Here is a 51,475-nt window from a genome sequence, read left to right on the forward strand (position 1 = left end):
GGGCTGACCTGCTGGATCGATGAGGTTGTGAACAATCCTGGCTGGCTCATCTTCTTCACCCACGACATTACCGAAACCCCGACGCCTTTTGGCTGCACGCCGGGGACTTTCGAACATCTGGTCCGTCATGCCCATCAGCGTGGATGTCGCATTTTGACGATAGAGGCGGCAGCGCGCGCCATGGGCTGGGAGGCTGATCCACGATGAACGCTCCAACGAATGTCCAGGTGACGATGGCGGACACACGTCGCCTTCTCAACATCAACAACTATTTCTACCGGCGCGGCGGCGCCGAGGCGGTGTTCTTCGACCATACGGCGCTTTTCGAAGAGATCGGCTGGAATGTCGTGCCCTTCGCCATGCAGCATGAAAAGAACCTGCCCTCGCCATGGTCGGACTATTTCGTATCCGAGATCGAATACGGCCGCGAGATCGGCTTGAAGGACAAGGTCGCGCAGGCCGCGAAGGTCATCTATTCTTTCGAAGCGCAGCGCAACCTGAAGCGCCTGATCGACAAGGCGCGCCCGGACATCGCACACGCGCATAACATCTATCATCATATCTCGCCGGCGATCTTCTCCACGCTGAAAGATGCCGGCATTCCGGTGGTGATGACGGCCCATGACCTGAAACTCGCCTGTCCCTCCTACAAGATGCTGCGCGACGGAGCGATCTGCGAAGACTGCAAGGGCGGCCGCATTCACAACGTCGTCGTCAACCGCTGCGTCAAGGGCTCGCTGCCGCTCAGCGCCGTGGTCTTCGCCGAGACGCTCCTCCACCGGAGCCTCGGCCTCTATCGCAACAAGGTCGACCGCATCGTCGTGCCGAGCCGCTTCTATTGCGAGAAACTGATCGAATGGGGCTGGCCCGCGCAAAAGCTGGTCCATATCCCGAACTTCGTCGATGTGGATCATTTCTCCACCGACTGGACGGAGGGCGATTATTTTGTCTTCGCCGGTCGACTGGCGCCCGAAAAGGGCATCGCGACACTGATCCGTGCCTGCGCCAGGGCGGGCCAGAAGCTGGTGATCGCGGGAACCGGACCGGAGGAAGCGGCTCTGAAGGAAATTGCGCATTCGACCGGGGCCGATGTCACCTTCGCTGGTTACCTGTCGGGCGAAAATCTCTTCCGGCTCATCGGTAAGTCGCGCGGCCTCGTCCTGCCTTCCGAATGGTACGAGAATGCGCCGATCAGCATTCTGGAAGCCTATGCGCTCGGCCGCCCGGTCGTCGGTGCCGCAATCGGAGGCATCCCGGAAATGATCCGGGAAGGCGAGACCGGGCTGACCGCCACCGCCGGTTCGGTGGACGGCCTGGCAGAGGCGCTTGCAGATCTCGCCTCCCGTCCGGCCGCCGAGCGGGCGGCGATGGGACAGGCGGGCCGCGCCTGGATTGCCGATGAATTCTCACGGGCGGCCTACCGCCGGAAAACGCTTGATCTTTACCAATCCCTTACCGGGGTTTGACGGTCGCAAAAGCCGATTCCCAAAATAGGTCGAGTGTCTTCAAATTTTTCCGCCGCTTTGCTCAATAACTGCACAACTCCTTTAAAATCTTAGGATTTTTCTTGCCGGTATAAGAAGGTTCCCTCCGTAGAACCGACGCCAGGAAATGATTTCTGGTATCGGTGGATGGACAAGAAAATCAACACGTCGAGCAAACGGCACCCGCAGTCTGCCCGGAAGCTTCCGGAGAACCTGTCGTCGCTCGAACAGATCCCTGCGCAGTTGCTGCAGGCCCAGGCTCTTCCGCGCCCCGATCCGGCCGGGCAGCGCCGCATCGAGCGTGTCGTCGTCGGCCAGGCACCACGCCTCTCGCCTGCCCTACCCGACGTCGTCAACGCTCCCGACATCCTTGTGGGGCGCGAGACCCCTCGCCAGCGCGTCATGATGCTCGGCCTCCGAGGCATCCCGAATGTGCAGGGCGGCGTCGAAAAACATGTCGAAATGCTTGCCCAGGAACTCGTCGCACGCGGCTGGGACGTCGAAGTGCTCGGCCGCCGCCAGTATCTCGCCGAACAGAAGGGGTCGATCTGGCGCGGCATCCGCATCGCGCCGCTCTGGGCGCCGAAATCGATGCTCTTCGAGGCCTTCGCCCATACGCTCATCGGTGTCCTCTATGCCGCCGTCCGCCGTCCTGACATCCTGCATATCCACGCGGTCGGCCCCGGCCTGCTGACCCCGCTGGCGCGTCTTTTCGGACTGAAGGTGGTGATGACCCATCACGGCTACGATTACGACCGCGAGAAATGGAGCCCGACGGCAAAAAGGGTGCTGAAGCTAGGCGAGCGGCTGGCCATGCGGTTTGCCAGCGCCAGGATCGCCGTCTCGCGCGATGTGGCGGAGACGATGAAGCGTCGGTACGGCGCGAAGGTTGCCCATGTCCCGAACGGCGTGACCGTGAGGCCGAGCCTCGTCGGCAAGGCGACGCTCGACCGGTTCGGCCTGCAGCGCCGCCGGTACATCGTCATGGTCGCCCGCTTCGTGCCCGAAAAGCGCCAGACCGACCTGATCGCCGCATTCGGGAAGCTGAAGCAGACGGACTGGAAACTGGTCCTGGTTGGCGGCGCCGATCACCGGGGCACGACCTATGCGAAGGAGATCGAGGAGATGGCGGCACGCGTTCCGAACGTCGTGCTGACCGGCTTCCAGAGCGGCGAAGAGCTGGCCGCACTGTTCTCGCAGGCAGGGCTCTTCGTCCTGCCGTCGATCCACGAGGGCATGCCCATTTCACTCCTCGAAGCCATGGGTTACGGCCTGCCGGTGCTGGCAAGCGATATCGTCGCCAATCACGAAGTGGAATTGCCACCGGAAGATTATTTCCCCGCCGGGAATGTCGATGCCCTTGCCGAGGCTCTGGCACGCAAGATCGCCGAGCCCTTCGGTCACCAGACCGCCCTGTCGCGCATTCGGGAAATGGAACGGACCTATGCCTGGCCTTCCATCACCCGCAGCACGCTGGAAGTCTACAAATCCCTGGTATCGTCGGGAAAATGAAGGAGCGGCCGTGAGCGTATCGGTCATCATCAAGACGCTGAACGAGGAAAAGCGGATCGCCCGCACGATCGAATTCGCGCTGGCAGGACTGCCCGGCGGTCGAGGCGAAGTGATCGTCGCCGACAGCGGCTCGTCGGACGCCACCGTCGAGATCGCGTCGCGTTATCCGGTCCGCATCGTCCAGATCGAAAACCCGGCGCGTCCGAGCTGCGGCATCGGCCCGCAACTCGGCTTCCAGTATGCGCGGCAGGATTTCATCTGCCTGATCGACGGCGACATGGATCTCGATCCCGGGTTCCTCCCCGAGGCGCTTGCCTATCTCGACCGTCATCCAAAGGCCGGGGGCGTGACAGGCCATGTCGAGGAAATGATGCTCGACAATCTGGAATATACGCGCCGCGTCCAGCGCAATGCCCCGGAAAACCGCACCGGCGCCATCGACCGGATGAACGGCGGCGGGCTTTATCGCCGTGCTGCGGTCGAGAACATCGGCTACCTGACGGACAGGAACCTGCACGGATACGAGGAGTTCGACCTTGGCATCCGGCTTCGCCATGCGGGCTGGAGCCTCTTTCGCCTCGACCGCCGCTTCGTCCGGCACTACGGCCACAACGTCAATTCCTATCGCCTGCTCGTCCGCCGCTGGAAAACCAAATATCTCTTCGGCATCGGCGAATTGCTGCGTGCCTCGTTCGGAAAGCCCTATTTTGCCCGGCTCCTGACGGAATTGCCGGAGCTCCGGCTCTGGGCGCTGGTAGCGGCCTGGATCCTCTTTTCGCTCGGGTTGCTGATCGCCATCCCGGACAAGCTCCTTGCGCTGGGATCGGTGCTCGGCATTTTCGCAGCCATCGTTGCGCTGATGTCGTGGCGGAAGGGTAATTTCAAGCTCGGACTTTATACGGTAGTCGCCTGGCTGTTCCACACGATGGCAGTGCCCTTCGGCTTTTTCGCCCCACGGCGCGATCCCGGCGGATGGGTGGAGAGCCGGGAGATCGGAGACGGAGATGAAAAGACTGGTCCGCATCCTGGCAGCGGCGCTCGCGCTCACGGTTTCGACCAGCCCAGCCTGGCCGGCTGACTGGCTTCCGGTCCGGGAGATTTCGCTTACCATCGCCCCCGGCAGCCCGCTCGATTTTTCCGGCTTCCTTCCGAACGGCCCCATCGACGGGGATAGCCGGCTTGTCGCCGGAACGGACGGCCGTCTGGCAAGAGCCGGCGCGCCGGATAGGCCGGCCCGCCTGTTCTGCGCCTCGCTCGCGTGGAGTCCAGCATCCGGCGGCTTTCCGAACCACGCGGACGCGGATGTCTACGCCAGACAGCTCGCGATGCATGGCTACAACATCGCCCGCTTCCATTTCATTGACGGAAGCCTGATGTTCGGCCGGCAGAAGGATTTCGATTTCGATCCGGAAATCCTCGATCGCATCCACTACCTGATGGCTGCGCTGAAGAAGCACGGCATCTACTGGATGGTCGACGGGCTCACCTCCTGGCGCGGCGGTTATGGTGGTCATGACGACCGGTGGGCGCCCTCCGAAGGCCTCAAGCTCGAAGTCAATTATCAGGACAGGGCCTTCGCCCACTGGAAAAGGCTGGTCACGGATTTCCTCACCCGGGTCAATCCCTACACCGGCATCGCCCCGATCCGCGACGACGCGCTCGCCATGGTGGTCCTCGTCAACGAAAACAGCATGGAGTTCGAGACGGTTGTCCATGACCGGGCAGGCCGCCCCTATCCGGACAGCCTGCGCCAACCATTCAACACCTGGCTGCGCGAACGCTACGGCTCGACCCAGGCGCTTAGGGCCGCATGGCCGGATCTTCGGGCGAACGAACGGCTGGAAAATGCCTCGGTGCGCCTGCCCGTCGAACGTTATACCGATAGTCCGCGTCTGCGCGATCTGCAGGCATTTTTCGTCGAGACCGAGAAGGACGCACTTGCCCGCATGACCAGGGTCTTGCGGGAGCTCGGTTATCGCGGCCTCGTCAGCGATTACAACAACTGGCCGACGGTGCAGACCGGGCTCACCCGCCAGAACCTCGAAGCCGTCACCATGAACACCTACCAGGACGGCGTAATGAGCTATGAGCCCGGAGCGAAGATCAAGAACGAAAGCTCGCTCGCCGATGCCGGCTCCTACATGCGCATGGCCGCCGCAAGCCGCTGGCTCGGTAAGCCTTTCGGCATCACGGAATACGATCATCTCTTCTGGAACCGGTATCGCTACGAGGCCGGCCTCGTGATGCCCGCCTATGCAGCCTTGCAGGGCTGGGACATGCTCTGCCGCCACGGGCACGGACCGATCGCCCTGCAATATGGCGAGCCCTTCCCCCACAAGCGCGCCATGCTGCCCTATGCGATCGCGCTCGATCCGGTCGCCCGCGCCGGTGAGACGCTCTCCGCCCTCCTCTTCCGGCGCGGCGATGTCTCCATGTCGCGTAACACCATTCCCTTCCTTGTCCGCGGCGAGGAGGATTTGACGGATGACATGCAGGCGACCGAGCCCGACACCCTGACCGTGCTGTCGCTCGTCTCCCGCATCGGCCTCAGGCAATCGGACGGATTGCGCGAGTCGCTTGCGGTCAATCAGCCGCGCGGCGAGGCAGACGCCGGCAAACTGCTGGCGGCCATGAAGGCCTCGGGCCTGCTGCCGGAAAACAATCGCACCGACCCGGCCCAGGGCATCTTCCAGAGCGATACCGGAGAACTGCTCCTCGACAGGGATAAGCGCAGTCTGACGCTATCGGCGCCGCGCACCGAAGCCGCCGCCTTCGTGGCACTGGATGGCCCGATCGATCTCGAAACGATCCGCATCGAACGCGGGGACGGCGACGCACTTTTTGCGGCCTCGGCGCTCGATGGGGCAGCATCGCTCGCGACGGCCAAGCGCATGCTGCTGATCTTCGCCACCGACGCCCGCAACACGAACATGCGGTTCCGGGATCGAGAGGAGAAGGTGATCGAGGATTTCGGCACCTTGCCGGTCTTGATCCGCAAGGGCACGCTTTCGATTGAATTTAAGCATCGAACCGGTCGCTGGCGGCTCTCGCCGGTCGGACTGGACGGCGTCGTACACGCACCGCTTCAAAGCGGCAATGGACCGTTGCGCTTCCAACTCAACAACGACACGCCGGCTGGTCCCGCCACATTCTTCCTGCTCGAAACAGACTGATCGTTCGGGCGTCCAGCCGAACCGACCAAGCATTCGCGGAAACGCTAACTCGGTAGCGAAGCCCGGGCAGACAGAGCAGTTTCACGATCACGAGGCAAACCATCTGGACGCGTAGAAAGCACTGTCATTCACGAGCAGGTGAAAACGGAACAAAACCACCCGCTCGAAACCGATCCGTCTTCGTTCTTGGCTTGCAAAGGGTAGGAGAAAGAGTCATCTTTCGGGCATCGCCAGCTATGGATAAGGGCAGCGGCGACTGGAAGACAGGAGCGCTTTCGCCCCCAGATAGTGGAGGCTGAAAAGATGAATCCGGCAGTTCTGACAAGCACTTTCGAACCGAATGAACTTGCATTTCTCAAGCGTCTTTTTGACGGTCTCTGCGCCGAGCGCGGGCTGACCGGTGGAAGCCTTGCCGCCAACGACCTTGCCGCAAGGATCATCCAGCTTTACCAGCAGGGCGTGCGGGATGAAAAAGACCTGCAAGTCCAGTTGGATTGCGGAGCTTTGAGAAACTGACATCGCGGCTGGGATCGAAAGCTGGAGCGCTGAGCCTTGTGGCGTCCGGATATCCTGCTCGGGCTTCCTCCTCGCATCAGCTTTGCTTCAGCCAATAAAACTCTCCTAAAAAGGTCTCACCATCCACTCTGGCCGGCCAAAAACTATCTCTTGGCCATAAGGTCCCGTTCGTCCCGCATCAGAAATATGCGAGTGATCGGATCGAGATTGGCTTCCAGCCAGTCGGCCATGGCAACTTCTTCCGCGAGGATGCGCTCGAAGACAGCTTTCGCCTCCATCTCCTCGAGTTCGTCGGCTGCAGCGATCAACACGCGATAGCTGGCTATTTCGAGATGCTCGAACGCATAGCTCGTCATCGCGCCCTTGACGACCTCGTCGCTGGTGAGCATGCCGCCGACACCCTGGGCCTTCGCGGCAAGCTTCGCCGCCATGTCCTTGAGCGTCACTGCGCCGGTCCAACCCGATAAATGATCAAGCAGGTCCTTCAAGGCCTGCGCATGCGCCTCCGTTTCATGAAGGTGCTGGACGATCCTGGCCTTGAGGTCGGGGTAGCTTTCTATCCGGCGCGATTGGTCGGTCAGCATGGTGACCGCCTGTTCCTCCATGGCATGGGCTGCGCGAAGCCAGGCCAGGAAATTGTCTCGAGCATGTGCCATTCTCATTTCCTCGCAAAACCGGTTTGCCGCCCGACAGGCGGATCGCAAGCAGTTTACTAGCCATAGGGGCAAGATCATGACGCTGACAACCAGAACGACCTCAATCCTCGGAGCCAATATTCCGGTGCTGCTGTTGCTGGCGGCCGGGCATTACCTCAGCCGCATATCGAACGACACGGCGCAGGGAAGCGACCCCACGAGCACCGGCTCCACGAACCGATAGGAACTGTTGGATCTTGACGGTTTCCGAAACGGCGATTTGCGAGGAACAATCACCATGCCGGACGGTTGTGGGCTGAATAACAGGGAGTATTCTCATGATACCTGATCCTCGCGAACCCAGCGAACAGCCGCCGATGCCGGCACCTGTCTGGACCCCGGAGCCTCCGATCGAGGAACCGGAACCGGATCGTCTGCCGGATGAGGTGCCGGTGCCCAATCCTGATGAGAATCCCAATCCGCCAGCCCACATGCCGCCTGGCAACCCGACCGCACATTAAAGCGATACCGGCGCAAGGCGCCGGGAGGGCAACTATGGATATCCATCGCCATACGCACCTGGACCACAGGCAGATACCACGGAAAGACAGCAGGACATTGGTGACGTCCGGGCTCTGGAAGCTGCTTGTCGCGGCAGCCTTCATCCTTCTCGCGCTGGTCGCCTCCATGGAGATTTTTGGAGACACGGGCGGTGATTTCGTCGCGCCGAACCCACCGCAGCAAACCGAAGGTGAATAGTTGCCGGCCCCGCCCTCCCGCTCTCTCCCGGAGCGGGATTGGCCTTCGGGAACAAAGGATAAAATTCACACGTTTCCTTATCAATTGCACGACGAGGTGGTTGAGGTGGATACGAAGACGCGATCGCTTTCTTTTCAGGAATCCATATTCCAGTTCGAGCCCATCATCCGGCCGGGCCGCAACGCCTGGCGTAGCGCTACGGCGGAAAAGCTCGCCTTCCTTATCGACGGCGAGGATTATTTTTACCGGCTGGACCAGGTGTTGCGCCAAGCCAAGAGTTCGCTCTTCATCATCGGCTGGGACTTCAATCCCAACATCGTGTTGAGGCCCCACGATCCGGACGGAGAGACACTTGGTGATCTTCTTCGCAAGCTGGTCGACGAAAAGCCCGCCCTCGAAATCCGCATCCTCGTCTGGGGCATGGGACCGGTCTATTCCGGCAAGAGCCTGAAGATTTTCGGCAAGATGGAATGGAGCGACCATCCCCGTATCTTTCTGCATTTCGATTTCGATCATCCGCTTCGCGCCAGCCATCACCAGAAGATCGTCGCCATCGACGACAACACAGCCTTCCTCGGCGGCATCGACCTGACGGCCCGCCGCTGGGACGACCGCAGCCATGCAGCTACAAATCCCCTGCGTTGCTCGCCGGATGGCACGCCCTATGGACCGCTCCACGACATGCAGACCATCGTAACCGGCGATATCGCGCGATTGATCGGCGATGTGGCGCGACGACGCTGGAAGAAGGCCACCGGCGAAGTCCTCACCCCTCAGCATATTCCCGGTGAAAAGCCTTGGCCGGCAGATCTCAAACCGGCGCTGACCCATTGCAGCACCGGCCTTGCCCTCACGGAACCGTGGAGGTGGAAAGGCCGCCTCGGCCACCGTGAAGCGATCCGCCTGACCCACGACGCGCTGCGCAGCGCCAGGCGGCATCTCTACATAGAGACCCAATACCTGGCCTCCTTTGGCGTGGCCCGCACCCTTGCCAGACGGCTCCGCCGGGCCGACGGCCCGGAGGTCGTCGTCATCGTCACCCGTGAATCCCACGGCTTCCTGGAGAAGCTGATGATGGGTCACAACCGAAACCGTCTGATCCGCCGCCTGAAGTGGGCCGACCGACACGGCCGGCTGCGTGTGTTCTATGCCGCGGTGCCGGACGGCAAAGGCGGCGAACGGGAGATCATCGTGCATTCCAAGGTGATCATCGTCGATGATCGCTTCGCGCGTGTCGGATCGTCCAATCTGAACAATCGCTCGGAGGGACTGGACACAGAATGCGATCTTGCCGTCGAGACCGCCGATCCTGCCGGCAGGCAGGCCATCGCTGCTCTGCGCAACGACCTTCTGGCGGAACATCTCGATGCCGAACCGGCCGAAGTGGCACGGATCATCAACGAGACAGGCTCCATGCTGGCAGCCATCGACAGGCTGAACGTCAAGCCGCGCGGCTTGCGATCCTTCGATATAGATCCCGAAAAAGGCGAGACCGAATCCATGGTCGGCACCGGAATCATCGATCCGAAACAGCCCTTCTGGCCGATCCCGCTGATCCGAAACGGACTTCGGAACTTCTTCTCCAGCCTGTCACATCACCGTCTGTTCTGAATACCTGCCGCCCCGATGGCGATAATAGGCTTCAGTGACGATGAAGATCGGTACGCCGATTGTCAGTGGCACGAAAAAATAGAGCACCCGGAAGGCGACCAGGGCGCCGATCGAGGCGGTCGACGGCAGGATGCCGAGCATCGTCGCCTCAAGGACTCCGAGCCCGCCCGGCACATGGCTGATGAGGGCTGCGATATTCGCCGTCACGTAAGCGCTCGCCACTTCAAGATAACCGGCGTCGGTGAACGTCGCGAGAAGCTGGCGGATCGAGGCGGCAACGCATGCAAAATTGAGCGCGCCAATGACGATCTGGCCGAGGGCAATTCTTGTTCCCGGCGGCTCGAAACGCCATGTCCGCAGGCAGAGAGGCCGGCGTACAAAGCCGCAAAGCAACAGATAAGCGGCCGGTATGGCAAGACAGAGGAGGCTCACCACGATCCTCGCCGGGCCATCAAGCCCGATAAGGTTCGGCTCATCGCCCCGCTGCAGCAGCAATGCCAGGCCGGCAAGCGTCGCAAGTCCGAGCCCGACCGTTATTCCGCAGAAGATGATGACCTTCGCAACCTCCTCGGCCGTCAGCCCCCAGCGCGAATAGAACCGATAGCGCACGGCGCCGCTGCTCAGGGCTGCAAGTCCGACATTGTGCCCGATCGAAAGCGCTGTGAACGAGGCAAGCGCCGTCTGCCGGTAGGCAAGCCGCTTGCCGGTATAAAGCACCGCGAGCGTATCGAAGCCGGTCAGGCAGAGATAGGACAGGACGACGAAGGAAAAGGCGGAAGCCAGCCGGAAACCGGCAATCGACTGGACCGATTCCTCGATTTCATCGAGGGTATAGCGGCCCAGACTGCGATAGACGAGGAAGATCGCCAGGCAGATCGCCGCGCCGACGAGGAGCTTCACCATGTAACGCCTGAAGGTCATACCCTTTCCCGCGAGTGGTTATATGTGGACGGGAACGAAAAACCGGCAAAGGTGTTCCCTGCCCTATGAACGATCCGACAGTTCCACCATCCTTCGAGGGGCCTCGTCTGAAAATCCTGAGCTACAACGTCCATAGCTGCATCGGCACTGATCGCAAGCTTGACCCTGCGCGAGTGGCCGAAGTCATCGCAACCGTAGAACCCGATATCATCGGATTGCAGGAACTGGATGTCGGCCGCAGCCGCACCGGCGGCGTCGATCAGGCTCATGCCATCGCCTCTCTGCTGCGCATGGAATTCCATTTCCATCCAGCCCTCAACGTCGCTGAAGAACGCTATGGAGACGCCATCCTCACTGCTTTGCCGGCAAGGATGATCAAGGGCGGAGGCCTGCCCTCCGTTGGCGAACCGCGTGGTGCGATATGGGTGGAGATCAAGGTCGGCGATCATTGCCTGCAGGTGTTCAATACGCATCTCGGACTGCGCGGCCGTGACCGGCTCAGCCAGATCGGCGCGCTTCTCGGCCCCTCCTGGCTCGGGAGCCCCGCCTGCCATCAGAAGCCTCGTATCCTGATCGGAGATTTCAATTCCACTCCGTCTACCGCCACCTACAAAACCGTCGCCCGCCGGATGGCTGACGTGCAATCTCGTTTGAAGGCAAAACCCAGGGCAACCTTCCCGTCACGCTACCCGCTGTTGAGGATCGACCACATCTTCGTTTCCAGCGAGGTCACGCCGGTAGACGTACAGGTCATCTCGACGCCGCTGACACGCCGCGCCTCCGATCACCTGCCGCTCCTGACCACCGTTCATCTATGATTTCAATGGATCATCCGGTTCAGCCTTCGGGCTTCCTTCAGAAGGCGCACGACATCCTGGTCCGTCGTTTCCGTGAAATCGGCATAATGCGCGCTCACCGCCTCGAGGTGCTGCGGCGCAGACAGGCAGACGATGTCATTGACCTCTTCCCGCAGAGATTCCACGAGATCGCGCGGCGCGACGGGCACGGCGATCCAGATCGAGCCGACGCCCATCTCCTTCAGCGCATGGATACCGGCGCGGATCGAGCTCCCGTTGGCAATGCCGTCGTCGACCAGGATGATATCACGGCCCGCATGATCGTGGTCCTGCGGCTCATCTTCGCCGAAATATATGCGGTGCCGGCGTTCAATCTCGGCCAACTGATGCTCCCGCTCGGTGGCGAGATATCCTGGCGGGATGCGGAAGTGACGGGCAGCCTCTTCGCTCACCACCACATGCGGTTCCTTGCAGTCGACCACCGCGCCGATACCATATTCCGGATGGCCGGGTGCCCCGATCTTACGCACGATCAGGAGATCAAGCGGCGCTCCCAGCCGCTGTGCGATCTCGAAGGCGACAGGCACGCCGCCGCGAGGAAGTGCCACAACGACAGGATCCTGAAGCTGCACCGACTGCATCGCTTCCGCAAGCTGCCTGCCAGCATCCTCGCGATCGGAAAAAGCGGGGGCCAAACCGGGCATGTCTTCCTCCCATAGCATGGCGGCGCGACCGCAGGCCGCGCCTCCTGTTTCCTCCGGCACAAAGAGCATAACCACCGCAGGGATGTGGGGCAACCTTAAGGCCGGTTTCATCTCCGATATGCAGCACCAGACGCCGCCATCCTTGCAGTGTTCGCTTTCATGCTCGCGGCTGCAGCATGGAACTGCGGTTCGCTCAGTGCTTCGTCCGGGATACGAACTTGTTGAAGCGGCTGGTCTTTCCGGCCTCCGTCTCGTCCTGATAAAGGAAGGCGAGTTTGTTCTTGTCGAAGATCGAGAAGAAGTCGTTCCATTCGATCTTCTCCAGCGCTTCCTCCGGCTTGCCGAAGTCGACACGCAGGATGCCGCCTTCCCCGGCGCCCTTGACGCGGGCCGGGTGACCGCCGCGTTCTTCGATCCACTGACGGATTTCAGTGTGGTCCATGGTCTCTACGGCTTTGCTCATCGCTTTCGTTCTCCCTGTTGGTCGATTGCAGAACCGACGCCGCCGGGGATTGTTCCGTTTGCGAACACGAGATCGAAATCCAAAATGGAACAAAATTCACGACTATGTGTTCACGGCGTGTCGGACGACGAACCTCCACGCGGCCGACAGCGTCATAAGTACCCTCCCCAACTGGCGCTTCCCCTGTGCGGGAAGCGCTTTTTCTTTGCAAAGCCCGTCTCAGCGTCTCGTCAGCGCCACCACATAGCGCGTCGGGGCCTTGCCCGGATTGAAGAAGACGCAATCGGACGGCGGACCGAGCAGCAGGCAATCGCCCTCGGAAAGATGATGCAGCGCCGTCCCTTCCTGAAAATCGAGCCTCCCCGAAAGCACCCAGATCTGCTGGTGCTGGAAAGCAAAGGCCGCGGCGGGATAAGGCACGCGCACGCCCGGCGGCAGCGAGACATCGATAAGCTCCAGCATGGAATTCGGCGGTGAGACGGCTCGGCGCGTATAACCGGTTTCCGGGTCGGTCCAGACCGGTTGTTCCGCTTGCGGGGCAATGCGCTCCTGTACCCGCTCCGCCAGGGCCAGCAACACCGAAAGCGGCAGGCCGAAGGCACCGGAAAGCCGGCCGAGCACGGTCGCAGTCGGGCTTGCCTCGCAGCGCTCGATCTTGCTGATCATCGCCTTGGAGACTCCGGAACGTTCCGCAAGCTCCGCAAGCGACCAACCGCGCGCTTCCCGCTCGATCTTCACCCGCATGGCAATCGCCTGAACCGGGTCCTTCTGCACGTGCTGCAAAGCTGCTTGCCTTTCGTCAATCGTCTTTTATAGTGGACGTTCAAATCATATAAGAGACAAGTCTTGTCCGCAACGAGAATAAAGGGAAGTGTGTCATGGGGAATAATGGGACGCGCGAAATCCGTTTCAACGCTTTTGACATGAACTGTGTCGGCCATATTCAGCAAGGGCTATGGGCGCATCCTCGTGACCAGTCGCATCGATACGCCGAACTGCGCTACTGGACAGACTACGCGAAGACCCTGGAAGCCGGCCTGTTCGACGGCATTTTCCTGGCCGATGTCGTCGGCGTCAACGATGTCTATGGCGGCAGCAATGCCGCAGCGCTGAAGCATGCGGTGCAGGTGCCGGTCAACGATCCGATGATGCTGGTGCCGGCCATGGCCGCCGTCACGGAACACCTTTCGTTCGGTGTTACCGCCAACCTGACTTATGAGCCGCCTTTCCTCTTTGCCCGGCGCATGTCGACGCTTGATCACCTGACCGGCGGACGTATCGGCTGGAATATCGTAACTGGCTATCTCGACAGCGCGGCAAAGGCGATCGGCCTTGATACGCAGGCCGCCCATGACGACCGCTATGATCTTGCGGACGAATATATGGAGGTGATGTACAAGCTCTGGGAGGGAAGCTGGGAGGATGACGCGGTCATCTTCGACCGTCAGAGCCATCTTTATGCTCGTCCCGAGAAGGTCCATAAGATCCATCATCACGGCAAACAGTACCGCATCGATGCGATCCATCTCTGCGAGCCGTCGCCGCAGCGGACCCCGGTCCTTTACCAGGCGGGCTCCTCGACGCGCGGCCGACAATTCGCGGCGACACATGCCGAATGCGTTTTTGTCAACGGCCAGAAGATCGAAGGCGTGAAGGATATCGTCGACGACATCCGCGCCCGCGCCGTCGAATATGGCCGCGGGGCGGACGACGTGAAGGTGTTCATGGGCGCAACCATCGTCACCGGCCGCACGGAGAAGGAGGCGCAGGAGAAATTCGAGGACTATCGTGCCTATGTGAGTTCCGAAGGCGCACTCGTGCATGCCGCGGGTTCGCTCGGCATCGATCTTGCCAAATACGATCTCGACGAGCCGATCGAAACAGGCAAGAGTTCGGCGATTGTCTCGAACATCGAAGCCATGACCCGCACCGTCGGACCGCAATGGACCAGGCGCAAGCTCCTGGAACAGATGGTGCTCGGCAGCCGTCAGGCACCGATGATCGGCTCCGCCGAACAGATCGCCGACACCCTCGTCACCTGGGCGGAACAGGCCGGCGTCGACGGTTTCAACCTGTCGCGCACCGTTGTGCCGGAGTGTTTCAACGATATCATCGCGCTCGTGATCCCGATCCTGCAGGAGCGCGGCCTCTACAAGACGAGCTATCGCGACGGCACGTTCCGTGAAAAACTGTTCGGAACACCGCGGCTACCGAACCGGCACATGGCCACGAAATATCGCATGACGGGGTGAGATGATGACGACAGCGAAGTCCCTGGAACTTCAGGCCGAAGGCCGCTGGCGCATGCTTTCCCTGCTGTGCCTTGCGGTCGTCCTGTCCTTCTCCACCTGGTTTTCGGCGAACGCCATCGCGCCGGACCTCAAACACGCCTGGTCGCTTTCCGAAAGCACGGCTGCGTGGCTCACCAACGGAGTGCAGATCGGTTTTGTCATTGGAGCGCTATCGGCGAGCTTCTTCAACCTGCCCGACCTGGTCCGCATGAACCGGCTGATGGCTGGCTCGGCTCTGCTCGCGGCGCTCTCCAATGCCGCAATCCTTCTAGAACCCGGCCCATTCGGTGCTGTCCTCTGTCGCATGGTCACCGGCTTTGCGCTGGCCGGCGTTTATCCGCCGGCGCTGAAGCTCGTCTCGACCTGGTTCATCTCCGGCCGGGGGCTGGCGCTTGCCGGGGTTATCGGCGCCATCACCGCAGGCTCATCGCTGCCGCATCTCTTCCGTGGCATGTCGTCCGCCATCGCCTGGCAATATGTCGTCCTGCTTTCGAGCAGCGCAACACTGATCGGCGCCATGGTCTTCCTCGCCTGCACACGGGAAGGGCCATACCCGTTCGGCAAGGCCTTGTTCGACCCGGCTCAGATCGGCCGGGTGCTGAAAGACCGCAATCTGCTTTTGGTGAACGGTGGCTATCTCGGGCATATGTGGGAGCTTTACGCCATGTGGGCCTGGCTGCTCGCTTATCTGACCGCCGCACTCGACGGCGGCAGCGGCATCAACAGCCAGGCCTCGCTTTTGACCTTCGTTGCCGTGGCCTCGGGCGTCATCGGCTGCTTCGCCGGGGGCCTCTTGTCGGACCGCTTCGGCCGCACCGCCACCACCGCCGGCCTGATGATCGTCTCCGGCACCTGCGCCCTGCTGATCGGCTTCGTCTTCGACGGGCCGTCCTGGCTGCTGACACTCGTCGTGATCGTCTGGGGGATCTCGATCATCGGGGATTCGGCACAGTTCTCCGCTGCCGTGACGGAACTCGCCGATCAGAAATATGTCGGCACCGCGCTTTCCCTGCAGATGGGCATGGGTTTTGCGCTCACCATCTTCATGATCTGGCTGATGCCGCATCTCGCGGAACTGCTGGGCGGCTGGCGCTGGACTTTCATGCTGCTCGCGGTCGGGCCCATCTTCGGTGCAATATCGATGCTGATCCTGCGAGGCAGGCCGGATGCTATCCGAATGGCCGGCGGAAGGCGCTGACGCATGTCAAAGGGGCCGACGCGCCCGGTAGATCGCAATAGTGGACGTCAGGCGACGCGGCGGCTTTCCTCTTCCCGCTGTTGACGATCGCGCCCAAGCCGCTCCATGCTGCGGGTCTTGAAGCCACGCAACGCCGTCACCAGCCGTTCCACCGCATCCCGAAGATCCGAAGTCCGTCCGAAGGTTTCCTGCACCATGGCGGAATTCTCCTGGGTGAGCTTGTCCATGTGACTTAAAGCGCCATTGACCTCGCGGAGGCCGAGGGATTGGTGCCCGGCTTCCGTAGCGATGGTCTTCACAATGGCATTGATGTCGTCGATGCGATCAGTGATCTGGCTCAAAGCCGTGCCGGCATTGTTGACGAGGTCGACGCCCGCCTGAACCTGACGGGAACTGTCGGAAATCAGGTCCTTGATCTCCTTGGCTGCATCGGCGCAACGTTGGGCGAGTGCCCGCACTTCCTGCGCCACGACGGCAAAACCCCGTCCCGCTTCTCCAGCGCGGGCTGCCTCGACGCCCGCATTGAGCGCCAGGAGATTGGTCTGGAAGGCGATCTCGTCGATGACACCGATGATCTTGGAGATCTCGTCGGATGAGCGTTCGATCTCTCCCATCGCCGCGACTGCCTGCTTGACCACCGGACCCGAAGCTCGTGCTTCCGACAGCGCGACATCGACGGCAGCGGCCGCCTTGCCGGCGCCCTCGGCGGTGCCGGAAACGCTTTGTGTGAGCTGGTGCAGCGTCGCCGAGCTTTCCTCCAGTCCCTGCGCCTGCTCTTCCGTTCGCCGGGCAAGATCCTTGGAAGCCTGGGTGATCGCATTAGTGCTGGTGAGGATTTCCTCACCGGATTGGCGGACCGTTGCCATCGTCAGGCGCAGCTTCTCGGCGCTGTTGTTGTAATCCTCAGCCATGCGGACGAAATTTGACGGCAGGTCGGTGGAAAGCCGGCTTTCCAGATCACCAACGGAAAGCCCCTTCAAAACGTCGTCCAGCGCCTGAAGCGCGATATTCTGCTCCCGCTCGGCCGCCTGCTTTGCCTCCTCTGCCTTACGGCGCTCTGCGGCAAGGATATCGAGATAGGCGGAGATCGAATAATCCATGTCGAGCATCGCTGCCTTGACGAGCGTGCTGATTTCCTTGGCAAGCTTTTCGGAATTGCTGCGGCCGAAGCGGGACGGCCAGCTGGCCGCCATTACCGCATGGATCAAGTGCTCTACGATCAACGCATAGCCGCCGATATACCAGCGCGGATCAAGACCGGTACGGGCATGCGCAGCACCGACCGCGCGGACGCCTTCCACATAATGTTCGTCATATTTCGCTTCGCCGACGACGCGCCAATGGTTCATCTGGCGCTTCTTGGCGGCATCCATATGCGCCTGGTTCGAAAAGAAGCCGGCAACTTCCGGTGTCGATTGGACCTTTTTGTAAAAGGCATCGAGCCCCGGTGCCAAACTGGCGCTGATGACCGGATCCAGCCGGCGAAGCGTGGCACGCGCCTCCTGGTCCAGCCCGACGAAATCCAGGCGCTTCTGCAATTCGCGTTTCTCTTCAGCCGACGACATTCTGCAAAGCCCCCGTTCCACAGTGCACTATCCGTACGAAATGTACGGGCGCCATATTGTGAACCTATGGTATACGATCCCTTAATAAGGCTCCCTGAAACCTGATGATATCTTGGCTTTTCGGGGAGATTGGTGGTCGGGCGCTGCGTGCTGGAAGAGATCGGCACTTGTGCGGCAATTATCCAATCGTATAATAACAATCAAATCCGAAAAAGAGCGGCCCGAATTCGGAGCAGCCGAAAAGGTCCGCCTCCGTTTTCCCGAGGGATATCTTTATGAACGCCTACGGCTCGCGGGCCATGTCGACGTCTTTGTTGCGTGTTCTGATACGTCATCCGGACGAGACCCGGCGATGACGGAGAACCGACGGACTTATTATCGCGCCAGCGAGGCCGAGCGGCGCGAGGATCTGATCACCGCAACCCTCGACTGCATCGCCGAGTCCGGCATCCAGGGCGCCACGGTCCGCCAGATCGCCACGCGTGCCGGCGTGACGGGAGGGCTGATCCGGCATTATTTCACCGGCAAGGACCAGATGCTGCAGGCCGCCTACCGCAAGGTGATGACCGGCATGACGGAAGCCGCGATCGCGGCGGCCATCGAGGGCGAAACGGCCAAGGCGCGGCTGCGCCGCTTCATCGTCGCCAATGTCACGCCGCCGGTGACCGATCCGCGCACGCTTTCGCTCTGGGCCGCCTTCATCAGCCATATCCAGATCGATCCGAGCTTTGCCGCCATTCATCGCGAGAACTATCTGGCCTTTCTCGAAGCGCTGGAAACCCTGCTCACCGCCTTCTTCAAGGAGGAGCAACGTCTTGTGAGTTCGGACCAATGCCGCAGATATGCGATTTCGCTGAGCGCACTGGTCGACGGCCTATGGCTCGAAGGAACATTGGCCGCAGACATGTTCGCAGACAGGGAATTGGCCGAGAATGCGTTGAGTTCGGTTGAGGCGCTTTTGCATCTCCGGCCGGGCGGGCTTTCAGACGAATAACGACAACAAAAGGAAATACCGATGCGTTATGCCTCGATCACCGACCGTCTCGCTCATCTCGGCTCCGGCCGCTGGGCCGTCCATCTGGCCGCCCGCCGCATGAAGGCAGCCGGCGAGGAGATCATCGAGCTCACGATCGGCGAGCCCGACGTGGCGCCCGACAAGGCGCTGCTCGATGAAGCGGCGCGTGCGATGTATGCCGGCCGCACCCGCTATTCCAACGGTCGCGGTGAACCATCGATCCTGGAAGCACTGGTCCGGAAATATTCGAAACGCCGACCGGACGTCACCGAGAAGAACTTCCTCTGCTTTCCCGGCACCCAGACCGCGCTTTACAGCGTCATGACCGGCCTTGCCGAAGCCGGCGACGGCGTGCTCGTCGGTGACCCGCTTTATGCTACCTACGAAGGCGTCATCGCCTCGACCGGCGCCCATATGATCCCGGTTCCGCTCCGCCCGGAGAAGAAATTCCACCTGCAGGCCGAAGACCTGAAACGGGCGATCACCCCGGAAGCCCGCGTGCTGCTCCTCAACACCCCGCATAACCCGACCGGCGCAGTGCTGACCGCCGCCGAGATCGCCGCAATCGGCGACGTCTGCCGTCGCCACGACCTCTGGATCGTCTGCGACGAGGTCTATGAGCAACTGATCTTTGAAGGCACGCCCTTCGCCTCACCCTTCGATATTCCGGAGCTTGCCGAGCGCACCATTGTCGTCTCGTCCATCTCGAAGTCGCATGCAGCTCCGGGCTTCCGCAGCGGCTGGGCCGCCGGTCCCGAAGAATTCTGCGAAAAGCTGCTGCCGGTCTCGGAAACCATGCTGTTCGGCGTCCAGCCGTTCATCTCCGACATGACGGCCATGGCGCTCTCGCAGCATTTCGAAACGGCAGACGTGATGCGCGAGAACTATCGTCGTCGCGCAGAGATCGTCGAAAAGGCCTTTGCAGGCAGCAACCTGATCAAGCCCATGCCGCCGGAAGGCGGAATGTTCGTTCTTCTCGATGTCACGGCAACCGGCCTCAACGGCGAGGAATTCGCTTGGGAACTCTTGCATCAGGAAAAGGTCGCGGTGATGCCCGGAACCTCCTTCGGTGATCAGGCGGCCGGCTTCCTGCGCGTCTCGCTGACGGTGCCGGAAGATGTGCTCGCAGTCGCCATGGGCCGTGTCGGCGAACTCGCCGGCCGCCTTGTCTCGGCAGAGGAAAAGCGCGCCTGACGGTTCTCAACCGCCACGCTTTTCAGCCTTGTTCTCCGGCGGCGGCTCGAAGCCGAAGACGCTGCGGCCGCCCCATTCATGCGAGTGGTGGAATTCTCCGGCGACGATCTCCTTGAGGTCCGGGCCGGTGACGTAGCGTTCGAGCTGGCGGGCCTGGTCATCCAGCCGCTTGAGCGCCTGCAACTCCTCGTCGCGGCCGAGCCTCGCCTTGCCGACGGCCGATTTCATTACGCGGATCGTCTCGTCATAGACCTTGATCGGCACGGGGAACGGTTCCCGGTCCTTGCCGCCATGCGCAAGCGAGAACCGCGCCGGATCGGAGAAGCGGCAGGGCGCCCCATGCACCACTTCGGCGACCATGGCGAGCGCCTTGACCGTGCGGGCGCCGACACCCGGCGTGAGCAGCAATTGTTCGAAATCCTGAGGCCCCCGATCGGCCGCGGCGGCAAGCGTGCCGTGCAGCCGCTTCATGTTGACGTCTTCCTCGCGGACATCATGATGCGCTGGCATGATGAGATGCGGCAGCAGCGGCTGAGCGATATCTTTCGCCTTTGACGGGGGATCGAGCGCGATCACCTCTCGCACGATCCGGTCCGGCCCGAGCGAGGCGAGCAGGTCGAGCTGGCCCTTGCGGGATGCATCCGCACGCCGGTCGGCGAGGTTGACGATCTCGCCCTGTTTGCGGCCTTCGATCGCTGCATGCGGAGAATCGACGAAGCTGGTGATCCCTTCAGAAATCCAGTGATAGCGCCGGGCCTGCCGCTTGTCGCCGTTCATGCCCTGCTGCACCACGACCCATTTGCCGTCGTCGGCGACGATGAAGCCGTGCAGGTAAAGATCGAACCCGTCCTGAACCGCAGCACTGTCCACCTTGGCGACGAGCCGGCTGACGGTCGCCAGACCCTCGCCGTCGAAACCCACCCGGTCGCCGATCGCCATGAGCTCGCCGGGCGTCTGCCTCGAATTCTGGCCGCGTCCGCCGCAGACATGGATGCCGAGTTCGCCGGAGAGCGGCGTCAGCCCGCGCTTCAGCGCGCCGATAACGCTGGTGGTGATGCCCGACGAATGCCAGTCCATGCCCATGACGCAGCCGAAGGACTGGAACCAGAAGGGATGCGCCAGCCGCCGCATGAACTCGTCGCGGCCGTATTCGATGACGATCGCCTGCGCGATGACCGCGCCGAGTTTCGTCATGCGCTCGCCGAGCCACCGGGGAACCCGGCCGCCGTGAAGCGGAAGATCGGCGCTGCCTGCTCTTTGAACCATGCTCCGCTTATAGAACGACCGCCCGCCTTATGACAGGGCAAAGTTCCGCAAACGTTCCTCCAGAAGGCCGATCGTCGGAACGTCGGCATTGGCGAAGGCAAACCGCAGGTAATCCTGCTGGTTTTCGCCGAAATAGGCGCCGGGAATGCAGATGATACCCGCCTCCCGGGCAAGCTTCTCCGCCACCTCCGCAGAGCCTACGCCGCGGAAGGGATGACGCACGAAAGCAAAATACGCGCCGATCGCATCGAGCTTCCAGTCGTTGAGTGAACGCATCACCGCTTTCAGCGCGTCCGCGCGGCGGCCGATCTCCTGCCGGTTCTGCTCGCGCCAGCCGGCGAGAAGAGGTAACGCCCTTGCGACAGCCGCCTGGGCGGCGCGCGGCGCACAGATCTGCAGGTTGTCCATGATCTTGGCAACCTGTTCGACGACTGTCGAGCCGGCGGTGATCGCACCCAGCCGGTGGCCCGGAATGCAGAAGGATTTCGAAAAGCTGTAGAGGCTGATCAGCGTATCTTCCCAGCCGTCGAGGCTGAAAAGGCCATGCGGCGCCTTGCCCGCCTCCGGCATGAAGTCGCGATAGGTTTCGTCGAGGATGAGCCAGATGCCTTTTTGCCGGCACAACCTGAAGACCGCGTCCAGAAGCGGCGGCGGGTAGATCGCCCCGGTCGGATTGTTGGGCGACACGAGCGCCAGCGCCCGAACGTCACCGGTGATTGCGGCTTCAAGACGCGCCGGATCCGGCAGGAAGCCGTTTGCCGCATCGCAAGCCACGAAGGCGGTCTTGATGCCCATCATGGCGAGCGTGGTCTCGTGGTTGAAATAGAAAGGCTCCGTCATCAGGACCGTGTTGCCCGGACCGGCAACCGTCATCGCGGCACAGACGAAGGCCTGATTGCAGCCCGACGTTATGTGGATGTTCTCCGACCCCACGTTCGCGCCATAGACTTGCGAGACATGCTCGGCATAGGCATGCCGAAGCTCCGCCTCACCCTCGATCGGTCCGTAGCCGGTGAACACCCTGGAGGACGCCGTCTCGCCGAGCAGTCTCAGCATGTCCGGATGGGCGGGATAACCGGGGACCGCCTGCGACAGATCGATCAGCGGCCCCCTCGCCCCTTGATAGGCACGCCCCCAGGCGAAAACGGATGGAACGGGCGGCGGCGAAAGCTTTTCGACAAGAGGATTGAAGGCAGGCATGATTGTCCAGGACAAGGTTTTCAAAGATGGGCGATTGATTTGTCCCCCTTGTTTATCAGAATATCGAGGGACGCAAGGAGAACCGTAGATGGCCGACGATATTCAGCCTGAGGATTCGAAACTCACCATCACCAAGCGCAAATGGGCCGGAGAGGGCAAGTTCCTGACCGGGCGCGTGTCCCGCCCCGAAACCGAGCGCCTGCCGCCCGGCCAGCATCTGGTCAAGAACTGGCCGGTGCTCGATCTCGGCCAACAGCCACGGATCTCGACCTCCCAGTGGAAGCTCGACGTGCGCGGCCTCGTCAACCACCCGAAGACCTTCGATTGGGCCGCCTTCCAGGCTCTTCCGCAAAGCGAAATGCGCTCCGACATCCATTGCGTGACGACCTGGTCGCGCTACGACAACAACTGGAAAGGCGTTTCCACCCGCGACTTCCTCGATGCCGTCGATCCGAAGGACGAAGCGGTGGCGGTGATGCTGACAAGTTATGACGGCTACACAACCAACCTGCTTCTCTCGGATTTCGCCTCGCCGGATGCGATCATCGTCCATAGCTGGGAAGGCCAGCCGCTGACGGAGGAGCACGGCGGGCCGGTGCGCCTGGTCGTGCCGCATCTCTATTTCTGGAAGAGCGCCAAATGGCTCCACCGGATCGAATTCCTCGACCGGGACAGCGCCGGCTTCTGGGAGAACAATGGCTACCATATGCGGGGCGATCCCTGGTCAGAGGAGCGATACTCGGACGATTAGCCGAACTTGACGAGGTTCAGCGCCGGCAGCCGGCCGCCGGGGAATTGCACCAGCCTGCCGCCGACGGAAAGCGGACCGAGGTCGATGCCGAAGAAACCGAGCTTGTCGATCAGCCGGCCGACTTCCGCCTTTGCCGCGGCATCGTCACCCGAATAAAAGAGCACGCGCATGCCGCCTTCCGCAGCCGGGTCACCGGAGAGCAGATGCGGCTGCAGGTGGTTGAAGGCCTTCACCACGCGGGCGCCGGGCACGAGACCGGCAAACACCTCGCTCGACAGACGGCCGTTGAGTTCGGCCGGCTTGAAGAGCGGCGCCTCGATCGGGTTGTTGGCGTCGATGACGATGCGGCCGTTCCAGTCCGGCAGGCCGGCAAGCGCCTTTGGCAGTTTCGACCAGGGAACCGCGACCAGCACGATGTCCGCGCTTGCGGCCTCCTCGATCGTTCCCGCCGAAATCCAGGGCGAGAGCTCGCCCGTCAGCTTTTCGAGCGAGGCCGGGCCGCGGCTGTTGGCGATGGTGGCACGCAAACCGTTCCGGGCAAGCGCGCGGGCGAAGGCTGCGCCGATATTGCCGGCGCCGATGATACCGATGGACATGGTCTTGATCCTTCTTGAAACGAGATGGGCGTTCAGGCGGTGAAGCCGCCGTCGGCGACGATATCGGCACCGGTGACGAAGGCGGCGTCGGGGCTGGCGAGGAAAGCGACGACACTGGCGATCTCATGCGCCTTGCCATAGCGGCCGATCGCCATGCCGGGACCGACGATTTTCGAAACGGGACCGCCGTCGGGGTTCATGTCGGTATCGGTCGGGCCGGGATGCACCGTATTGACGGTGATGCCGCGCGGCCCGAGATCGCGCACGAGGCTGCGGTTGAAACCGGAAATCGCCCCCTTGGTGAGGGTGTAGAGCGAAGCCGCGATCGCCGCGCCGATGGAGCGGGAACCGCCGGTGACGAGGGCCGTCTTTCCGACGAGGGAATGAGAGGTGGTGGACATGTGCGATACTCCTTATCGTTTCGATGACGGGAATATCGCCCTTGGATTGGCGCTTGATTAGACGGTAATAATGCGGATGATTTTCAAGTAATCGTTGAAAATATCGTCTGATGGAAAGCCTCGCCAACCTGGAATCCTTCATCCGCAGTGCCGAACTCGGCGGCTTTTCGGCAGCCGCCGGACGCCTGGCGCTGACGCCCGCGGCCGTCAGCCGCAATGTCGCGATGCTGGAGAGGAATCTCGGCGTTCGGCTATTCCAACGAAGTACCCGCAACCTGACGCTGACGGAGGCCGGTGAGCTATTCCTGTCGGCGGTGAGCGATCACGTTGAGGCGCTGCAGACCGCGATTGCCGAAGTATCTTCGGAAGGCGGGGAACCGTCCGGCGTGCTGAAGGTCAGCATGAGCCCGAATTTCGGCGCGCAGCACATCCTGCCGCTGCTGCCGGATTTTCTGGCTCGGTATCCGCGAATCCGCCCGGAATGGATGTTCGAGAACCGGCAGGTGGACCTGATCGCCGAGGGTTACGATGCAGCGATCGGCGGCGGCTTCGAACTGACGCCGGGCATTGTCGCCCGCACGCTTGGTCCGGCACATGTCATCGCGGTAGCGTCGCCCGATTATGTGAGGGATCGAACGCAGCCCTTCGACCCCGCGGGCCTCGCAGCCTTCGACGGCATTTCCATGCGTTCGCTCAACAGCGGCCGTCTCCGCCAATGGATCATGCGCAATGCCGAAGGCGAGGAAATGCCGGCCGCCCTGACCGGAACGGTCGTGCTCAACGATCCGGCGGCGATCGCACGTGCCGCATGCCTCGGCCTCGGCATAGCCATGCTCGCCGTACCGGATGCCCTGCCCTATCTGGAAAATGGCGAATTGATCCGCCTGCTGCCGGACTGGTATGCGGATGTCGGGCCGATCTCGCTCTACTATGCCAGCCGCACGCTGCTGCCGGCGAAGACCCGCGTCTTCATCGATTTCGTGACCGAACATTTTCGCAGGGAGCGATTGGCCGAACGTTTCGCCGGCAGTCTCGGCGCGTCGAACATGCCGAAAGGAAGGTGAGCGCACCCGGCGACGTGCCGGATGCGCGGGATCGATCAGATCAGCTTTTCGAGCGTGATCGGCAGGTCGCGGACGCGTTTTCCCGTCGCATGGAAGACGGCATTGGCGATCGCAGGTGCCACGCCGACGATACCGACCTCGCCCACACCCTTGCCGCCCAATGCCGACGCGCTGAAATCCGGCACGCCGACGGAGATCACCTGGATGTCCGGGATGTCCGAATTGGTCGGCACCAGATAATCACCCACATTGCTGTTCATCATCCGGCCGTTCCGCTGGTCGACAAGGCCTTCTTCCAAAAGCGCCTGGCCGATACCCATGATGATGCCGCCGCGCCACTGGCTTTCCACCAGCCGCGGATTGTAGAGCCGCCCGCAATCGAAGGCGGAGACCATGCGGGAGACACGCACCGTGCCGAAATCCTCATCAACGCGAACCTCGGCAAAATGGGCGCACCAGCTGTGCATGGAGTAGTCGCCCATGGTTGGCCCCTGCACCTTTGCCATGGTCGTCCAGGCCTGGTAGTGCTCCTGGGCGGTTGCACCGTCCGGCAGCGTGTTCCGGCGGATCTCCAGTTCGTCACGGCCGAGTGCGGCCATCAACTCCGGCAGGGTAAGCGAGGGACCTTCGCCGCGCGGGACGCTGATGCGTCCGTCACCGAAGGTGAGTGTGTTCGCCCCGGTGTCACGCAGCGGCGAGTTGCCATCGCTGAGCGCAAGCCCGATGAGTTCGTCTCGCGCGGCCGTGGCAGCCTTGTGAACGGCACCCAGTATGGAGCCCGCCAGCATCGAGCCGCCGGCGATCGCCGAGCCCGGCAGGCGGGAGTCGCCGAGCGTCACATCGACCTGGCTGACCGGCACGCCGAACACATCGGCCGCGGTCTGGGCAAGGATCGTATAGGTGCCCTGCCCCATGTCGATCGCGCCGCTCACGACTTCGACACGGCCACTGCCGAGGATACGGATCATCGCCTCGCTGGGTGCCTGGATGACCGGGAAGGTTCCGCAGCCGATACCCCAGCCGATCAACGTCCTGCCTTCCCGCATCGAGCGCGGCTGATGACTGCGTTTCGACCAGCCGAAGGCTTCCGCACCCTCCATGAGGGCTTCGCGCAGGCGGCGGGTCGACCAGGGCTTTCCCGACTGGTAGTCGCGGTCGGCATAATTCTTGAGCCGCAGTTCCAGCGGGTCCATGCCGAGCTTCCAGGCGAGCTCGTCCATGGCGCATTCGATGCCGTAGGCGCTCGGGTTCTTGCCCGGGCCGCGAAGGGCGCCGGGCGTCACGGTATTGACCGGCACGATCCTGTGCTGGGAGGAGAAATTTTCGACCTTGTAGAGGATCGAAGTAGCGGCGCCTGTCTGCTCCGGCCAGTCCGCATAGATGGAGGTTTCGCTCGCACCCCGATGGACGATGGCCTGCAGAACACCGTCTTCCGTCGCCCCGAGCCTGATCGTCTGCCTGGTCGCGGCACGGCCGCCATAGCTTGTGAAGTTCTGCGGCCGCGTGACCGCGAGCTTCACCGGCCGCCCGAGCTTGCGAGCCGCGAAGGCGGCGACTGCGCTATAGGCGAGCGCAGCCCCCTTCGACCCGAACCCCCCACCGATGAAGGGCGAGATCAACCGGACGTTCTCATAGGGGATGGCGAACCATTCGGCATAGCTGCGCGCCATACCATGCGACCACTGGCTCGGCTCCCAGACGGTGAGCTGATCGCCGTCCCATTTCACGGTCAGCCCGTGCGGCTCCATTGCCACGTGATATTCGCGCGGCGTGCTGTACTCGGCCTCGATCATCACGGGGGCGGTGGCAAGCGCCGCTTCCGCATCACCCCAGGCAACGTTCAGCATATCGACGGCTTTGCCTTCACCGGCACTAGGATCGTCAAGACTGACGACCGACGGAGCTTCCGCGTAAACGATGTCGAGCAGCCTGGCAGCTTCAACGGCCTGTTCGCGGGTTTCGGCGACCACTGCCGCGATCGACTCCCCGTTGAACCGGACCTCGCGCGGCAGGGGATGATAGGGTTGGTTCTCGGGGCGATTGCCATGCCAGTCGGAGGCAGTTATGAGCCCAAGGTCGTCTTCCGGCGTCAGCACCAGAAGGACGCCCGGTGCCGCAAGCGTCTTCGACGTATCGATCGAGACGACTTGCCCCGCCGGGATCGTGCTCTGCACCAGCACGGCATGCGCCAATCCTTCCACCGGATATTCCAGCGCATAGGTTGCCGCCCCGGTTACCTTCAGTTGCCCTTCGAATCGGGTCTGGCGGCCGCCGATCATACCGTCTGAGGCATCGCCGTGTTTGCGGGTTTCCATGATGGTCATGCGAGACCTCCAACATTCTGGGCCATTTTCAGGATGGCGCGAGCGACGACGCGCGGCGCAAGTTCGATCTTGTAGCGATTGCCGCCGTGGGAGACGGCCCCTTCCATGGCGAGACCACTGGCCTTCTCGACGGTTTCGACGTCAAACGCCTTGCCGATGAGAGCCTGCTCGACCGCTCTTGCGCGCCACGGCTTGGTGGCGACACCACCGAGCGCAACGCGAATGTTACGGACCGTCTTGCCGTCCGCCTCGAGTTCGACACCGACAGCGGCGCTCGCCGCAGCGAATTCGTAGGATTGCCGGTCGCGAACCTTGAGATAGGTCGAGTTCCTGGCTGCGGCAGACGCAGGAATGCCGATGCCGACGATCATCTCGCCACGTTTCAGCACCGTTTCGTTTTCGGGCGTATCGCCCGGCAGAAGGAAGAAATCGTCGACCGCCACCTTGCGGCTGCCGAGATCGACAAAGGCGTCGAAGGCCACGAGCGCGACTGCGAGATCCCCGGGATAGGTGGCGATGCAGGCATCGCTCGTGCCGAGGACGGCGTGGTTGCGCGTCACCCCGCCGATCGCCGAGCAGCCCGAGCCGGGATTACGCTTGTTGCAGGCCGGAAAGGTGACCGGATCACGGAAATAGGGACAGCGCGTCCTCTGCAGGAGATTGCCGCCGATCGTCGCCATGTTTCGAAGCTGGGCGGAAGCCGCAAGCGAGAGCGATTCGGCAACCGCCGGGAATGCCGCCCGGATTTGCGGATGGTCGGCGACGTCCCCCATCCTGGCAAGCGCACCAATAACGGCACTGCTCGCATCGACATTGATCTCGCCAAGACCGGAGAGATGGGTGATATCGACGACGGTTTCGGGTTCGTCCACGCCGCATTTGGCAAGATCGAGCAGCGTCGTGCCGCCGGCAAGAAGTGCGCCGCCGGCCTGAAGCACGGCATTGCGGGCCTCATCCACGGAAGAAGCGCGGAAATAGGAGAAGTCTCTCATCGGACGGCCTCCGCCGCTTCGCGCACCGCCGCGACGATGCTGTTATAGGCCCCGCACCGACAGAGATTGCCGGACATGTATTCGCGGATCTCCTCGTCGGAACCGGCATGGCCCTCGCGGATGCAGGCGACCGCCGACATGATCTGCCCCGGCGTGCAATAGCCGCACTGAAAGGCGTCGTTTTCAATGAAAGCCGCCTGGACGGGATGCAAGTCGCCGTTTTCTGCGGCAAGCCCCTCGATCGTGGTGATCTGCCGGCCCTCGACCTGCGCAGCCAGCGTCAGACAGGAGAGTACGCGCTTGCCGTCGACATGGCAGGTGCAGGCGCCGCACTGGCCCTGATCGCAGCCCTTCTTGGTGCCGGTCAGCGCCAGTTCCTCACGCAAAGCGTCGAGCAGGGTGACGCGCGGCTCGACATCGAGCTCGTGCCGCCTCCCGTTGATGTCGAGCGAAAGATGGATGGTTCGTGTCATGATAAGCTCCTGCTATCGTCACGAGAATGCAAAATTCCGAATCCAGAATGGGCTGGCCGCCCGGCTCCGGCGCGCTAAATGGATATCTTGAGAGAAACACCGGCACATTTGGCATGACATCCGGCCCCCTTCTGGATTAAGAAGCGGAAGGCACTCCGCTCAAACGGAGGAGCCTCCGGTTAAACTAGTGACTTGCTGATTTTCGTCAAGTCCCCAATCCGCCTGGAGCATGATTTTGGCCTCGGCCGCGCCGAAAACAACATCGACGACCCCGACGAAACTGCGCGCCGATGCCCGCCGCAATCGGGACAAACTGATCGAAATGGCGGCCGCAGCCTTTCAGGAAAAGGGCGTCGAGACCTCGCTGGAAGATATAGCACGGCGGGCAGGCGTTGGCATCGGTACGCTTTACCGGCATTTTCCGACGCGCGAGCATCTGGTCGAAGTCGTCTACCGCCGGGAACTGGAAAGCCTGGCCGCGGCGGCATCCGACCTCGCCGAAAGACATGCGCCGGATGTGGCGCTCGAAGAATGGATGCGCCGTTTCGTGGGGTACATCGCCACCAAGCGCGGCATGGCCAACAGCCTGCGCATCCTCATGACCTCCAATTCCTCGCTGTTTGCCGAAGGAACCGGCCTGATCCGGGGTGCACTCGAAAGCCTCATCAAAACCGCCGGTGAGAAGGGTTATATCCGCACGGACATCGAAACGACCGATCTGCTGCATGCATTGTCCAGCATCTATTCGATCCCCGAATCGCCCGATTGGCGCGACCGGTCGCACCGCCTGATCGGACTCCTGATGGACGGTCTGAAGGCGCGGAAATAACCCGTCGGACGATCATCTTCGGGAGTGCGGAGCCCGCTTCGAGAATCCTGTCATCGAGGCTAGATTTCGCATCCCGTCTGAACGGAAAATCAATCAGTCTCCGATTGACAGGTATCCTGCTACTCATGCCGTCTGATTCATAAGATTATTCTTAAAAATTAGATATATAGCAGCACTGATCTTGCATCGAAAAAACGTCAAAAAACGTTGTACAATGTCAAAATTCAATCTGTCATTAAAGAGTTTGGCCTAGGCTCCGACCATCGCGCCATCGCCGTCCGGTGTAGCGCCAGGGCCGGTATGAGACCGGCTCTTTTCCCCCACACTGCCAGATATCAGATCTGCGCGTGAAAACGCGATGCCTCAGTCGAGGCTTCATCATCCGGAGCCGAACTCATGTCCCGTCTCTCCATACGCAGCTCGCTTATTGCCGTCTTCGGCGCGATCGCGGCGCTTACCGCCGTTCTCGCCTGGGCGGCCATCTCCTCGCTTTCGAACGTTGCCGGAAACCTCAACACGATTTCCGGCGATTCACTGCCGAGTGTTCAGGCCTCCAAGAATATCGAGACGGCGATCCTCGGAATGACGATCGCTTATATGGGCCATCTCACCACGACTTCGGATTTCGGCATGGAAGCAGCAGAGAAGCTGATCGCCCAACAGTCCGATGCGTTGAAGGCGGCTCTGGACACTTACAGGCCGCTGACGTCCAGCGATCAGGAAAAGCAGCTTGTCGACCAGATCGAAGCGGGCGTTCAGAAATACGTACAGGCCGGCGAAAAGATGCTGGGCTTTTCCCGCAAGGCCTCCGACGCCCGCGCCCGCGTCGAGATGGAAAAGATGCGGATCACGATCCAGCCGGTCATGGAAGCGGTGACCCAGCTCGTCAAGACGAATACTGACGCCGCAGGCATCGAAACCGGCAAGGCGGAGGCGACCTATGCCACGGCGCTGACCACCATGTATGCCATCCTCGCCGTGGTTTTTGCGCTGATTGTCGGTGCGGCGGCCTATGTGATGACCGGCATCGCTCGCCCGATCCAACGTATCACCGCCTCGATGAGCGGGCTCGCGGCTGGCGACACCGAGACGGAGATTCCCTTCGCAGGCCGCAAGGACGAAGTCGGCGCCATGGCCGGCGCCGTCGAAGTCTTCCGCCAGGCTGCCATTTCGAACCGGCAACTGCAGGAAGAGGCGGAGAAAGCCCGCGCCCATGCGGAAGCCGATCGCATCCGCCTGCAGGAGGAGGCGGAAGCCGCAGCCCAGACCCGTCTCCAGGAAGCGACAGCCGTCCTTGCAGCCGGCCTGCGCCGCCTTGCTTCCGGCGACCTCGCCTTCCAGCTCACCGAGCCCTTCGCGCCGGATTTCGAAGCATTGCGCGAGGACCTGAACTCCGCCGTGACCCGCCTGGGTGCCGCTCTTTCCGAGGTTGCTTCCTCAGCGGGCAGCATCGACAGCGGCTCGCGCGAAGTCAGCCAGAGCGCTGACGATCTTTCGAAGCGCACGGAGCAGCAGGCCGCTTCGCTCGAAGAAACCGCCGCGGCGCTCGATGAGATCACCGCCAACGTTGCGAACTCCTCCAGGCGCGCCGACGAAGCCAAGGTGATCGCGCTGGAAGCGAATTCCAGCGCCGCCAAATCGGGCGCCGTCGTAGCGAATGCCGTCGACGCCATGCAGCGCATCGAGCAGTCGTCCAACCAGATCTCCAACATCATCGGCGTGATCGACGAGATCGCCTTCCAGACCAACCTCCTGGCGCTCAACGCAGGCGTCGAGGCGGCCCGCGCCGGCGAGGCCGGCAAGGGTTTCGCCGTCGTCGCCCAGGAAGTACGCGAACTCGCCCAGCGTTCGGCGAATGCGGCAAAGGAGATCAAAGACCTCATCCGCAATTCCGGTGCCGAGGTCCACAACGGCGTGAAGCTCGTTCGCGAGACGGGCGATGCGCTGAAGACGATCGAAGCACATGTCGTCACGATCAATGAGCATATCAGCGCGATCGCGACCGCCGCCCGCGAACAGTCGGTCGGTCTGGCGGAGGTCAATTCGGCCGTCAACCAGATGGATCAGGTGACCCAGCAGAACGCCGCCATGGTGGAAGAGACCAACGCCGCCGGCGCCAACCTCGCCTCGGAAAGCTCGAAGCTGCGCGAACTGATCGCCCGCTTCAAACTTGCTGAGCGCGGCCGCATGAACACCGCACCGCGCGCGGTTTCCAGTTCAGGCGCGACACCGGTCGCTGCTCCGCGGAATGCGGCTCCACAGGAATCGCCGGCCCGTCGCCTGGCCGAGCGCGTGACGAAATCCTTCGGCGGCAATGCCGCTGCAGCAGCAGCGCCGACTGTGTCCCAATGGACGGAATTCTGATCCGCTGACTAACTCTCGTCCTTCAACGGCCCGGCTTCCGCCATCTGACGCAGAAGCCGGGCCGTTTCGTTATTGGCGGGAAAGAAGGACTCGACCGCCAGTTCCGAAAGCGTCACGTCGACCGGGGTCCCGAAGACGGTCGTCGTCGAGATGAAGGACAGAACTCCAGCCGCTGTCCGCAACTCCATCGGCACGGCAATGCCGGCATAATCGCGGCTCGGAGATTTCGGCCCGGTTCCCGGAGCGGGATAACCGGACAATTCCTCCAGAAGCTTTTCCAGAACACGGTCGCCGGTCGCGGCGATCTGCTGATGCAGCCGGTCGAGCAGGTGATTTCGCCATTCGGCAAAATTGGCAATGTGAGGCGCCAGCCCGTGCGGATGCAGGCTCAATCTCAGGACATTGACCGCCCCGTCCATCAAGGAGCGATCGGCGACACCGGCAAGCAGCGGCGTAACCGCGGCGTTCGCGGCCACCAGTGTCCAATGCCGGTCCATGGCCAACGCCGGAAAGGGCTCGTGCCCTCGCAACACCATGTCGATCGCCTGGCGCGCCGGCGCAAGCGCCGGATCGTCGAGCTTTCGCTCCGCAAAGACGGGTGCGAAACCCGCAGCGATCAGCATCGGATTGCGCTCGCGGAGCGGTACGCCGAGCCGCTCTGCCAGATGCAGCAACATCTCCCGGCTCGGAACCGCCCGCCCGCTCTCGATAAAGCTCAGATGCCGCTGCGAGATATCGGCCTCCAATGCCAGATCGAGTTGGCTCATGCGCCGGCGGCGACGCCACTCACGCAGGAAATCACCGAGAGGACGGGCAGGTGAAATGGTCGTCATGCGGCAGCCGGAATCTGGTCGAGGAAACCGTGCACAGCCTTGAAGCGGCCGCTTTCAAGCGCCGCGAAATCCGTGCCCCTGATAACCGGTTCGGCACCTTCGGGGCCGAGACCCCAGGAGAAGCGGAGATTGTCGCCATAGCCATCGGCCGATCCGATCGGCGTAAACCGGAAACCCGGAAACCGGGCCTGCACGCCCTCGACCAGCCCGTTGATCCCTTCATGGCCCTCACCCCGCATGAGCGGATCGACATAGACTGCATCCTCCGTCCAGGCTTCGGCGATCAATACCAGGCGACGCCCTGCCTCCGTCTCGTTCCAGATGGCGAGGTAACGCTCGGCATGGGTGTTAGCATCAGTCATGTCTTTATCTCCTTCCTGTCGCCCGGCTCGTTCCAGGCCGGGCGATCATGCGGGAGAGCGGAACGCGTCTCAATTACGCGGCAGGTAATCGTTATCGCTCGGCAAGCGCCAGCCGCGCCCCGAGCGCCACGAACGCGCCGGCAAAGACGCGCCGCATCCAGGCAAGAATGGCCGGCCGCGAGACAACATGGTTACGGATCGATGCGGCGAAGAGCCCGTAAATGACGAAGACGCCGAAGGTCATCAGCATGAAGACGAGGCTGAGTTCGCTCATCCGGGCGATCGGCGTCGCTTCGTCGTGCCCGACGAATTGCGGCAGGAAAGCGAAAAAGAAAATCGACAGTTTCGGGTTGAGCACATTGGCGAGGATTGCGGAGACGATCATCTGCCGCGCCGATTTGGGCGTGTCCTTCGTCTCGATCGTAAGCGCACCCTTTTCCTTAAGCACCTGCCAGGCCATGAAAAGAAGATAGGCAACACCGAGATACTTGATCGTCTGGAAGGCGAGCGCGCTGGCATGAAGCACCGCAGCAAGACCCGAGATCGCCGCGACCATGTGCGGAAGGATGCCGAGCGTGCAGCCGAAGGCGGCGACGATGCTTGCCCGCGCCCCGCGCGACAGCCCGGCCGCCAGCGTGATGAGCACGCCTGTGCCCGGAGAAGCAACGACGATGAGAGACGTGATCAGGAATTCGGGGCTCATGGACTATCCCTTCGCAAGGTTCGGTTATCGTCACCGAAATCCAGCTTACCGATCCCTGTGCGAAATGACAGACCCGAGCAGCGAGATGGATGACCTAGTTGCGCCGCAAGGAACTGGCGTTTCCTGCTTGCCCGCATCCTTGATGCTTTCCAGGGGCGAAAGCCTGAAAACCACCCCCGCTTAAAGGGCGATGGCCGATGCTTCGAAGACCCGGCCGCGATTGAGGATAGAGTTCGGATCGAAAGCTTCCTTCAGCCGCCGCATGGTGGCGATTTCGGCCTCGCTGCGCGCATATCTCAGATATCGCACCTTGTCGGTGCCGATGCCGTGCTCGGCAGAAACCCCGCCGCCGACCGCCGCGATGCCGGAAAACACCGCTTCGGCGATCCTCTTTTCGTGAGCCGTCTTCACGCAATAATGCAGGTTGCCGTCGCCGAGATGGCCGAAGATGAAGGAGACCGCATCCGGATCGATTTCCGCAACTCCGTGCGCTGCCCTATCGAGGAACTCCTGCATGCGGGAGAGCGGCACGGAAATGTCGTAGCCAGCCATTTCGCCCAGACCGAACAGATAGTCGTTGATACCGTCGCGGATCGCCCAGAGCCCGTTGAACTCGCGCAGCGAGTTGGAGAGCACGACGTCGATAGCGAGTCCCTCCTCCAACGCAGCCGCAAGAGCCGTCTCGAAGCGTTCATTGTCCTGCTCCGGCGACTGCCCCTGGATTTCCACCATCGCATACATGCTGGCGCCCGTCTCGACCGGCGGGCGGATGCCCATATGGGCGACCGTGCCTTCGTAAACATTCGGGAAGATAGCCTCGAAGGCGGACAGCAGGCCGGACAGTTCGACCCGGAGCTTTGCCAGCAGTTCCTGCGCGGCTTTAAGCGACGGCAGGGCGACGAAGGCATTGCGCTCGATCCTTGGTTTCGGATGCAGTTTCAGGCAGGCCCGGGTAACGACGCCGATCGTGCCCTCCGTGCCGATGAACAGCGGATTGAGATCGTAGCCGGAATTGTCCTTCGGCAGTCCCTTGAGGGAGGAAAGAATGGTACCGTCCGCCAGCACCGCCTCCAGCCCCATGACCTGCGCCCGGTACATGCCGTAGCGCAGCACGCGGATGCCCCCGGCATTGGTGCCGATATTGCCGCCGACCGTCGCAGTCCCCCGCGAGCCGATATCGACACCGAAGAGGAGACCGGCGTCATCTGCTGCCTGCTGAACGACCTGCAACGGCGTGCCGGCGCCAACAATCATCGCCTGGGCCGCGATGTCGATCGATTCCACACCACTCATTCGCTCCAGCGAGAGCGAGACCTCGCCGCTCAAAGGCCGTGACGCACCCGAAAGCCCCGTCCGGCCGCCTTGAACCACGACCGGTTGGTGAAACCCGTTGGCGGCGGAAAGAATGGCCGAAACATCCGCGGTATTGCGCGGGCGAAGAACGGCCGGAGGGCGAACGCCACGCGCCGTCGCATCCGCCGCATAGCCGTCGGAGACCGCATCGCCGACGAGAATCCCTGGAGCGTCCAGCTTATTTTCGAGACATGCAACGAGGCGACTTACACGATCCGGCGACAAGGACATACTCCCTTTTGTGGAACGCAAGGTTCACAAAGCTCTTCTGCTTCGGCCATGGCATAGATAACAATCGAAGCCATGGGAAGAGTGACATGACCTTTGAGGCTCACGCGACTGTCGGAGAGATTGACCCCTTTATTACATCTTCATCTCACCGAGCTTCGAAAGCAGCGCAGCACCTGTCTTGATGCCGTCGATAAAGAGGTCGATCTTCAGGTTCTCGTTCGGCGCATGGTTTGCCTCGTCCGCATTGGCATAAGGCACCACGAAGGCCGGCTTCTTGAGGATCTTGGTGAAGACGTAGTCCGGCAGCGAACCGCCGACAGTCGGGTAAAGCAGCGGCTCGACGCCGCGGGCCGCGACGATCGCATCCCGGATGACGGAGGCGAACGGATTATCCATCGGCGTCTTTGACGGCAGCATGGCGTTCTGCGGCACGAATTCCACGTCCGGTGCGTGGGCTTCCACATGCGCCCTGACCTTCTCGAACACGTAATCCGGCGTCAGGCTTTCGACGAGGCGGATATCGCATTTGGCAAATGCTTCGCAGGGCAGCACCGTCTTCTGGCCCGGCCCGCCATAGCCGCCATGCAGACCGTTGATCGTCAGCGTCGGATGAAACATCAGCCGGTCGAAATAACCTCGGTCGAGCGGCTGGTCGAGCTCCTTGATACCGAGATCGGCCTTGATCGCATCGAGATCGAGCGGCAGTTTCGAAACCGCCTCGCGCTCCATGTTGGTCGGCGGAACCACCACGTCGTGCAGGCCATCAATGGTGATCTCGCCGCGCTCGTTCTTCATGGTGGCGAGCAGATGCACGAGCTTCCAGATCGCATTCGGCATGACGCCACCGAAATTGCCGGAATGGGCATCGCGACTGGCCGTCTTGCAGCGCAGTTCAAAAGACGCGACACCGCGCACGCCAAACGTGATGATCGGGGTATCCGATTCATGCAGTGGACCGTCGGACGTCACGACGAGGTCGGCATCGAGCTTGTCGGCATGTTCGGCGACGAATTCGGCGATATGCGGGCTGCCGATCTCCTCCTCGCCTTCAAGGAGGAAGATGACGTTGCAGGGCAGCTCGCCGGTCACCTTCAGATGCGATTCCAGCGCCATGAGCTGGGCGAAATGCTGGCCCTTGTTGTCACCGATGCCGCGCGCATAGATGCGGCCGTTCCGGATCGTCGGCTCGAAGGGCGGGCTGTCCCATAATTCGTAGGGCTCCGGCGGCTGCACGTCGTAATGGCCGTAGAGCAGCACGGTCGGCTTGCCCGGCTGCTTTTCCATGCGGCCGAGAACCATCGGATGATTCCTGGTCGGAATGGTGATCGCTTCCATGCCCATGCCCGTGAGCATGTCGACGAGGATGGCCGCCACTTCCTTGATGCCGTTATTCTGGGCGCTGATCGAGGGATGGCGCACATAATCCATCACCCGCGCGATAAAGCTTTCGCGGTTCTCCTCGATATGCGCGAAGACACGCTCCAGATCGGTCTTTTGTTCAGTCATGTCATGCATCCTGCCTGGCTGTGAGAAGAAGCGCGCCCGAAGGGTGCACAGTACCTGTCCAGCCGGGCGCGACAAGCGTCGTCGTGTCGAGCTGGGTGAGGATCATCGGGCCTTTGAACGTGGCGCCGGCACCGAGCGTCGCACGATCCACGACCGGAACGCTCGCAACACCGCTTTCGAAATGCACCGGCACATGGCCGAAGGGTGTGACGGCCGAACCGGCTTCCAGCCTCGCCGGGGGCGGCTCATGCGTCATGCCGGCGGCCTCGACGCGCAACGTCACAAGCTCAATCGAGGTATCCAGCGTGAAGCCGTAAAGCGCCTTGTGCTCGGCGGCAAAGGCAGCTTCCACCGCCTCGCGGCTCTCGCCCCAGGCGACCGCGAGTTCGCCGCCCTGGCCGTGATAGCGCAGAAGCGCCACGGTCTGGATACGCCGATCCTTCTCGGCCACGCCCTCCGCCTCGAACCAGGCGATCGCCTGATCCTTCAGATCGGATATGATGCCGTTGGCGACATCCATGTCCACCGCGCCGGCCCTGGGCAGGGTGCGGCTGAATTCGGCCTTGAGATCGGCGGCAAGCAGACCGTCGGCGCAGAGGATGCCCGGCGCCGGGGCAATCATGACGCGGGAAATCCCGAGCAGTTCGGCGAGCGAGCAGCCATGCAGCGGACCGGCGCCCCCGAAGGGCACCAGGGTGAAGTCCCGCGGGTCATGGCCGCGCTCGACGGAAACGACCCGCACCGCACCCACCATGTGGTTGTCAACGATGGCGAGGATACCGCGAGCGGCCGTCGCAGTCGAAAGACCGAGCGGACCGGCGACCTTGTCGTCCACCGCCTTGCGGGCGGCTTCGACGTCGAGCGCCATGCGGCCGCCGAGAAGCCGCGCCGGCAGATGGCCGAGAACGACATGCGCATCGGTGACCGTCGGGTTCTCACCGCCATGTCCGTAAGCTGCCGGCCCCGGACGGGCACCGGCGCTCTGCGGGCCGACGGAAAGCGTGTGGTCGCTCACCTTGGCGATCGATCCGCCGCCGGCGCCGATCGTCACCATGTCGACCATGGGCAGCGGCAACGGCCATTCGCCCACCTTGCCGTTCTGGGTGAGGCCGATCCTGCCGTCCTTGATCAGGCAGATATCGGCGCTCGTGCCGCCGATATCGACGGTGATGATGTCCTTGATGCCGCAGGCGGCCGCGACCGAGCGCGCCCCGACCACGCCGGCGGCGGGACCGGAAAGCGCCGTCAACGCCGGCGCCTGGCGGATGGTCGCCGCCCCCGCCACCCCACCGTTTGACTGCATGAGGAGCAAAGGCGCGGCGACCTTTTCGTCCGTGAGCCGCTTTTCAAGACGCCCGACATAGGTGGTGACGCCCGGCATGACGGTGGCGTTCAGCACCGTCGTCAGCGTCCGCTCGAACTCGCGCACGACGGGCAGAACGTCGGTCGAGGTGGTGACAGCCAGATTCGGCAGCTCTTCGCGCAGGATCTCCGCCGCGCGTTTCTCGTGAACCGGGTTGGCGAAGGCATGCAGCAGGCAGACGCCGACCGCCTCGACATCCATGCCGCGGATCGCGTCCGCAGCGGTACGCACGCTCGCCTCGTCGAGCGCGTCGAGAATCGCGCCGCCGGCGCCGATACGCTCGTCGATCTCGACGATCCGCGAGGCCGGCACCGGCCGTTCCGGCTTTACCCAGGTATAGAGGTTCGCCTTGCGGGGAATGTCCTGCCGGCCGATCGCCAGAACGTGGCGGAAGCCGCGCGTGGTGACGAGCGCCGTGCGGGCACCCTTGTCTTCGAGGATCATGTTGGTGGCGACCGTCGTGCCGTGCAGAACCTGGCCGAGCGAGGCGGCCTCACGGCCCGCATCGGCGAGTGCAAGCCGGATGCCGTTCAGGAAGGCTTCAGAAGGATCGGAGGGCACGCTCGGCGTCTTTGCCCGCCAGACCTTGCCGGTCGCCCGATCCAGAAGGGCGACGTCGGTAAAAGTGCCGCCGATATCGACTGCAACGGAAAGGGACGTATCAACGGACATTTCAAGCGAGGACATCGACATACTCCTGACGATGGAATGCACGGGTGGCGGGGCGATTGGCGCGAAGGGCTGCGGTGGCGGCCTCATCGATCCTGTTGCCGTTCATGACGACTCCGTAGAGACGCTCTGCCGCCTCGGCGCTGACGAAACCGCCCAGCACGTCTTCGAGGACAGCATCGAGCCTGCGGTCGAAGGGATGGCCGTAGCCGCCGCCGCCGCCCGTTTCCATGCGCAGGATATCGCCCTTGACGAGCTTGTTGCCGTCGGAAAGCGGTGCAAGGATACGCTCACCCGGCTTGCCGGGATTGACGGTGACGCGGCCGGTGCCGCCGCCCATGCCGCCATGGATGCCCCAGGGCGGGTTCTTGACGCTGTCGATGCGCACGGCCAGCAACAAGTCCTCCGCGAGGATCTCGTATTCCCGGATGATGCCGCAGCCGCCGCGGAACTGGCCTGCACCACCGGAATCCCTGACGATGCCATAGGTCCGGAGCCTGACCGGATACCCCACTTCGAGGAATTCGACCGGATAGTTTTCCTGCGCCACGAAATAGACGGCATCGATGCCGTCCGCATCCGGTCGCGCGCCGTAGCCGACGCCGATGCCGTCGGCGAGCAGGAAGCGTTGCAGCCCGCCCGCATCGTCCCTGTAGTTGCCGCGCATGATGGTGATGACATAGGCCGAGTTGGAGGCCGGCGCCCTGCCACCCGCCGAATTGACCAGACCGTTCAGTGCTGAAAGCACGCGCATCATCGTGAGGCCACGCATGCCGAGCGAGGCCGGAAAGTTCGGCTGCAGGAAAGAGCCCTGCCTGAGCTTCACGTCGTGCAGCGCCTGCGGACCACCGGCGTTGCAGACCTGTGCCGGATCGCCGCCGAGATAGAAGAGACCGAGCGCCATGCCTGGCACACCGCGATTCATCAGGAAATTGACAGGCCCGGGCGCCTGATCGTCGGATTCGGTCGCATCGAAGATAAACCGGTCCTCGCCATCGGCCCCCTTCTCGCGGGTCAGCGCAAAGCGCATCTTATAGGGGCCGTTGCCGTGACCGTCCGTATCGATCGCATCCGTGAACTTGTGCGTGCCGTAGTCGAAGGTCTCGGCGAGCTTGGCACGCACCAGCTTGCGGGTGCGTGTCAGCAATTGCGCCAGCGCGTCCTCAACGACTTGCGCGTCGAACCGGTCGAGGATTTCGCCGATGCGCTTGACGCCCACTTCGACACTCGCCATCAGCGCCCGCATGTCGCCGATGCTCTGCTCCGGGAAGCGGGAATTGCGGTGGAAGATCGAAAGCGTCGCCTCATTGGTGACGCCCTGGTCGATCAGCTTGGTGACCGGAATAATGATGCCTTCCTGGTAGATGTCGGTGGCATCCGGGCTGATCGAGCCCGGCCGCATGCCGCCGATATCGGCGAAATGCGCCCAGCTCATCACGAAGGCGCAGCGCTTGCCATCCTTGAAGACCGGCGCCAGCAGCACCTGGTCGTTGGAGTGGGAAACCGCGCCGCGCGAACCGTAGCAGTCATTGTACCAGTAGAGATCGCCCGGCTTCATCGTATCGGCCGGGAACTTGTCAAAGACGGGGCCTGTCATGTCGCCGAAGACCGGCACCATGGAGCCCACCGCCATCACGCCGTTGCCGTCGAAGAGCGCGGTATAAAAATCCTTCTTCTCGCGGATGAAAGCGGAGATCGCCGTGCGCTCGAGCAGCGCCTCCATTTCCGACTGGGCGGCGGCGATTGCGCCGCGGATGATTTCGAGCGAGACGGGATCGCAGACGGTCCCTTCTGGTTTCGTACGCTCTTGGGGATTGTACATTTGGGTCACCTCGGTGAATGCTTTGGAATGGATGGATCAGGGCTCACGGTTCACCCTTGATCAGGACGACGACATTGCCGAGGCCGCCGCGCTCGACGCGCTCATGAGCCTTGGCGATGTCTCGAAGCGGAAACGTCGCGCCGATCCCGACGCTGAGCCGGCCGGTATCGGCCATCTCGGCGATCACCTTTTCGCCGGCCAGCCGCTGATCTTCGGGGATCAGAAAACCCTGGATGAAACACAGGTTGGCGCCCTTGCTGGCGAAGGCGTAATAGGGAAGCACCGGCGTCGGATTGCTGGACGAAGAATAGGCGGCGACGGTGCCATTGCGCTTCAGCACGACCGCGTCGAGTTCCAGGTTGGCGCCAAAATCCACCTCGACGATACGGTCGACGCCCTGCCCTTCCGTCAGTTCAAGAACACGCATCGCGACATCTTCCATTTTGCGGTCGATGGTGGCGAAAGCGCCGGCATCCATCACATGGGCCGCAGCTTCCTGATTGCTGACGGTACCGATCACCCGCGCACCGCCAGCAACCGCCATCTGCACCGCGAAATGGCCAACTGCACCGGCCGCGCCGTTCACGAAGATCGTCTGGCCGGCGACCGGGCCATCGGCGAAGACAGCGCGGTGGGCGGTCATCGCCGGAACGCCGAGATTGGCGCCCTCCGCATAACTCAGGCTATCGGCAAGCTTCACCGCCTGATGCGATGCGATGGCGATGAACTCGGCGGCGGTGCCAAAGGCGCGACCCGCCTCGCCGTATCCGCCCTGCGCATTCCACAACCACACCCGCTCGCCAATCCGGTCCCGATCGACACCTTCGCCGACTGCAATGATCTGGCCCGCGCCGTCAGTGTGCGGGATGATCAATGGGTGATCCATGCCCATGCTGCGCCAGCCGCCGCGCCGCTTCACGTCGGCGGGATTGATGCCAGAGGCATGCACCCGCACCAACACTTCGCCTGGGTCGGCGACGGGCGGCGCCATCTCGCCGACGGAGAGGACTTCCGCGGCAGGACCGGTGCGTGTGTAAAAGGCTGCCAGCATCAACAACTCCAATCAGAACAGATGGCAGGCCACGAGGCGCGATCCCACAGGCCGCGGCTCGGGCACTTCGGAAGCGCAGCGCGCGTGCGCCGAAGGACACCGGTCGCGGAAGACGCAGCCGGACGGCGGATTGCGCGGGTCGGGTGCGCCGCGGCCGATCGGCAGCGGATCATGGCTCTGGTCGGGGTTGGGAACCGGCACGGCGGCAACCAGCGCCTTGGTGTAAGGATGCAACGGCTCGCGGACGATATCCTCGGTCGAGCCGTCTTCCATGATCCGGCCGAGATACATGACGATCGTCCGCTCGCAGACGTAGCGCACCAGTGCCAGGTCGTGGCTGATATAGATGGCGGTGAGGCCCAGTCTGTCGCGAACGTCGCGGAAGACGTTGAGCACGCCGGCGCGGACGGAAACGTCCAGCATCGAGACCGGCTCGTCGGCCACCACGAATTCCGGCTGCAGGATGAGCGCCCGCGCCATCACGACGCGCTGCAGCTGGCCGCCGGAAAGCTGATGCGGGTAGCGGTCAAGGAATTGCTCCGGCTCCGGCAGGCGCACGAGTTCCAGCGCCTTGACGATGCGATCTTCACGTTCCGACCGCGGAATGCCGGCATTCTCCAGCGGCTCCGACAGCGTCGCGCGGATGGTGAAACGCGGATTGATCGCATCGAACGGGTTCTGGAATATGAGCTGCGCCCGCGAGCGGAACTTCTTCAGCCGATGGCGGCGAACCTCGCCAAGCTCCTCGCCGTCGAAATGGATCGAGCCGCCGGTCGTGTCTTCGAGCTTCAGCAGCAGCCTGCCCATCGAGGTCTTGCCGCAGCCGGATTCGCCGAGCAGGCCGACGCTTTCGCCGCGGCGGATATCGAAGGTGACACCGTCGACCGCCTTGACCACGGTCGACTTGCCGCGCATTGCGGCAAACGCGCCGCCGACCTGATAATGCAGCCTGGCCTCATGGACGGAAACGAGGACTTCCGGCTTCTTGGTCACGATATTCATGCGCGGGCCATCCAGGTCTCCGTCTTGGCGGCTTCGATACGCAAGGCGGCGCTTTCACGTGCGCGATGGCAGAGCACGGGATGCCCCGGCGCGACGTCGATTACCGGCGGCTCCGAGCCGCAGAGATCAAGCGCGAAGGGACAGCGCGGCTTGAAGCGGCAGCCGGCTGGCGGATTGGCTAGATTGGGCGGCGCGCCTTCGATCGGCGTCAGCACGCCGGAAGCAGCACCTTGCAGGTCCGGAAAGGCGTTGCGCAGGCCCATCGTATAGGGGTGCGAGGGGGCGGTCAGCGCCGCCTGCATGGTTCCCGACTCCGCCACCTTGCCGGCATACATGACAACCGTGCGGTCGCAGATATAGGCGACGACCGAAATGTCGTGCGTGACGAGGATGACAGAGAGGCCGAGCCGCACCTGCAGTTCCTTGAGCTGGTCGAGAATTTGCCGCTGCACGATGACATCGAGCGCTGTCACCGGCTCATCGGCAATGATCAGTTTCGGGTCGAGCGCCAAAGCCAAGGCGATCGCCACGCGCTGGCGCATGCCGCCGGAGAACTGGTGCGGATAATCGTCCAGACGGTTGGCATCGATGCCGACCATTTCGAACAGTTCCTCGGAACGTGCGCGGGCCTGTTTGCGGCCCATGCCGCCGCGACGGCGCAGCACCTCGCCGAGCTGGTATTCGACCGTATAGACCGGGTCGAGCGAGTTCATGGCGCTCTGCGGCACGAAGGCGATGTCGCGCCATCTGAGCGCGTTCATTTCCTTTTCGGGCAGCTTGGCGAGGTTCCTGCCCTCGAACAGGATCTCACCGCCCGTGATCGCTGCATTGTCGGCGATCACCCGCGTCAGGGCACGGGCTACGGTGGTCTTGCCGCAGCCGGATTCACCGACCAGGCCGGTAATCGAGCCCTTCGGGATGTCGAAGCTCGCGCCATCCACGGCATGGACGAAACTGCGTCCCACCTGATAGCTCACCCGCAGGTTCCGGACGGAAAGGAGGGGTTCTGTCATCGGTTCAACTTCGGGAAAAGGATGTTCTCATAACCACGGGTGACGAAGAAACCCGCGCTGACGACGAGGATGATGCAGATGCCGGGCGGCACGAACCAGTAATAGGCCTGCTTGGCGAGCGCCTGGCTCGCGAACGCATCCTGCAGCATGTAACCCCAGCTGATCGAATCCGGGTCGCCGAAGCCGAGAAAGCTGATCGACGCTTCCGTCAGGATCGCCCAGCCGATCGCGATCGAGCCGTAAAGGAAGGAGAGCGGCAGGATGTTCGGCGCGATATGGCGCAGGATGATCTTGAAATCGGACGATCCAGCCACTCGCGCCGCTTCCACGTAGCCGCGCGTCCTCAGCGTCAGCACCTGGCTGCGAATGACGCGTGCCGTGTCGCGCCAAAGCACCAGCGCCATCGCGATCACGACGTTCCAGATGGACGGCTGCAGGAAGGCGGCAAGCACGATGACGAAAGGCAGGAACGGGATGCCGAAGGCGATATCGGCAAGCCGCATCAGCACGGCATCCACCCAGCGGCCGAAATAGCCGGCGATGAGGCCGATGATCGAGCCGATCAGCGCCACCATGAAGGCGGCGGTCACACCGATCAGCAGCGCGGAACGGCTGCCGTAAACGAGCTGCGAGAAGATGTCCCGGCCGAGGCTGGTGGTCCCCATCAGGAAACCGTCCTGCCCCGGCCGGAGGTCCGCCGCCAGATCGTAGGAAGGCGTGTAGAGGATTTCCGTCGGATCATGCGTGGCGATCTGGTCGGCAAACACCGCCGTCACGATGAAGACGAAATAGATGACAAGGCCGGCGACGGCGAACGGGTCGTTCACCGGCAGTCTCAGCGCGCGGAACATCCGGGCAAGGATATTGGGGCGCCTCGGCTTGATGATTGCGGGTGCGGCGATCTCAGGCATGGGAAACCCTCGGATCGAGAACGGCGTAGAGCAGGTCGGCAAGCAGGTTCATCAAAATGACGACCAGCGCGATCATCAGGAAGGCGCCCTGCGCCAGCGGATAGTCCGAAGCGGCGACCGCATTCACCAGTTCGCGGCCGAGCCCCGGCCAGGAGAAAACGGATTCGACGACGACATTGCCCTGAAGCTGGTAGCCGACGGCAATCGCAAAGGAAGTCATCACCGGCAGAAGTGCGTTGCGGGCCGCGTGGCGCACAACGACCGTCCAGTTCGACAGGCCCTTGATGCGCGCCATGGTGACGAAATCCTCCTTCATCACGTCCAGCATGTTGGAGCGCATCAGGAGAAGCGGCAGGCCCTGGCTGTAGATCGCCAGCGTCGCGGCCGGAAGGATCAGGTGCGAAAGGAAGTCGCGGGACGTATAGAGGTCAAGGAAACCGGAATATTCCGCTCCTGGAGCGCGCGTGCCGCCTGCCGGGAACCAGCCGAGCGAGAACGAGAAGATGGCGAGCAGCACCATGCCGAGCCAGAATTCCGGCATGGCGCGGGTAGTGAGCACCGCGGGAATGGCGGCCTGCTCGATGAAGCTTCCGCGCCGCCACGCGAGATAGGCACCGGCCAGGATGCCGAAAGCGTAAGCGATGATCAGCGAGGAAAAGGTCAGCACCAGCGTGTTGGGCAAGAGCGTCCAGATGCGCTCACCGACCGGCTCGCGATAGCGAAAGCTCTGGCCGAGCTCGCCCTGCAGGAGATTTCCGAGATAGATCAGGTATTGCTGCCAGAGCGGCTTGTCGAGCCCGAACTGGGCCATGAGCTGCTGCTGCTGTTCCAGCGTGAATGTCGGGTCGATATAGGCAGCCATCGGATTGCCCGGCATCAGCCGGAACATCAGAAAGAGGATGGTCACCACCGCCCACAGGACAAGAGCGAGCTGCAGCAGCCTGCTGCCCACCGCCTTGAAATTGGTCATCTCATAAACTTCCTTCTCTTGGCTCGGCCCCTCGGGAGGAATGCGAGGTCGCCAATGTCAAGCGTCAGGCAGGGAGGAGACGGCGCGGGAGGAGCGCCGCCTCCGCGAAGGATCAATTGGCTGCCAAGGCTTCCTTGGTGTCGCCCGGATAGTGGAGCTTGCCACCTTCGAGCGTATAGCCAGCGTCCTTCAAGGTCTTGGCTGCAACGTCATGGCCGGCCTTGAAACCATCGACCACCGACTTGTCATGCCAGAACTCAAGCGCCGGCGAGACGATGGAGTTCGAGGCGACCGCGAAGCCGCGATAGGCGGCCTTGACGATCAGCTGACGGTCGACCGCTTCGGAAAGCGCACGGCGGAAGGCCGGGTCGTTGAAGGGCGGACGGCGCTCGTTGAACGCGATGTAGCGGAAGCCCATGTCGACGGTCGACACGACTTCCAGGTCGCCGTCCTTCTTGGCGGCATCGATCAGCACTTGCGGATCGCCGGTGAACTCGCCCATGAAGTTGACTTCGCCCGAACGCAGCATGCCGAGTGCGGCTTCCGCATTGGGAACGATGCGCAGGATCCAGCGATCGACCTTCGGCGGATTGAAGTGATCCTTGTTCGCCGCAAGCGTGACGGACTCGTTCTTTGCCCAGGAGACGAACTTGAACGGGCCGGAGCCGATCGGCATCTGCTCCTGATAGCTTTCGGCGGTTTCCGGCTTCGCGGCGAGATCCTTGAGGATCGGCTCCCAGACATGCTTCGGGATCAGATTGACCTTGGCGAGGCTGGAGGTGACGAAGGAGGCTGCCGGCTTCTTCAGCTTGAAGGTGACGACGTCGCCGTTGATGGCGATCGAGTCGATATTGGTGGCGAAAGGCTTGTACATCGGCGCTTCGCCGCCGACAGCAGCCTCAAAGGAGAACTTCACGTCTTCCGGCGTGACCGGCTTGCCGTCATGCCACTTCATGCCCGACTTGAGCTTCACGTCGACCGTAGTCGCGTCCTTCCAGGTGAAGCTTTCGGCAGCCCACGGCTTCGGCAGACCGTCCGGCCCGACACGCAGGAGGCGGTCCCAGACGAGTTCGGTGATCCAGCTGTCGACGCTGCCCGAGATATAGAGGGGGTTGATCGCCTTTATATTGTCGGATGAATTGATGATCAGATCCTTCTTGGCGCCGGCCGGCTCAATGCCCAGGAAGGTCCAGGTGTTGCGGATGCCGATGCCGCTCTGGTTGACGACCGATTCCGGCTTCCAGACCGTCTTGTCGAAGGCGAAGGTCGATTTCGGATGCACCAGCATCATATAGGGCTGATCCTTGTCGAGGATCTCCTGTGCCTTGTAGACGAGCGCCTTGCGCTTGTCCGGATCGATCTCGCCGCGCTGGGCTTCCGCCGTCGCGTCGTAATCCTTGTTCAGATAGCCCGCGAAATTGTAGCCGTTCTCGGCGGTCGATGAATGGAAGAGGTTGAAGACGAGCTCGTCCGGATCGGAACGCTCGGGCCGGCCGACCATCTGCCAGGCGGTCGAATCCCAGTCGTTGCGCTTGTACCAGACGACATCAGACATCTGCTCCCAGGGCATCGCCTTGACCTCGACATCGAGGCCGAGCTTGCGCCATTCCTGGGCGATGAGCTGGACGGACTGGAATTCGGCCTGCTGGCCGGCCTGCGGGCGTGACAGGATGGTGATCTTGCGGATTGGATCGCCGGCAAAGGCAGGCAAGGCCAAGGCACTCACCATCATTGCCGCACATGCGGTTCTCAAAAAGGACTTCATCGTTGTTCTCCTCTGAATAGCTTGACTATTCTCTTTGTTGGCAAGGGTTATCTCCCCCTTGCTTTGCGAACTTTGAAATCATCACCGACACGCATCGCGCGCACCGAAGGAAATTCTAATCCACAGATTTCATCATCAGCACGCCTGAGGCAATTGCATCGCGACGCGCTTTGTTTTATTCCGTGAAACATCGTTTCGCATTGCAAACGAGTAAATCACATTCCCAGAAGATTGCAAGAAGCTTGAAGCAATCCATTTCACATGCCGGAGGACACACCCGATGACCGAAACCAAGGATTACAAGATCGCAGCCGTGGATCGGGCTCTTGCGCTTTTGGAAGCGCTGGCCGATCGTCCCGAACAGGGTGTCACCTCGCTTGCGAAATCGCTCGGCATGACCAAGTCGCTCGTCTTCCGGCTGCTGCATACGCTGGAGGACCGCGGCTTCGTGTCACGGGATGCGGAACGCGCCGAATATTCGCTCGGCTACCGCATTGGTGTACTCGGCGAGCGGCTCGGCAAGGATGGCGCCTTGCTGCATGCAGCCCGGCCGGTCATGGACGCGCTGCGTGACAAGACGTCGGAAAACATCAACCTCGTCGTCCGGGAAGGGCTGAAGAGCTATGTGCTGGCGACGCGGGCAGGCCGGCATTCGATCCGCCTCTTCGCCCAGGCAGGACGCAACGGTCCGTTGCACGCCGGCGGCGGATCGCTGCTCCTGCTCGCCCATGCCGATCCCTCCGTGATCGACACCGTTCTGGCCCAGCCACTCGAAGCCTTCACCCCGCACACGGTGACAGATCGGGCGAAACTGCTGCAGATCCTCGAACGCATCCGGGCGAACGGCTACAACATCGTACTCAATGATCTCGACGACGGCGCCTTCTCGGTGGCGGCACCAATCAGGGGAGCGGACGGCGCCGTCATCGCCTCGATCTCCGTCGCCGGCGCGGTGGTCCGTTTCGACGAGGAACGCCGGGAGAGCTATCTGAACGCGGCGCTGGAGGCCGCCGCCGAGATTTCCGAACGCCTTTCCATTCATGGGCCCGGCGAAAGTGGACGCATGACATCAACTGCTTGAACTCTGCAGATCGCTCCTCTTCGTCACTTCAGGAAATTCGGGCGCCTTGGCGCCCATTTTCGCCGGCGCATCGGCCCGAAAATCGGAATCGATTTTTGGAAAACACGATGCGCAGATTCAAAGATATCGAGCGTCCTATGTGCGTCCAAAAGGACGCACGGCGCTCGAGTGCGATTTCTCGCCCTCCAAACCCGCTTGCAGGGTCGGAAAACCTCTGTTAGCGTCTCCTCGTTTTATGAAACGACGTTTCATCTAATAAAACAATTTGGGGAGTACCGGAGATGAACGAGACCGAATCCGCCGTTCTGGGAGCGGTGAAACTGGACGAGCCTTGGGCGCTGATCGAGAGCTTCTCGACCTACAAGCGCGAGCATCCAACCGACGTGAACCGTGGCATGGACGAGGTGGCCGCGCGGCTGAAGAAGCACGGTGTCGATGTGACCATGCACGAGCCGAACCTCTACCTGAGCCTTCCGGGGCTTGCCCGCGTCGAGGCCGGGGATAAGACCTTTCGTGCCAAACCGCCAGCCTACGCGAAGGACGCCAAGGCCGGCGTGAAGGGCGAACTGGTCTATATCGCGAGCCTCCAGCCGAAGGCGATCTCGACCATGTTCGAGAAGGCCGTCGAGGACACGGACAACCTCGCGGCACGGGTGCGCGGCAAGATCGTTCTCTCCGAAGGTTTCGCCAATCCCGGCCTTGTCTCGCAATTCACGGAACTGGGGGCGATCGGCGTCATCGCCATCAACCCCGGCGTCGATATCCATTGGGGCATCTGCACCACCGTCTGGGGCACACCGGACCTTGACGACCTGCCGCGCAAACCCTCCATCCCGGCCGTTGCCGTCAACCGGGAGAGCGGCGACGCACTCATCGAGCTTGCCGGAAGCGGAACCGAAGTTACGGTTTTCACCGACATGGAAGAGGGGTGGTTCACCTCCAAGTTGCCGGAAGTCTTCATCAAGGGCACGGAGGAGCCGGAAAAATACATCCTGCTGCATGGGCATCTCGATAGCTGGGACGTCGGCGTCGGCGACAACGCCACCGGCGATGCAACCCTCCTCGAAATCGCCCGCGTCCTTTGGGAAAACCGCGACAAGCTGAAGCGCTCGGTGCGCATCTGCTGGTGGCCCGGCCATTCGACCGGCCGTTATGCCGGCTCCACCTGGTTCTCGGATAATTTCGCGCTCGACCTCGACGAGAATTGCGTCGCCTCGGTCAATTGCGACAGCCCCGGCTGCCGCTGGGCGACAGAGTTCATCAACCTCTGCATGATGAGCGAGACGGAAGCCTTTCTCTCTGACGTCATCGAAGAGGTGGCCGGCAAAAAAGCGGAAGGCGAGCGCCCGCACCGCGCCGGCGACTATTCCTTCAACAATATAGGTCTTTCGAGCTACCTGATGCTGTCTTCCACCATGGCCGACCGCGACCGCGAGGAGAAGGGCTACTATACGGTCGGCGGTTGCGGCGGCAACATCGCCTGGCACACCGAGAACGACACGCTGGAAATCGCCGACAAGGACATCCTTCTGCGCGACATCAAGGTCTACCTGCTCGCCGTGCTGCGCAACGCCAATGCGAAGATCCTGCCCTTCGACTGGCGCGCGACGGCGAAGGAATTCCTCCACACGGTCGACACCTACCAGAAGAAGGCCGGCGACCGCTTCGACCTCTCTCCGACCCGCAAGGCGGTGGAACAGCTCGGCGCGGCACTCGCCGCCTTCTATGCCGGTATCGACGCCGGCAAGGTGGAAGCGAAAGAGGCCAACCGCGTGATCCAGCGTCTGGCCCGCATCCTCGTGCCGCTCAACTTCACCCGCGAACAGCGTTTCCGCCACGATCCGGCCCTGCCGATCCCGGAACTACCGGCGATCTCGACGGCCGCCGATTTCGACAAGCTCGATCCGGCCAGGCATGGTTTCGCCAGGACGCAACTCGTGCGCGGCCAGAACCGCATCATCGCCGCTCTGCGCCAAGCCGAGGAACTCGTCCGCTCCGCTGCCTGATCACGACCTGAAGAACCGAAAGCCCGCGCTGGCTTGGCCGGCGCGGGCTTTTCCTTCGCTGGCGACAATCCGCAAAGGATGCGATCACGTCATAAAATGACATTTGTCAGAGTTGAATTCTTCCTTTAGCGTCGGCCTCCGGGACAGGGCGGGAAGGCCGGGCGGAATCTCGTCCGATGCCTGCTTCGCAGTTGAATCTTGCAGAAAAGTTCGGCCCGGACCTGGCCGGCATGGGAGAGTGTTTTGAGCAGTGATCATGAGGTCTTCACCGGCCGCCGGGAAGACATGAGACTTGTGACCGGACAAGGCGTGTATACCGCCGACAATATATTGGAAGGCCAGTTCCACGCCGCCTTCTTGCGGGCGGACCTGCCGCATGCACGCATCGTTTCGATCGATGCAAATGCGGCTCTGGAAGCACCCGGCGTCCGTCTCGTACTGACGGGCAAGGACGCGCTCGAAGCGAACCTGATCGCCCCCGGACCGCTGGTCACCTTTCCCGGCGTCGACGGCATGAAGATCAGGGCGCCTGCCCGCTATGCCCTTTCGACCGACCGCGTGCGCTTCGTCGGCGAACCGGTCGCGATCGTGGTGGCCGACAGTGCCGATGCGGCGGCCGACGCGATCGAACTGATCTCCATCGAATATGAGGAATTGCCGGCCGTCGGCGGCCCCGAGGCGGCTCTTGGTGACGGGGCGCGGCAGACCTTCGATGATTGGCCGAGATCGGGAGGGG

The 51,475-nt window shown here is 62.4% G+C and carries 46 protein-coding genes and 2 pseudogenes (1 of these 48 only partly in view); 22 read left to right on the plus strand and 26 right to left on the minus strand.

What is annotated here, in order from left to right:
- The 6 genes from ABK249_RS19905 to ABK249_RS19930 all read left to right on the plus strand — a co-directional run.
- Window positions 1-207, plus strand: the end of a protein-coding gene (locus ABK249_RS19905) for a polysaccharide deacetylase family protein (protein ID WP_227703916.1). The gene continues 567 nt to the left of window position 1, outside the view; 207 of the gene's 774 nt are visible here — the last part of the coding sequence; the start codon falls outside the window, past its left edge; it ends in the stop codon at window positions 205-207.
- Entirely contained in the window at window positions 204-1,466 is a 1,263-nt protein-coding gene (locus tag ABK249_RS19910) for a glycosyltransferase family 4 protein (RefSeq protein WP_227703917.1), read from the plus strand. The genes ABK249_RS19905 and ABK249_RS19910 overlap by 4 nt, the downstream gene beginning before the upstream one ends.
- Window positions 1,467-1,631: 165 nt before the next feature.
- A complete protein-coding gene (locus ABK249_RS19915) occupies window positions 1,632-2,996 on the plus strand; it encodes a glycosyltransferase family 4 protein (RefSeq protein ID WP_407721505.1) in 1,365 nt (454 codons plus the stop codon).
- 10 nt (window positions 2,997-3,006) lie between these two features.
- Window positions 3,007-4,074: a glycosyltransferase family 2 protein gene (locus ABK249_RS19920; RefSeq protein ID WP_227703918.1), complete on the plus strand. Its 1,068-nt coding sequence runs from the start codon at window positions 3,007-3,009 to the stop codon at window positions 4,072-4,074.
- Window positions 4,001-6,169, plus strand: a complete 2,169-nt coding sequence (locus ABK249_RS19925) for a glycoside hydrolase (RefSeq protein ID WP_227703919.1) — start codon at window positions 4,001-4,003, stop codon at window positions 6,167-6,169. The genes ABK249_RS19920 and ABK249_RS19925 overlap by 74 nt, the downstream gene beginning before the upstream one ends.
- A gap of 303 nt (window positions 6,170-6,472) precedes the next feature.
- Complete coding sequence (locus ABK249_RS19930; protein ID WP_152601151.1) at window positions 6,473-6,685, plus strand: hypothetical protein; 213 nt, start codon at window positions 6,473-6,475, stop codon at window positions 6,683-6,685.
- Window positions 6,686-6,828: 143 nt separating this feature from the next.
- Here the strand turns inward: ABK249_RS19930 and ABK249_RS19935 are convergent, their stop codons facing one another.
- Window positions 6,829-7,341 (minus strand): ferritin-like domain-containing protein, encoded by a 513-nt coding sequence (locus ABK249_RS19935; protein WP_037152650.1) that lies wholly within the window; start codon window positions 7,339-7,341, stop codon window positions 6,829-6,831.
- Window positions 7,342-7,417: 76 nt separating this feature from the next.
- Between ABK249_RS19935 and ABK249_RS19940 the strand changes: the two genes are divergently transcribed.
- The 4 genes from ABK249_RS19940 (at window position 7,418) to ABK249_RS19955 (ending at window position 9,690) form a co-directional block, all read left to right on the plus strand.
- Complete coding sequence (locus ABK249_RS19940; RefSeq protein WP_227703920.1) at window positions 7,418-7,564, plus strand: hypothetical protein; 147 nt, start codon at window positions 7,418-7,420, stop codon at window positions 7,562-7,564.
- A gap of 97 nt (window positions 7,565-7,661) precedes the next feature.
- Window positions 7,662-7,841: a hypothetical protein gene (locus ABK249_RS19945; RefSeq protein WP_152601170.1), complete on the plus strand. Its 180-nt coding sequence runs from the start codon at window positions 7,662-7,664 to the stop codon at window positions 7,839-7,841.
- Window positions 7,842-7,875: 34 nt separating this feature from the next.
- Complete coding sequence (locus tag ABK249_RS19950; RefSeq protein ID WP_037152655.1) at window positions 7,876-8,079, plus strand: hypothetical protein; 204 nt, start codon at window positions 7,876-7,878, stop codon at window positions 8,077-8,079.
- A 105-nt stretch (window positions 8,080-8,184) separates the two neighbouring features.
- Window positions 8,185-9,690 carry a phospholipase D-like domain-containing protein gene (locus tag ABK249_RS19955; protein WP_348863728.1) on the plus strand — a complete coding sequence of 502 codons (1,506 nt, stop codon included), beginning with the start codon at window positions 8,185-8,187 and terminating at the stop codon, window positions 9,688-9,690.
- On the opposite strand, the gene ABK249_RS19960 is transcribed toward ABK249_RS19955, so the two are convergent.
- Window positions 9,670-10,611 (minus strand): putative bifunctional lysylphosphatidylglycerol flippase/synthetase, encoded by a 942-nt coding sequence (locus tag ABK249_RS19960; protein ID WP_227703921.1) that lies wholly within the window; start codon window positions 10,609-10,611, stop codon window positions 9,670-9,672. The genes ABK249_RS19955 and ABK249_RS19960 overlap by 21 nt on opposite strands.
- 65 nt (window positions 10,612-10,676) lie before the next feature.
- Between ABK249_RS19960 and ABK249_RS19965 the strand changes: the two genes are divergently transcribed.
- Entirely contained in the window at window positions 10,677-11,429 is a 753-nt protein-coding gene (locus tag ABK249_RS19965) for an endonuclease/exonuclease/phosphatase family protein (RefSeq protein WP_227703922.1), read from the plus strand.
- A gap of 2 nt (window positions 11,430-11,431) precedes the next feature.
- On the opposite strand, the gene ABK249_RS19970 is transcribed toward ABK249_RS19965, so the two are convergent.
- The 3 genes from ABK249_RS19970 to ABK249_RS19980 form a co-directional block, all read right to left on the minus strand.
- The gene (locus tag ABK249_RS19970; protein ID WP_227703923.1) at window positions 11,432-12,112 is read right to left on the minus strand and encodes a phosphoribosyltransferase; all 681 of its coding nucleotides are present in this window, start codon (window positions 12,110-12,112) and stop codon (window positions 11,432-11,434) included.
- Window positions 12,113-12,305: 193 nt separating this feature from the next.
- Entirely contained in the window at window positions 12,306-12,575 is a 270-nt protein-coding gene (locus ABK249_RS19975) for a hypothetical protein (protein ID WP_037152661.1), read from the minus strand.
- A gap of 219 nt (window positions 12,576-12,794) precedes the next feature.
- The gene (locus tag ABK249_RS19980; RefSeq protein WP_052182966.1) at window positions 12,795-13,319 is read right to left on the minus strand and encodes a helix-turn-helix domain-containing protein; all 525 of its coding nucleotides are present in this window, start codon (window positions 13,317-13,319) and stop codon (window positions 12,795-12,797) included.
- Window positions 13,320-13,453: 134 nt separating this feature from the next.
- On the opposite strand from ABK249_RS19980, the gene ABK249_RS19985 reads away from it, so the two are divergent.
- Window positions 13,454-14,827, plus strand: coding sequence for an LLM class flavin-dependent oxidoreductase (locus ABK249_RS19985; RefSeq protein ID WP_227703925.1), 1,374 nt, complete (start codon window positions 13,454-13,456; stop codon window positions 14,825-14,827).
- A 1-nt stretch (window position 14,828) separates the two neighbouring features.
- The gene (locus ABK249_RS19990) at window positions 14,829-16,064 is read left to right on the plus strand and encodes an MFS transporter (protein ID WP_341871401.1); all 1,236 of its coding nucleotides are present in this window, start codon (window positions 14,829-14,831) and stop codon (window positions 16,062-16,064) included.
- 47 nt (window positions 16,065-16,111) lie between these two features.
- On the opposite strand, the gene ABK249_RS19995 is transcribed toward ABK249_RS19990, so the two are convergent.
- Window positions 16,112-17,629 (minus strand): globin-coupled sensor protein, encoded by a 1,518-nt coding sequence (locus tag ABK249_RS19995; RefSeq protein WP_227703927.1) that lies wholly within the window; start codon window positions 17,627-17,629, stop codon window positions 16,112-16,114.
- Window positions 17,630-17,981: 352 nt separating this feature from the next.
- On the opposite strand from ABK249_RS19995, the gene ABK249_RS20000 reads away from it, so the two are divergent.
- Window positions 17,982-18,623: a TetR family transcriptional regulator C-terminal domain-containing protein gene (locus tag ABK249_RS20000; protein ID WP_227703928.1), complete on the plus strand. Its 642-nt coding sequence runs from the start codon at window positions 17,982-17,984 to the stop codon at window positions 18,621-18,623.
- Between the two features lie 21 nt (window positions 18,624-18,644).
- Window positions 18,645-19,838: a pyridoxal phosphate-dependent aminotransferase gene (locus ABK249_RS20005; RefSeq protein ID WP_037152674.1), complete on the plus strand. Its 1,194-nt coding sequence runs from the start codon at window positions 18,645-18,647 to the stop codon at window positions 19,836-19,838.
- Between the two features lie 6 nt (window positions 19,839-19,844).
- On the opposite strand, the gene ABK249_RS20010 is transcribed toward ABK249_RS20005, so the two are convergent.
- Together ABK249_RS20010 and ABK249_RS20015 are read right to left on the minus strand one after the other, a co-directional pair.
- Window positions 19,845-21,104, minus strand: a complete 1,260-nt coding sequence (locus ABK249_RS20010) for a DUF763 domain-containing protein (protein ID WP_227703929.1) — start codon at window positions 21,102-21,104, stop codon at window positions 19,845-19,847.
- Window positions 21,105-21,131: 27 nt separating this feature from the next.
- The gene (locus tag ABK249_RS20015) at window positions 21,132-22,304 is read right to left on the minus strand and encodes an aminotransferase (RefSeq protein ID WP_227703930.1); all 1,173 of its coding nucleotides are present in this window, start codon (window positions 22,302-22,304) and stop codon (window positions 21,132-21,134) included.
- Between the two features lie 88 nt (window positions 22,305-22,392).
- Here ABK249_RS20015 and ABK249_RS20020 point away from each other — a divergent pair, with 88 nt between their 5' ends.
- The gene (locus tag ABK249_RS20020; protein WP_227703931.1) at window positions 22,393-23,055 is read left to right on the plus strand and encodes a sulfite oxidase-like oxidoreductase; all 663 of its coding nucleotides are present in this window, start codon (window positions 22,393-22,395) and stop codon (window positions 23,053-23,055) included.
- On the opposite strand, the gene ABK249_RS20025 is transcribed toward ABK249_RS20020, so the two are convergent.
- Complete coding sequence (locus ABK249_RS20025) at window positions 23,052-23,687, minus strand: NADPH-dependent F420 reductase (RefSeq protein WP_081952867.1); 636 nt, start codon at window positions 23,685-23,687, stop codon at window positions 23,052-23,054. The two genes, ABK249_RS20020 and ABK249_RS20025, sit on opposite strands and share 4 nt — an antisense overlap.
- Window positions 23,684-23,971 (minus strand): annotated as a pseudogene (locus tag ABK249_RS20030) (SDR family oxidoreductase); the annotation flags it as partial. The pseudogene ABK249_RS20030 and the gene ABK249_RS20025, both read right to left, overlap by 4 nt.
- 191 nt (window positions 23,972-24,162) lie before the next feature.
- Here ABK249_RS20030 and ABK249_RS20035 point away from each other — a divergent pair.
- Window positions 24,163-25,116, plus strand: coding sequence for a LysR family transcriptional regulator (locus ABK249_RS20035; RefSeq protein WP_227703933.1), 954 nt, complete (start codon window positions 24,163-24,165; stop codon window positions 25,114-25,116).
- A gap of 35 nt (window positions 25,117-25,151) precedes the next feature.
- Here ABK249_RS20035 and ABK249_RS20040 read toward each other — a convergent pair whose 3' ends face one another.
- The 3 genes from ABK249_RS20040 to ABK249_RS20050 are packed head-to-tail and all read right to left on the minus strand — an operon-like array spanning window position 25,152 to window position 28,905.
- On the minus strand, window positions 25,152-27,440 hold the full coding sequence (locus ABK249_RS20040; protein WP_227703934.1) for a xanthine dehydrogenase family protein molybdopterin-binding subunit: 2,289 nt from the start codon (window positions 27,438-27,440) through the stop codon (window positions 25,152-25,154).
- On the minus strand, window positions 27,437-28,432 hold the full coding sequence (locus ABK249_RS20045; RefSeq protein WP_227703935.1) for an FAD binding domain-containing protein: 996 nt from the start codon (window positions 28,430-28,432) through the stop codon (window positions 27,437-27,439). The genes ABK249_RS20040 and ABK249_RS20045 overlap by 4 nt, the downstream gene beginning before the upstream one ends.
- On the minus strand, window positions 28,429-28,905 hold the full coding sequence (locus ABK249_RS20050; protein WP_037152692.1) for a (2Fe-2S)-binding protein: 477 nt from the start codon (window positions 28,903-28,905) through the stop codon (window positions 28,429-28,431). Before ABK249_RS20050 ends, ABK249_RS20045 begins: the two co-directional genes overlap by 4 nt.
- A 235-nt stretch (window positions 28,906-29,140) precedes the next feature.
- On the opposite strand from ABK249_RS20050, the gene ABK249_RS20055 reads away from it, so the two are divergent.
- Both ABK249_RS20055 and ABK249_RS20060 read left to right on the plus strand, forming a co-directional pair.
- Window positions 29,141-29,734 carry a TetR/AcrR family transcriptional regulator gene (locus ABK249_RS20055; RefSeq protein WP_037152694.1) on the plus strand — a complete coding sequence of 198 codons (594 nt, stop codon included), beginning with the start codon at window positions 29,141-29,143 and terminating at the stop codon, window positions 29,732-29,734.
- A gap of 396 nt (window positions 29,735-30,130) precedes the next feature.
- Complete coding sequence (locus ABK249_RS20060; protein ID WP_227703936.1) at window positions 30,131-32,098, plus strand: methyl-accepting chemotaxis protein; 1,968 nt, start codon at window positions 30,131-30,133, stop codon at window positions 32,096-32,098.
- 8 nt (window positions 32,099-32,106) lie between these two features.
- Here the strand turns inward: ABK249_RS20060 and ABK249_RS20065 are convergent, their stop codons facing one another.
- The 13 genes from ABK249_RS20065 to ABK249_RS20125 all read right to left on the minus strand — a co-directional run bounded on the left by ABK249_RS20065 (window position 32,107) and on the right by ABK249_RS20125 (window position 47,652).
- Complete coding sequence (locus tag ABK249_RS20065) at window positions 32,107-32,922, minus strand: helix-turn-helix domain-containing protein (protein WP_227705207.1); 816 nt, start codon at window positions 32,920-32,922, stop codon at window positions 32,107-32,109.
- A gap of 5 nt (window positions 32,923-32,927) precedes the next feature.
- Entirely contained in the window at window positions 32,928-33,293 is a 366-nt protein-coding gene (locus tag ABK249_RS20070; RefSeq protein WP_227703937.1) for a nuclear transport factor 2 family protein, read from the minus strand.
- Between the two features lie 91 nt (window positions 33,294-33,384).
- Window positions 33,385-33,996, minus strand: coding sequence for a LysE family translocator (locus tag ABK249_RS20075; protein WP_037152699.1), 612 nt, complete (start codon window positions 33,994-33,996; stop codon window positions 33,385-33,387).
- 180 nt (window positions 33,997-34,176) lie between these two features.
- Entirely contained in the window at window positions 34,177-35,574 is a 1,398-nt protein-coding gene (locus tag ABK249_RS20080; protein WP_227703938.1) for an FAD-binding oxidoreductase, read from the minus strand.
- Window positions 35,575-35,712: 138 nt separating this feature from the next.
- Window positions 35,713-37,086: a M20/M25/M40 family metallo-hydrolase gene (locus ABK249_RS20085; RefSeq protein WP_227703939.1), complete on the minus strand. Its 1,374-nt coding sequence runs from the start codon at window positions 37,084-37,086 to the stop codon at window positions 35,713-35,715.
- Window position 37,087: 1 nt separating this feature from the next.
- Window positions 37,088-39,136, minus strand: a complete 2,049-nt coding sequence (locus tag ABK249_RS20090; RefSeq protein WP_227703940.1) for a hydantoinase/oxoprolinase family protein — start codon at window positions 39,134-39,136, stop codon at window positions 37,088-37,090.
- Window positions 39,123-40,940, minus strand: coding sequence for a hydantoinase B/oxoprolinase family protein (locus ABK249_RS20095; RefSeq protein ID WP_348863732.1), 1,818 nt, complete (start codon window positions 40,938-40,940; stop codon window positions 39,123-39,125). The genes ABK249_RS20090 and ABK249_RS20095 overlap by 14 nt, the downstream gene beginning before the upstream one ends.
- Window positions 40,941-40,983: 43 nt before the next feature.
- Complete coding sequence (locus ABK249_RS20100) at window positions 40,984-41,991, minus strand: NADPH:quinone reductase (RefSeq protein ID WP_227703942.1); 1,008 nt, start codon at window positions 41,989-41,991, stop codon at window positions 40,984-40,986.
- Window positions 41,992-42,003: 12 nt separating this feature from the next.
- On the minus strand, window positions 42,004-42,984 hold the full coding sequence (locus ABK249_RS20105; protein WP_407722120.1) for an ABC transporter ATP-binding protein: 981 nt from the start codon (window positions 42,982-42,984) through the stop codon (window positions 42,004-42,006).
- Window positions 42,985-42,989: 5 nt separating this feature from the next.
- Window positions 42,990-44,006: an ABC transporter ATP-binding protein gene (locus ABK249_RS20110; RefSeq protein ID WP_227703944.1), complete on the minus strand. Its 1,017-nt coding sequence runs from the start codon at window positions 44,004-44,006 to the stop codon at window positions 42,990-42,992.
- A complete protein-coding gene (locus ABK249_RS20115; protein WP_081952869.1) occupies window positions 44,003-44,917 on the minus strand; it encodes an ABC transporter permease in 915 nt (304 codons plus the stop codon). Before ABK249_RS20115 ends, ABK249_RS20110 begins: the two co-directional genes overlap by 4 nt.
- Window positions 44,910-45,887 carry an ABC transporter permease gene (locus tag ABK249_RS20120; RefSeq protein WP_037152711.1) on the minus strand — a complete coding sequence of 326 codons (978 nt, stop codon included), beginning with the start codon at window positions 45,885-45,887 and terminating at the stop codon, window positions 44,910-44,912. Before ABK249_RS20120 ends, ABK249_RS20115 begins: the two co-directional genes overlap by 8 nt.
- A gap of 112 nt (window positions 45,888-45,999) precedes the next feature.
- The gene (locus ABK249_RS20125) at window positions 46,000-47,652 is read right to left on the minus strand and encodes an ABC transporter substrate-binding protein (protein WP_227703945.1); all 1,653 of its coding nucleotides are present in this window, start codon (window positions 47,650-47,652) and stop codon (window positions 46,000-46,002) included.
- 280 nt (window positions 47,653-47,932) lie between these two features.
- Here ABK249_RS20125 and ABK249_RS20130 point away from each other — a divergent pair, with 280 nt between their 5' ends.
- The 3 genes and pseudogenes from ABK249_RS20130 to ABK249_RS20140 form a co-directional block, all read left to right on the plus strand.
- Window positions 47,933-48,733, plus strand: coding sequence for an IclR family transcriptional regulator (locus ABK249_RS20130; RefSeq protein ID WP_037152714.1), 801 nt, complete (start codon window positions 47,933-47,935; stop codon window positions 48,731-48,733).
- Between the two features lie 281 nt (window positions 48,734-49,014).
- The gene (locus ABK249_RS20135) at window positions 49,015-50,739 is read left to right on the plus strand and encodes a M28 family peptidase (protein ID WP_227703946.1); all 1,725 of its coding nucleotides are present in this window, start codon (window positions 49,015-49,017) and stop codon (window positions 50,737-50,739) included.
- Between the two features lie 243 nt (window positions 50,740-50,982).
- Window positions 50,983-51,475, plus strand: a pseudogene (locus ABK249_RS20140) (xanthine dehydrogenase family protein molybdopterin-binding subunit); the annotation flags it as partial.

The sequence above is a fragment of the Neorhizobium phenanthreniclasticum genome (genome assembly GCF_040066075.1).
GTDB lineage: Bacteria > Pseudomonadota > Alphaproteobacteria > Rhizobiales > Rhizobiaceae > Neorhizobium > Neorhizobium petrolearium.

Excerpts from the sequence above, each read along its gene's own strand:
- ABK249_RS20130 (WP_037152714.1), top strand. The coding sequence starts at position 47,933 with ATGACCGAAACCAAGGATTACAAGATCGCAGCCGTGGATCGGGCTCTT.
- ABK249_RS19935 (WP_037152650.1), bottom strand. The coding sequence starts at position 7,341 with ATGGCACATGCTCGAGACAATTTCCTGGCCTGGCTTCGCGCAGCCCAT.
- ABK249_RS20135 (WP_227703946.1), top strand. The coding sequence starts at position 49,015 with ATGAACGAGACCGAATCCGCCGTTCTGGGAGCGGTGAAACTGGACGAG.
- ABK249_RS20000 (WP_227703928.1), top strand. The coding sequence starts at position 17,982 with ATGACGGAGAACCGACGGACTTATTATCGCGCCAGCGAGGCCGAGCGG.
- ABK249_RS20090 (WP_227703940.1), bottom strand. The coding sequence starts at position 39,136 with ATGTCCTCGCTTGAAATGTCCGTTGATACGTCCCTTTCCGTTGCAGTC.
- ABK249_RS20045 (WP_227703935.1), bottom strand. The coding sequence starts at position 28,432 with ATGAGAGACTTCTCCTATTTCCGCGCTTCTTCCGTGGATGAGGCCCGC.
- ABK249_RS20060 (WP_227703936.1), top strand. The coding sequence starts at position 30,131 with ATGTCCCGTCTCTCCATACGCAGCTCGCTTATTGCCGTCTTCGGCGCG.
- ABK249_RS20110 (WP_227703944.1), bottom strand. The coding sequence starts at position 44,006 with ATGACAGAACCCCTCCTTTCCGTCCGGAACCTGCGGGTGAGCTATCAG.
- ABK249_RS20095 (WP_348863732.1), bottom strand. The coding sequence starts at position 40,940 with ATGTACAATCCCCAAGAGCGTACGAAACCAGAAGGGACCGTCTGCGAT.
- ABK249_RS19970 (WP_227703923.1), bottom strand. The coding sequence starts at position 12,112 with ATGCCCGGTTTGGCCCCCGCTTTTTCCGATCGCGAGGATGCTGGCAGG.
- ABK249_RS20040 (WP_227703934.1), bottom strand. The coding sequence starts at position 27,440 with ATGACCATCATGGAAACCCGCAAACACGGCGATGCCTCAGACGGTATG.
- ABK249_RS19930 (WP_152601151.1), top strand. The coding sequence starts at position 6,473 with ATGAATCCGGCAGTTCTGACAAGCACTTTCGAACCGAATGAACTTGCA.
- ABK249_RS19950 (WP_037152655.1), top strand. The coding sequence starts at position 7,876 with ATGGATATCCATCGCCATACGCACCTGGACCACAGGCAGATACCACGG.
- ABK249_RS20020 (WP_227703931.1), top strand. The coding sequence starts at position 22,393 with ATGGCCGACGATATTCAGCCTGAGGATTCGAAACTCACCATCACCAAG.
- ABK249_RS20085 (WP_227703939.1), bottom strand. The coding sequence starts at position 37,086 with ATGACTGAACAAAAGACCGATCTGGAGCGTGTCTTCGCGCATATCGAG.
- ABK249_RS19995 (WP_227703927.1), bottom strand. The coding sequence starts at position 17,629 with ATGTCGTCGGCTGAAGAGAAACGCGAATTGCAGAAGCGCCTGGATTTC.
- ABK249_RS19915 (WP_407721505.1), top strand. The coding sequence starts at position 1,632 with ATGGACAAGAAAATCAACACGTCGAGCAAACGGCACCCGCAGTCTGCC.
- ABK249_RS19960 (WP_227703921.1), bottom strand. The coding sequence starts at position 10,611 with ATGACCTTCAGGCGTTACATGGTGAAGCTCCTCGTCGGCGCGGCGATC.
- ABK249_RS20015 (WP_227703930.1), bottom strand. The coding sequence starts at position 22,304 with ATGCCTGCCTTCAATCCTCTTGTCGAAAAGCTTTCGCCGCCGCCCGTT.
- ABK249_RS19985 (WP_227703925.1), top strand. The coding sequence starts at position 13,454 with ATGGGGAATAATGGGACGCGCGAAATCCGTTTCAACGCTTTTGACATG.
- ABK249_RS20100 (WP_227703942.1), bottom strand. The coding sequence starts at position 41,991 with ATGCTGGCAGCCTTTTACACACGCACCGGTCCTGCCGCGGAAGTCCTC.
- ABK249_RS19910 (WP_227703917.1), top strand. The coding sequence starts at position 204 with ATGAACGCTCCAACGAATGTCCAGGTGACGATGGCGGACACACGTCGC.
- ABK249_RS19990 (WP_341871401.1), top strand. The coding sequence starts at position 14,829 with ATGATGACGACAGCGAAGTCCCTGGAACTTCAGGCCGAAGGCCGCTGG.
- ABK249_RS20120 (WP_037152711.1), bottom strand. The coding sequence starts at position 45,887 with ATGACCAATTTCAAGGCGGTGGGCAGCAGGCTGCTGCAGCTCGCTCTT.
- ABK249_RS20070 (WP_227703937.1), bottom strand. The coding sequence starts at position 33,293 with ATGACTGATGCTAACACCCATGCCGAGCGTTACCTCGCCATCTGGAAC.
- ABK249_RS20075 (WP_037152699.1), bottom strand. The coding sequence starts at position 33,996 with ATGAGCCCCGAATTCCTGATCACGTCTCTCATCGTCGTTGCTTCTCCG.
- ABK249_RS20115 (WP_081952869.1), bottom strand. The coding sequence starts at position 44,917 with ATGCCTGAGATCGCCGCACCCGCAATCATCAAGCCGAGGCGCCCCAAT.
- ABK249_RS20050 (WP_037152692.1), bottom strand. The coding sequence starts at position 28,905 with ATGACACGAACCATCCATCTTTCGCTCGACATCAACGGGAGGCGGCAC.
- ABK249_RS20005 (WP_037152674.1), top strand. The coding sequence starts at position 18,645 with ATGCGTTATGCCTCGATCACCGACCGTCTCGCTCATCTCGGCTCCGGC.
- ABK249_RS20010 (WP_227703929.1), bottom strand. The coding sequence starts at position 21,104 with ATGGTTCAAAGAGCAGGCAGCGCCGATCTTCCGCTTCACGGCGGCCGG.
- ABK249_RS19965 (WP_227703922.1), top strand. The coding sequence starts at position 10,677 with ATGAACGATCCGACAGTTCCACCATCCTTCGAGGGGCCTCGTCTGAAA.
- ABK249_RS20125 (WP_227703945.1), bottom strand. The coding sequence starts at position 47,652 with ATGAAGTCCTTTTTGAGAACCGCATGTGCGGCAATGATGGTGAGTGCC.
- ABK249_RS19940 (WP_227703920.1), top strand. The coding sequence starts at position 7,418 with ATGACGCTGACAACCAGAACGACCTCAATCCTCGGAGCCAATATTCCG.
- ABK249_RS19980 (WP_052182966.1), bottom strand. The coding sequence starts at position 13,319 with ATGCGGGTGAAGATCGAGCGGGAAGCGCGCGGTTGGTCGCTTGCGGAG.
- ABK249_RS20035 (WP_227703933.1), top strand. The coding sequence starts at position 24,163 with ATGGAAAGCCTCGCCAACCTGGAATCCTTCATCCGCAGTGCCGAACTC.
- ABK249_RS19975 (WP_037152661.1), bottom strand. The coding sequence starts at position 12,575 with ATGAGCAAAGCCGTAGAGACCATGGACCACACTGAAATCCGTCAGTGG.
- ABK249_RS19925 (WP_227703919.1), top strand. The coding sequence starts at position 4,001 with ATGAAAAGACTGGTCCGCATCCTGGCAGCGGCGCTCGCGCTCACGGTT.